The sequence below is a fragment of the Streptomyces sp. BYX5S genome (genome assembly GCF_054724165.1).
In genome coordinates this window covers 1,195,685-1,253,355 of record NZ_CM138829.1, presented here as the reverse complement: position 1 = coordinate 1,253,355, position 57,671 = coordinate 1,195,685, and the positions used below count along the sequence as shown (strand labels likewise).

Below are 57,671 nucleotides of genomic sequence, written 5' to 3'. Positions count from 1 at the left end.
CGCTGACAGCGGTCAAATGAAGCAGGTCGGTCTCTTCGAAGGCCCTGTGCAGCTCCGGTGTCACGCGCGCCGTGTCCCCCACGACGAGCCCCGGCAGCAGGGCCCGCGCGTCCCCGTCCAGCCCGGCCGTGGCCTCCCGCAGCCCTTCCCGCAGCGCCCCGGCCACCCGCTGCGACCGGCTCGGCTGCCCCACGACCGACGCCCGCGCCCCGCTCCCGACACGCAGCACCGCCGCGACCCGGTCCCCGCCCAGCATCGGCGGCGCGAGACTCCCCCGCACCCGCACCCGTGTGCTCGGCAACACCGAAAGCCACGCACTGCCGTACACGTCGGCCGACTCACGCCCGGCCCGCCCGGCCCCGCCGTCCCCCGCGCCCGCTCCACCGGTGTCCCGCCCCATGCTCACCACGACCAGCACCGGCGTCCGCGTCCGCGCCGCACTCCCGTCCGATGCGGTCACCCGCACCACGTCCGCCTCCACCAGCACCGACGTCGGCGCCGCATGGTCCCCGCGGACCCGCGGCCGGGTGAGCCGGGGATCGGACGTCACCTCCACCTCGGCCTCCACGTGCGCGAACCGGCTCGCGAGCCCCGGCACGGGCCCCCGCCGCAGATCCGCCCCGTGCAGCCCGGCGGAGGCCGCGGCCGCGGCAACGCACAACAACAACACCGCCGCCGAGGGCCCCCGCCAGGACCGCGCCACTGCCGAAGGCCGCCGACCCCCACCCCTCCCCGCCACCAGCAGCCCCGCCCCACCGAGCGCGCACACCACCGCCAGGAGCCCCGCCCACCACGGCGAACCGGTCACCGTCACCGCGGCCGTGCCCCACGCCGCGAGCGCGGGTGGCACCAACCTCAGGTCCACCGGCCCCTCTTGCCGTGGATGCGCGTCCCCGAGCCGCCCCACCGGAGCCGTCGCGCCCTCCTCACCATCGACGGCCTCACTTACCCCGGCCGACGACTCGTCCCGCCCGCGCCTCATGGCCGCACGAGATTCTGCAGATCCTCGAAGCGGCGGTCGCCGATGCCATTGACCTCGCGCAACTCGTCCACGGAGCGGAAACCACCGTGCTCCGTGCGGTAGTCGATGATGTGCTGCGCGAGTACGGGGCCGACGCCGGGCAGGGTGTCGAGCTGTTCCGCAGTGGCCGTGTTGAGGCCGACCGGGCCCGCGGGCGCCGCCCCGGCCACCCCGCGCGCGGGACCGCCCGCCGGTCCGCCCGCCGCAGCCCCCGCCGAACCGCCCGAGACCGCGGCAGCGCCCACCGCGGGCGCGCCCACCAGGACCTGCTCGCCGTCGACGAGGAACCGCGCCCGGTTGAGCCCTTCGGTGTCCGTGCCGGGCCGTACGCCACCGGCCGCCCGCAACGCGTCGGCGACCCGGGCCCCGGCCGGCAACCGGCGCACTCCCGGCCGGCGCACCTTGCCACTGACGTCCACGACGATCGGGGCGCCACCGTTCGCCGTAGCACCCGCCGCCCCGCTCTGCGCCCCGCCCGCCCCGGGAGCCGACGCCGCGCGAGAGGCACCCGCGACCGGAGATCCCACCGCCCGCGGCGCCGCCCGCACCGTCTCCGGCGCCCGCACCGGCTGCGTACGCCCGGACCAGAAGTGCTGCACGGCGAAGAGCGCCACCACGGCGACGAGCACGGCCAGCGCCACGGCGCCGCGCCGCTCGACCCCGCACCGCGTCCGCACCCACACCGGCACCCGGTCCCGCACCCCGAACGCGACCCGCTCCCGCCACGCCGGGGCGGCCGCGTCCACCCGGGGCCCCACCGGCGGCGCGGGCTCCGGCGACGCCCCGCCCTCCCGCGAGGGCTCGCGCGCCCACGACGGCCCCGAAGACACACCCCCCGGTACCGCACTCCCCTCGGGCGGCGCGAACAACGCCTCCGCCCGTACCCGCGTCCGCTCCGCCTCCACCCGCCTGCGCCGCGCCCGCCGCCGCACCAGGTGCCGCTGCCTTGCCCGGCCGTCGGAGGCGGGGCCACGCCCCGGCCCGCTGGATCCGTGCGCTGTCCGTGTCAGTGATCGAAGTGCCATGCCACGAGACGGTAGGCACCGCGCCGCCGCTCAGTGGATCTTGCCCAATTCCCGGGGACAACCCGGCAGTTGTGGAAAACTCCCTCACCCGCACGGAGGGGACAGCCCAACCAAGCCCGCCCGCTCGGAGCGGCCAGCCCAGCCAAACCCGTCCCCACACAGCCGCCGCGACGCACGGCGGCCCGCCCCGCCCGCGCTACACCCGAGGCGAGACCACGGCCCCCAACAACCCCGGCCCGGTGTGCGCCCCGATCACCGCGCCCACCTCACTGACGTGCAGCTCCGCCAGGCCCGGCACCCGCTCGCGCACCCATTCCGCGATCGCGTCCGCCCGCTCAGGGGCGGCCAGATGGTGCACGGCGATGTCGACCTGCCCGCTGCCCGCCCGCTCCGCGACGATCTCCTGGAGGCGCGCGATCGCCTTCGACGCCGTGCGGACCTTCTCCAGGGGTTCGATGCGGCCGCCGTCGAGCTGGAGCAGCGGCTTGACCGCGAGCGCGGAGCCGAACAGCGCCTGCGCGGCTCCGATCCGGCCGCCCCGGCGCAGATAGTCCAGGGTGTCGACGTAGAAGTACGCGGAGGTGCCCGAGGCCCGCTTCTCGGCCGCGTTCACCGCCTCGTCGACCGTGCCACCCGCGTCGGCCGTCTCCGCCGCCGCGAGCGCGCAGAAGCCGAGGGCCATGGCCACCATCCCGGTGTCCACGACGCGCACCGGCACCGGGGCCTCGCGCGCGGCCATGACCGCGGCGTCGTACGTCCCGGAGATCTCGGCGGACAGGTGCAGCGAGACGATGGCGGTGGCGCCGGACTCGGCGACCCTGCGGTAGGTCTCGGCGAACTGCTCGGGGGCGGGTCTCGACGTCGTCACCGACCGGCGCTTGCGCAGCGCCTCCGCGACCGAGCGGGCGGAGATCTCCGTGCCCTCCTCGAGCGCCCGGTCACCCAGGACCACGGTCAACGGCACCGCCGTGATGCCGTGGCGCTCCATCGTCCGCTGCGGCAGGTAGGCCGTTGAATCGGTGACGATCGCGACATGGCGGGACATGCACCGGAGGTTACCTGTCGTGGTCCCCCGACGGCAGCCCGGCCCCTGAGTCCCGGCCACCGGAAGAGGTGCCGTGCCCGCCGCCCGGCGTCATCACCGACGCTCCGACCGGCGCGGGGCGGCAGTCGATCAAGTCGTGCTCTCCGGACGGGTTTTCTTCTCCCACGGATACACCGGTCGTACACCTGGCGGAGTGATCGCGGGCCGCTCCTGCGCCGGCGCCTCACCGGCCCACGGCGCCTCCCCCGGCACCCCGGCCCCGGCCGGGGCACCCGCACCCGCACCGGGTTCGGCCGTCGTCCAGTGCCGCAGCGCCCCCGCCTCCAGGTCGATCTGCGAACTCAACGCGTCCAGGTCGTCGCTCGCGAACCGGTCCGCCCGGTCGCGGGCCGCGTGCCGCAGCGCGTCGGCGGACTGGACGATCCGCTCGGTGCGCGTCCGCAGCTCCGGCAGCACCTGCGCCACGTGCGCCTTGTCGGGCTCGCTCTCCAGGCGCTTGAGGTCGGCGTCCAGCTCGTGCCCGTGCGCGCTGAGGCGTTCGAAGAGGCCGAGGGACTCCTTGAGCGAGGAATCCTCCGCCACGCGCGCGTGCAGCGCGTCCTGCGTGGCCCGCATGGAGCCGCGCAGCCTCAGCCGCAGCTGCGCCAACTCCGCTGCCGCGCCGGGCTGCGCGAAGCTCTTGGCGCGCAGCGTGGTGTCCTCCACCGCCCGCCGCGCCTGCTCGACCTTGCGGTCCACCCCGCGCTTGGCGGCGCCGACCGCCTTCACGGTCACGTACCCGCCGAAGGCCAGGAAGGCGACGAAAATGAGCGCCATGATCACTAGCACGGTTTCCATCGCGCGCACTCCTTCAGGTCGCCCCGCTCAACCGGTCTCTCCACGGTAAACGGAACGGGCAGGCCGAGGGTTCCAGCGGAACCCCCAACCTGCCCGTAGGGAACAACCCCGAGCGTCTTACGCGGGCACGATGTTCACCAGCTTCGGCGCCCGCACGATGACCTTGCGGATGCCGGCACCGTCCAGCGCGGCGACGACCTTCTCATCGGCCAGGGCGATCTTCTCCAGCTCCTCGTCGGAGATCGACGGGGCGACCTCCAGGCGGGCCTTGACCTTGCCCTTGATCTGCACGACGCAGGTCACGGCCTCGTCGACCACGTACTCGGGGTCGGCGACCGGGAAGTCCTCGTGGACGACCGACGCGGTGTGGCCCAGCCTGCGCCACAGCTCCTCGGCGACGTGCGGAGCCAGCGGCGCGACCAGCAGCACCAGGCGCTCGGCCACGGAGCGCGGCAGGGCTCCGCCCGCGTACGACTTCACCAGGTGGTTGTTCAGCTCGGTGACCTTGGCGATGGCGGTGTTGAACCGCATGCCCTCCAGGTCGCCGCGCACCCCGTCGATGGCCTTGTGCAGCGCGCGCAGCGTCGCCACGTCGATGTCGGCCTCGGGCACGTCCGCGACGGTGACCTCGCCGGTCGCCTCGTCGACGATGTTGCGCCACAGGCGCTGGAGCAGCCGGAACTGGCCGACCACCGCGCGCGTGTCCCACGGCCGGGAGACGTCCAGCGGGCCCATCGCCATCTCGTACAGGCGCAGGGTGTCCGCGCCGTACTCGGCGCAGATCTCGTCCGGCGTGACGGCGTTCTTCAGGGACTTGCCCATCTTGCCCAGCAGACGGGAGACCTTCTCGCCCTGGTAGTAGTACGCGCCGTCGCGCTCCTCCACCTCGGCGGCCGGTACGGCGATCCCGCGCGCGTCCCGGTAGACGTACGCCTGGATCATGCCCTGGTTGTACAGCTTGTGGAACGGCTCGGCCGACGAGATGTGGCCCAGGTCGAACAGCACCTTCGACCAGAAGCGCGCGTACAGCAGGTGCAGCACGGCGTGCTCGGCGCCGCCGACGTACAGGTCGACGCCGCCGGTGGGCATGCCCTCGCGGGGGCCCATCCAGTACTGCTCGACCTCCGGGTCGACCAGCTTCTCGCTGTTGTGCGGGTCCAGGTAGCGCAGCTCGTACCAGCACGAACCCGCCCAGTTGGGCATGGTGTTGGTCTCGCGCCGGTACTTCTTCGGGCCGTCGCCCAGGTCCAGGGTGACGTTGACCCAGTCCTCGTTGCGCGACAGCGGCGTCTCGGGCTCGGTGTCGGCGTCGTCCGGGTCGAAGGTGCGCGGAGTGTAGTCGTCGACCTCCGGCAGCTCCAGCGGCAGCATCGACTCGGGCAGCGAGTGGGCGATGCCGTCCTCGTCGTAGACGATCGGGAAGGGCTCGCCCCAGTAGCGCTGGCGGCTGAACAGCCAGTCGCGCAGCCGGAAGTTGACGGTGCCCGCGCCGATGCCCTCGCGCTCCAGCCACTCGGTCATCCGCGCCTTGGCGTCGGCGACGCCCAGGCCGTCCAGCGAGATGTTCTCGCCCGTCGAGTTGACCAGCTTCGCCTCGTACGCGACGAACGCGTCGTCCCACGTCGAGGGGTCGGTGCCGCGGTCGTCCGACGGCTCGACGACGCAGCGCATGGGCAGCTCGAAGGCGCGCGCGAAGGCGAAGTCGCGGGCGTCGTGCGCCGGGACGGCCATGATCGCGCCGGTGCCGTAGCCCATCAGCACGTAGTCGGCGATGAAGACGGGGACCTGCTCGCCGCTGACGGGGTTCAGGGCGAACGCGCCCGTGAAGACGCCCGTCTTGTCCTTGGCCTCGGCCTGGCGCTCGACGTCGGACTTCGAGGCGGCCTGCTTGCGGTAGGCGGCGACGGCCTCGGCGGGGGTCGCGTGACCGCCCGTCCACGCGTCGTGGGTGCCCTCGGGCCAGGAGGCCGGGGTGATCTTCTCGACCAGGTCGTGCTCGGGGGCCAGCACCATGTAGGTGGCGCCGAACAGGGTGTCCTGGCGGGTCGAGAAGACGGTGATCCGCTCCTCGCCGGAGCCGTCGGCGTCCGGAACGGCGAAGTCGATGCGCGCGCCCTCGGAGCGGCCGATCCAGTTGCGCTGCTGCAGCTTGATCGCCTCGGGCCAGTCCAGGCCGTCCAGGTCCTCGATCAGGCGGTCCGCGTACGCGGTGATGCGCATGTTCCACTGGCGCAGCTTCGCCTTGAAGACGGGGAAGTTGCCGCGCTCGGAGCGGCCGTCGGCGGTGACCTCCTCGTTGGCCAGGACGGTGCCCAGGCCGGGCGCCCAGTTCACGGGCGCGTCGGAGGCGTACGCCAGTCGGAACTCGCCCAGGATCTCGGCGCGCTCGAAGGCGCCCAGCGAGGACCAGTCGCCGCCGCCGGGGACGGCGCGCTCACCGGTCTCGAACTGCTTCACCAGCTCGGCGATCGGCCGGGCCTTCTTCGCCTCGTCGTCGTACCAGGAGTTGAAGATCTGCAGGAAGATCCACTGCGTCCACTTGTAGTACTCCGGGTCGATCGTGGCGAACGACCGGCGCTTGTCGTGGCCCAGGCCCAGGCGGCGCAGCTGCGCCTTCATGTTGACCATGTTGGCCTCGGTCGACGTGCGCGGGTGCGTGCCCGTCTGCACGGCGTACTGCTCGGCGGGCAGGCCGAACGCGTCGAAGCCCAGGGTGTGCAGCACGTTGTGACCGGTCATGCGCTGGAAGCGCGCGTAGACGTCCGTGGCGATGTAGCCCAGCGGGTGGCCGACGTGCAGGCCCGCACCGGAGGGGTACGGGAACATGTCCATGATGAACTTCTTGGGCCGGGACGCGACCTGCGGGTCGCCCGCCAGGTCACCACTCGGGTTGGGGGCCTCGTAAGTGCCGTCGGCGTCCCAGAAGTCCTGCCAGCGTGCCTCGATGTCGGCGGCCATGGCCGCCGTGTAGCGGTGCGGCGCGACCGCCGCCTCGGAAGCGGCGGCGGTGTTCGTCTCGCTCATGATCCTCAAAGCTCCATCGATCGTCTCTGCCGGCGGCCAGTGCTCGGAAATGAAAAAGCCCCTCGCACAGGAGGGGACGCCGCGCCGATGCCGACCACTCACCCAGGGGGCGGGTCGGGACTGATCAGCGCGGCTCACTAAGCAGAAGGCGTACGGCACGCATGGCGTCAGGGTACCGCAGGGCTCGCTCGGCCCGCGACGGGCTTCCTCGCGCCCCGCTCACCCCAAGGGTTACTCGGCGTACCGACCGCTATCGGGACAACGCAAAGAGCAAACATCGAATAGATAACAGCGAGATAACTCAAACCTCGTACTGCCCGGTATACCTCGATCTAGAGTGCGGGGCTGTGGGTCCACTGTGCCGAACCTTTCGGAGTCACCCCCATGAACCCTCGCACCCCTCACGCTCTGAACTCACTTCGTACACAAATGAGTTCACGTTCCAGCGGCGCCGGCCGCCGCATGAGAACCGGGCTGCTCATCACGGGAGCCGTCCTCCTGTTACCCGTGCTCGTGGCCGCCGGGAGCGACGCTGTACGGGCGACTCTCGACTTCGGCGCGGGCGTACTCTCCCTGGTCTCCCTGTCCGCCTCCGTCGTCTGGGGCCTGGTCGCCTCGGACCGGGTCTTCCTCACCTCGCGCCAGCGGCTGCTCTCCCAGGCCGTGCACCGGATCACGGCGGTCGCCTCGCTGGTCTTCCTGCTGCTGCACATCAGCGTGAAGCTGGCGCTCTCGCACGTGACGCTGCTCGGCGCGCTGATTCCGTTCTCCCTGGGCTTCAGCGGCGGCGGGGCCCTGATCGGTCTGGGCGTGACCGCCGGGCTCCTCATGATCACGACGGGTGTCACGGGCGCGCTGCGCAGCTCCATGGCCTCCCCCGCCCGGCTCGCCGCCCGCTGGCGCGCGACCCACATGCTCGCCTACCCGGCCTGGTGCTTCGCCCTCATGCACGGCCTCTACGCGGGTCGTCCCGCGAAGGCGTACGTGACCGTCCTGTACTGCCTGGCCCTCGCGGCGGTCGCCGGCGCGGTGGCCCTGCGCGCGGCGCCGCAGGCCGTGCGCCGCCGGGTCGCGATCCGCATCCTCGAATTCCTCGACGCCGGCCCGCGCGCCACCGGCACCCGGCGGGCCGGCTCCCCGCCCCCGCGGCCCCGCGCCGAGCAGCCCGCACCGGCCGCCCCGCTCCTCACCACCGAACCCCCGGCCCCCACCGACATCGGCTTCGCGGCCGCCTACCGGGCCGTGTCCTCGCTCCCCCGCTCCGAACTGCCCACCCAGTCGGTGCCGTACGTGGAGCAGTACGCCGAACCGGCGCCGCCCGCACCCACCGAGCGCTGGCCCACCCCGTCCCCGCCGCCACCGGCCCAGGCCCCGCCCTCCCTGTACGACCCGACGTACGACACGCCCTACGGAGGCGTGCCCACCTATCCCCCTTCTTATGAGGACACCTCCTACGCCACCGCCGACGGCCACTACGCCGAGCACGGCGGCCACGCGGAGGCGCCCGATCCCACCGAACCGCTCCCCGGCCCCTACCAAGCACCCGCTTCCGGCGAGCCCTGGACCACGCCCTACGGAGGCACGCAGTGAACACGGCACTGCCCGACGTCCCGGAAGTCCGGGTCGTCGGTCTTCCCCAGCTCACCTCGGGGTTCGACCTCGTGGAGCGGCTCGACCTCGACATGCACCTGAAGGTGCACGGCCCACTGGAAGCGATGGCGGGCGAACAGCTCGCGCAGCTGGCCCAGGCGATATCCCTGCGCGGCCGCGGCGGCGCGGGCTTCCCCTTCGCCAAGAAGCTCCGCGCGGTCGCGGAGTCGGCGATCCGGCGCGGCGTGCGCCCGGTCGTCGTCGTCAACGGCAGCGAGGACGAGCCCGCCTGCCGCAAGGACACGGTCCTGATCAACCGGGCCCCGCACCTGATCCTGGACGGCGCCCTGCTCGTCGCGGAGGCCATCGGCGCCCGCACCCTGATCATCGGCGTCACCCGCGACAGCACCGAGGCGTCGATGCAGGCGGCGCTCGCCGAGCGGGGCCTGACGAACCGCCGCAACTCTCCCCTGCGCGCGCGGGTTCAGCGCAATCCGGTGCGCATGGTCACCGGCGAGTCCTCGGCCCTGATCCGCTCGGCGGACGGCGGCCCGCCGATGCCGCCGGGGCGCAAGGTCCGCGCCTCCGACTCCGGGGTGGGCGGCGCGCCCACGCTCCTGTCGAACGCGGAGACCTTCGCCCAGCTCGCCGTCGCCGCCCGCACGGGAGCCGAGCGCTACTGCCGCACGGGCCTGCACGACGAGCCCGGCACGGTGCTGCTCACGCTCTCCGGGGCGGTCGCCCGCCCGATGGTCCTCGAAGTCCCCTCCGGCGTCCCGCTGCGCTACGTACTCCAGCTCGCGGGCGCCCCCGCGCTGCCGCAGGGCGTCCTCACGGGCGGCTATCACGGCAAGTGGCTGGACGGGATGGGAGCACAGGACGCCATCGTCTCCCGCGCCTCCCTGGAGGCCTCGGGCGGAGCGCTCGGCGCCGGGGCGATCCTGCCGATCGGCCCGGAGACCTGCCCCCTGGGCGAGGCCCTGAAGGTGGCGCAGTGGCTGGCCTCGGAGAGCGCGGGCCAGTGCGGGCCCTGCTACCTGGGTCTGCCCGCGGCGGCGCGCGGCCTGGAGGACGTGCTGAACGGGGGCGGCCCGACCGCTCTGGAGGCGCTGCGCGAGGTCACGCGCGCGGTGAAGCGGCGCGGGGCGTGCAAGCACCCGGACGGTTCGGCGGCGTTCATCGAGTCGACGATCTCGGCGTTCACCGACGACCTGGCGGCGCACGTGCTGGGCACCGGCTGCGGCCGCCCGGTGCTCGGGGTGCTGCCGCTGCACGCGGAGGCCCCGGCGAGCGCGGCCCCGACCCGTCAGCGGCTCGTCGTCGACTGGACGCTGTGCCGGGCCCACGGCCTGTGCGCGGACATCGTGCCGGACCTGCTCCAGCTGGGCCCCGACGGCTTCCCGACGGTCGCGGAGGCGGCGGTGCCGAGCTACTCGGAGGCGAACGCGGTACGGGCCGTGCGGCGCTGTCCCGCTTTGGCGCTGCGCATCGAGGAGGACGCCCCGGGCCCGCAGGACCGCGGTCCGCTGCGCCCCGCCCTGCCGCCCGGCCGCAGCCGCGCCCGACGGTAGCGGGCACGGGAGGGAGCACGCACGAAGGCGGGCCATCCGAATCGGATGGCCCGCCTTCACGTTCCTGTGGAGCTAAGGAGAATCGAACTCCTGACCTCCTGCATGCCATGCAGGCGCTCTACCAACTGAGCTATAGCCCCGTGCTGTGGTCCTCCGGGGCTTCCTTGTCGGTCTCCCCGGCGGCGACGCCAACATTACACGGTCACCAGGGTGCATCACCAAATCGTTTCCCTTCCGCCCCTTTCTGTAGGGAAAAGTCGCCGTTGACGGCTACTAGTGTTGCCTCGCGTGACTGTGCTCGCGCTGCCTCGCACCCGCCGCGCCCCCGTCGCCCTCGGCGCCTGTCTGCTCTCGTTCGCGGCCTTCGTGATCGCCCAGCGCGCGGCCCAGGTCTCGATGATCGACCTGATGGTCTACCGGGCGGAGGGCTGGACGGTCCGCACCGGTGGCGACCTGTACGCGCTGCGCGCGACCTACGCCGGCCTGCCGACCACCTACCCGCCGTTCGCGGCGCTGCTGTTCCTGCCGCTGACCTTCGTCGACGTGGTGACCATGAAGGTCGCCGCGACCGCCGCGAACCTCGCCCTTCTCGTCGCGCTCGTCCACCTCTCCCTGCGCCTGGTGCGGCGCCGCGCGCGCGTGGAGCACGCCCTGTGGGTGGCGGCCGTCGCCGTGTGGTGCGAGCCGGTGTGGACGACGCTGCGCTTCGGGCAGGTCAATCTGCTGCTGGCCGTGCTCGTCCTGTGGGACCTGACACGGCGGCCGGGCCATCGCTGGGCGGGCGTGGGCATCGGCGTCGCGGCGGCGATCAAACTGACCCCCGCGCTGTTCGCCGTCTTCCTGCTGTGCACGGGGCTCGTGCTGCTGGCGCGCGGCCGGGCCTGGCGGCCATGGGTGCGCGGGGCGTGCGTGGCGGCCGGCTCGTTCGTCTGCGTGACCGCGCTGACGGCCGTCGTCCTGCCGCGCGACTCCCGGCACTTCTGGACGCAGACCGTCTTCGAGTCGGACCGCCCCGGCCACGCCGAGGAGACCGGCAACCAGTCGCTGCGCGGTGTCCTGGCGAGGCTGCTGCACACCGGGGACCCGGGCCTGTGGTGGGCGGCGGCCGCCGCCGTGACGGTCCTCGCCGGGCTCACGGTCGCGGTCGCCGCGGCGCTGCGCGGGCGGCCCGCCCAGGCGTCGGTGGCGTGCGCGACGACGGCGCTGCTCGTCAGCCCGGTCTCGTGGTCGCACCACTGGGTCTGGTGCGTGCCGCTGGTGCTGCTGGTGTGGGAGTCGAACCGCCAGAGGGCCGCGACCGCCGTCGCCCTCGTGTTCTGCGCGTACGCGCTGTGGTGGGTTCCGCACGCCCACGGCCGCCCCGAACTCCACCAGAACATCGGGGAGTCGGCGCTCTCGGCGCTCTACGCAGGAGTGGCCTGCGCCTTCCTGACGTACTCCGCGTTCAGGCTGTGGCGAACGAGTAGAACCGCTTGAGCGTGCAGTGCTCGTCCAGGAGGCGGCCGTAGATCGGCTCCCCCTCCAACTCCCGATACGTCTCGATCGGGTCGCCTTTTATGATCAGCGCCCGCGCGCATTCCTCGCACCAGTACTGGTAGTCGGGATTCAGCGGTTCCATGTCGCGCACAATGGGCGTACCGCTGCCGCACCAGTCGCACTTCCTCCTGTGTGACCCCATGTCGTTCCGCTCAGCTCCAGCTGTGGCCGCAGGCCGTGCACACGTACGAGATCCCGCCGTTGTCGCCCAGCATCTGGGCGACGTGCAAGGAGCCGCAGGACGGACAGTCGAGGGTCGGGGGCGTTGCGGAACCGGCTGAGGGCTCGGCGGATATCTCTGCCACGCCGAGGAAGCGGTCGGCTTCCTCGTTGATGCTCAAGGGCATCGCGCACTCCCTCCCCAGCGGGCCGCCTTCGTCGGTCGGACTCAGCCCCGTTCCGGCCGTCCGATTCTGCCACGGCGGAAGCGACCCGGTCAGCGACGCCCACGTTCCAGTCCGGACACGACGTCCGGGGAGGTATACGCCCCGACCGGCCCCGACGCCTCAACCCGGCCGCGAAGAAGGCGCGGAGGACAACGAAAAATCCCGCCCCTTACGGGACGGGATCTTCGATTCGTGTGGAGCTAAGGAGAATTGAACTCCTGACCTCCTGCATGCCATGCAGGCGCTCTACCAACTGAGCTATAGCCCCTTGCGTTCTTCTCCCTCCGGGCTTTCCCCCGGCGGGCCGAACAAGAAGAACTTTAGCCTGCGACCTGCCGGAAAGTGAAATCCGGTCCCCACGGCCCCCAGGGACCGGGTCGGCACCCGTCCTAGTCGTCGTCGCCGAGGACCGGTTCGGGCAGCGTGCCCGCGTTGTGCTCGAGCAGCCGCCAGCCGCGGGCGCCCTCACCGAGGACGGACCAGCAGCAGTTCGACAGGCCGCCGAGACCCTCCCAGTGGTGGGACTCCAGACCGAGCAGCCGGCCGATGGTGGTGCGGATCGTGCCGCCGTGGCTGACCACGACGAGCAGTCCGCCGTCGGGCAGCTTGTCCGCGTGCCGCAGCACGACGGGCGCGGCCCGGTCGGCGACCTCGGTCTCCAGCTCGCCGCCGCCGCGCCGCACGGGCTCGCCGCGCTTCCACGCCGCGTACTGCTCGCCGTACCGGGCGATGATCTCCTCGTGCGTGAGGCCCTGCCACTCACCGGCGTACGTCTCGCGCAGGTTCTCGTCGTACGTGGCGTCGAGACCGGTGAGCGCCGTCAGCTCGGCGGCCGTCGCCGCGGCGCGCTTGAGGTCGGAGGCGACGATCGCGTCCGGCTTCAGGGAGGCGAGCAGCCGGGCGGCGCGCTTGGCCTGCGCGACGCCGGTCTCCGTCAGCTCGATGTCCGTGGTGCCCTGGAAGCGGCGCTCCAGGTTCCACGCCGTCTGGCCGTGCCGCCACAGGATGACGCGGCGCCCCCGTGAGGTGCTGGTCACAGCACCTCACCACCGAGGTCCCTGATCTCCTCCGCGGCGGCCTGCTGCGCGTGCTCCTCGCCCTTGCCGCGGGTGGCCTTGGCGTCCTCGGGCAGGTCGAGCTCGGGGCAGTCCTTCCACAGCCGCTCCAGGGCGTAGAAGACGCGCTCCTCGCTGTGCTGGACGTGGACGACGATGTCGACGTAGTCGAGCAGGATCCAGCGGGCGTCACGGTCGCCCTCGCGGCGCACCGGCTTGGCGCCGAGCTCCTTGTTCAGCTTCTCCTCGATCTCGTCGACGATCGACTTGACCTGGCGGTCGTTGGGCGCCGACGCGAGCAGGAAGGCATCCGTGATGGACAGCACGTCGCTGACGTCGTAGGCGATGATGTCGTGCGCGAGCTTGTCGGCGGCCGCCTGCGCGGCGGCGTTGATGAGCTCGATGGAACGGTCAGTGGCGGTCACTACAAGGCTTTCCGTCGGCGGTCACAGTCCCCCGGGCCATCCCCGAGGGGGTACCCCAAGGGTCTCACGGCCCGCCGACACCCCTCACGGTGTCACCGGTGGCCCCACGCGCGCGGGCGCCGGGCCACCGGTGCGGGGGCTCACTTGCCGGTGTAGTCCCGACCGAGGACCACGGAGACGTCCGCGTTCCGTGCGACCTTGCCCTTGGCCACGGCCGAGCCCGGCAGGCCGAGGGTCTTGGCGACCTCGACGGCGTCCTTCTTGTGCTCGGTTTCCGCGTAGGTGACCTTGGAGGCCGCGATCGCCGTCCCGGTTCCGCCCGACACGTAGGTGTAGCCGCCATTGACGAGGGCGACGCGGGCCTTCTCGTTGAGCGTCTTGCTGCCCGTGGCGTTCTCGATGCCGACGCGCGGCGAGGCGCCCTCGGCCGGGGACTTCACGGTGCCGCCGAGCACGTCCTCGACCACGGAGTCCGCGGTGGCGTCGGAGATGGCACCGCCCCGCTGCACCGGCAGCACGGCGGACTTGTAGTCGCCCTCCTTGGCCCGGTCGGCGAGCTTGGCGAGGAAGGCACCGAGGTCCTTCTCGGTGAGCGGCGGCTCGATGATCTGGGCGAGCGTCTGCACCGTGGTCGTCGCGGCCTGCGGGTCGGACGACAGCTTGCGCAGCACGCCCTGCATGACCTTCCCGAACCGCTCCAGCTGCGCCGTCTGCGTCTCGCCCTTGGCCTGGTACGTCGCGTACGCCACGGCCGCCGGGCCGCTGAGGGTCTGGTCCGCGCCCTTGTGGACGAGCACCGTGCCCTTCTTGTCGGGGTCGGGCACGCTCGTGTCCGTGGTGACCTCGATGTTGCCGACGAGCTCGACGAGGTTGTTGAGGTACGGGGTGTCGAGCCGCCAGGTGCCCTGGATGTCGGTGCCGAGCAGGGTGTCGAGGGCGTCGCTCGTGCCGGAGGAGCCGTCCTCGTCGACGGACTTGGCGAGGGTGGTGCTGCTGCCGTCCTCGCCCGCCAGGGCAAGGGAGTTGGGCAGCAGGACGGTGGTGGCCCGCTTCGTGGTGGTGTTGTTCACCAGCAGCGCCGTGGACGTGGCGCCGCCCTTGGTGTTGTGCAGGTGGACGACGATGACGTCACGGTTCTGCGGACCGGTCGCGGCGGCGGCGTTCGAGGCCGCGGAGTCCTTCGACAGGAACGGCAGCTTGTCCTGCGACCACAGGTAGCCGGCGCCGCCGACCAGGCACAGGGCGAGGACGACGACGAGGGCGACGCCCCGGTTGCGGCTGCGCCGCCGCGCCTCCTCGCGCCGTTCGGTGCGCGACTCGGTGAACTTCAGCCAGTCGATGACGTCTTCGGAGTCCTCGTCGGGCTCCTCGACGAACTCGAACTGCTCGGTGCGGTAGTCCCGGTCGCCCTGCGGCCGCCCCTGCTCGGCCTGCTGCTGCGGCGGCGGGGCCTGCTGCGGGATGTACGCGGTGGCCTGCTCGGTGCGCTGCGCCGCGCGCGGCTGCTCGCCGCTCTGGGCGGCCGCGCCGTACGGGTCGTAGCCGCCACCGTGCTGCGGCGCCCCGCCGTAGGGGTCGTACGACGGGGGCTGCGGAGGCTGCTGGGGCTGCTGACCGGTCGGCTGCTGCTGGCCGGTCGCGTACGGGTCGTAGCCGTATCCGTACGGGGAGTTCTGCTCGTACGACGGCGCCTGCTGGACCGGCCGGTAGACCGGCCGGCCGAACTCGTCATAACCGACCAGTTCGTAATTCTGCTGGTCGTAACCGTCGTATCGGTCGTTCACCGATGCCCCTCTCGGCGGTGCAGGGTTCAGTCGCCTCGGTACAGCTGGCGCTTGTCGATATAGCGCACCACACCGTCCGGCACCATGTACCAGATGGGGTCACCCTTGGCGACCCGGTCCCGGCAGTCCGTGGACGAGATGGCGAGGGCGGGAACCTCGACGAACGAGACGCCGCCCTCCGGCAGGCCCGGGTCGGCGAGCGTGTGGCCCGGCCGCGTGACCCCGATGAAGTGTGCCAGGGAGAACAGCTCGTCGGTGTAACGCCAGGTGAGGATCTGGCCCAGGGCGTCGGCACCCGTGATGAAGAACAGGTCCGTGTCCGGGTTCAGCTCGGCCAGATCGCGCAGCGTGTCCGTGGTGTACGTCGGACCGCCGCGGTCGATGTCGATGCGGCTCACCGAGAACTGCGGGTTCTCCGCGGTCGCGATGACCGTCATCAGATAACGGTCCTCGGCCGGGGAGACCTTCTTGTCGCTCTTCTGCCAGGGCTGCCCGGTGGGCACGAACACCACCTCGTCGAGGTGGAACTGGGCGGCGACCTCACTGGCCGCCACCAGGTGTCCGTGGTGGATCGGGTCGAACGTCCCGCCCATGACGCCGAGGCGTCGCTTGGCCGGTGAGGCCCACTCGTGATCCGGGCCGCCGGCCGGGTTGTTGACCGGGCCGGTAGGCATGTCCTGCGCTCCCATGCGCCCAGAGCCTACTGGCCCGCTCCCCGTGGTCTCGTCCGGGCTCAGCGGTCGCGGTTGAACCGGGTGGTGATCCACAGCAGCAGCATCAGGATGATGAAGGCCGCCCCACCGACGACGAGGGGGTTGAGGCTTTCGTGGTTGCCGCCGTGCTCGCCCTCGGCGGCGAGGGTGGCGAGCTGGGCGGCGGTGCTGTGGAGGCTCATCGTCAGCAGGACCTATCCGGTGTGGGATCGGGGTAAGGACTTCTGACCCATCGTAAGCGGTGGGGTCAGTCGTCGCTCTTGTAGCCCCGCAACAGGAACCAGGCGAGGAAGATCGCGCCCAGTACGCCCACGATCAGCACGCCGCGCAGCAGATTGCCCGGACCCTGGTCCGCGGCCGCGCTGATGACGTGATCGATGTGCTCCATGACGGTTCGCTCCTTCGGTGTGCTGCCCCGTCACGGTATATCCGCCTAGTGTGGACTCCACCTTGGGGGCACGCCCGGAAACACGGCGACACGTCGAACACACGGACATGGGGGAAGTCGGATGCCCGACGAACCGAACGAGCAGCACGAGAACGTACCCAGCAGGCAGCGCCGGCGCTTCCCGGGGATCTCCTCGCGGGCGTACGAGCACCCCGCGGACCGCTCGGCGCTCGTCGCGCTGCGCAAGCTCAGCGGGTTCGACACGGTGTTCAAGGCGCTGAGCGGTCTGCTGCCGGAGCGCAGCCTGCGCCTGCTGTTCCTGTCGGACTCGGTGCGCGTCTCCGACGAGCAGTTCGCGCACCTCAACACGATGCTGCGGGACGCCTGTTACATCCTGGACCTGGAGAAGGTCCCCCCGATGTACGTCAATCAGGACCCGCAGCCGAACGCGATGTGCATCGGCCTCGACGAGCCGATCATCGTCGTCACGACGGGGCTCGTGGAGCTCCTCGACGAGGAGGAGATGCGGGCCGTCGTCGGCCACGAGGTGGGCCACGCGCTGTCCGGCCACTCGGTGTACCGCACGATCCTGCTGTTCCTGACCAGCCTCGCGCTGCGCGTGGCGTGGATCCCGCTCGGCAACCTCGCGATCATGGCGATCGTGACGGCGCTGCGCGAGTGGTTCCGCAAGTCCGAACTCTCCGCGGACCGGGCCGGGTTGCTGGTCGGCCAGGACCTCCAGGCGTCGATGCGCGGCCTGATGAAGATCGCGGGCGGCAACCACCTGCACGAGATGAACGTGGACGCGTTCCTCAAGCAGGCCGAGGAGTACGAGGCCGGGGGCGATCTGCGCGACTCCGTGCTGAAGATCCTCAACGTGATGCCGCGCTCGCACCCGTTCACGACGGTGCGCGCCGCCGAGCTGAAGAAGTGGGCGGCGAGCCGCGACTACCAGCGCCTGATGGACGGTCACTACCCGCGGCGCAGCGAGGACAAGGACACCTCGGTGACGGACTCGTGGCGCGAGTCGGCCTCGCACTACACGGAGTCCGTGAAGACGTCGAAGGACCCGCTGATGAAGCTGGTCAGCGACATCGCGGGCGGCGCGGGCGACCTCGGCGGCCGGGTGCGCCGCGGCTTCGGCAACTTCGGGGGCAGCGGCGGCGGGAACAACGGCAACCACGGCACCGGCGAGGACGACACCGAGCGCTGAACTCCCGGCGCTACACGTCCGGTTGGGCACTCGGTGCGAGCGCGCCGCACAGCGCGGTCGCACTGTCCGTCGCGTACGGGTCGGTGCCCGCCGGGCCGCCCCGCTTGGCGCTCTGGCCCGCGAGCAGCGGATGCAGATAGCCGGCCGCGTCGGAGGAGCAGGCGAGCGGTCCGGCCTGGACGTAGCTGACCAGCAGCTCCGTCTGGTGGTTGCGCAGGTCCTGGCGGTCGAAGCGGAAGTGCATGACGCGGCGGACGGTGAACAGGGAGGCCTTCGTCTCCTTGCCGCCGTCCGCCTTCTCGTCGACGGGCCGCAGCGCGTAGACGAACGTGTGGTCCGAGGTCACTTCGAGGGTGCTCGCGTCGGTCTCGGCCACGCGCAGGTCGCCGCGGACCCGGATGTGCGGGTCGGCGAGGGCGGCCCGCGCCGGGTCGAAGCGGACGAGCCAGCCGGTGGCGGCGTGCCGCCCGTCGGTCACCGGCCGGTTGACGCTCTGGTCGAACTGCGGGAGCTGCTGCGGGTCGATCAGCATGCGCACCGGGCGCACGGCCCCGTGCGTGAGCACGTCGGGGTCGAGCGAGGAGTCGACGAGGTAGTCCTTGGCCGTGGTCAGCGCGGTGACGACCTGGCTGTCGGAGAAGTGCGCGGTGCCCTGCGGGTCGGCCGGCAGGTCGATGGCGCGGGCGGCGCTCTTGAAGTCGGCGGCGGGGCTGCGCTCGTACAGCTCGCGCACGGACGTGGAGCCGGGCACGCGGCCCGTCGGGGCGAGCGGGATGACGGTCATGCGCAGCGGCTCGGTGTTCCGGGCGGCCGGTGTCGTCCGGTAGGGGTTGCGTACGCCCATGTAGACCGCGGTGCCGAAGGCGACCACGATCAGGACGACGAGGATGACGGCCTGCCGGGTGAGACCGCGGCGCAGCACGGGCAGCCGCCGCACGGCGGGCGTGTGGTCGGTGATGCGCTCCTGGGCGGAGAACTCCTGGAGGCGGGCAGCCCTGACGAACGATTCGTCGAAGACGACGGATCGGTACTCTTCCTCGCTGCCGCCCCCGCCGGGGCCGCTGTCCGGTGTCCCCTCCGGTGGGTCGCCTGGCCCGCTCATACTTTCAGGGTAGGTCTCCGCGACGCCAGGTAAACGCCCTGGTGCGCGTCAACTTCCCGGAGCGCCGCCGCGGCGCCCCGAGCGCCCCCTCAGGGGGCCTTCGGGACCGCCGAAACCGCTGGCTGGGAGTAGTCCGCCGACGCGGAGGGCGAACCCGGGGCGCTCTTCTCCAGTTCCGTCGTCGCGGGCGGCGGCACCTCGTCCTGGCTGCCGGCCGACGCGCCCCGGTAGACGGCCGTGAAGGCGAGGGCGACCATGCCGATGCCCATCAGCAGGGCGAGTGCCCAGGCGACGGGCCTGCGCCAGCGGATGCCGCCCGCGAATCCGGCCGAGCGGTGCTCGCGGTCGAGCTCCTCCTCGTACAGCTCGTCGGACTCGTCGGTGTAGCAGCCGAATTCGCTGTCGTCGCCGCGGCCGAATCCGTCCGGGTCCTCGTAGAAGTCCTCGTCGGGGCCCGGCCGTATGCGCGTCCTGCGGGCCTCGGCCTCCTGGGCCTCGGCGCGGGCCTGCGCCGCGGCGAGCAGTCGCTCGACCGCGGTGGGCTCATGGACTTCGGCAGCCTTGATGAAGTCCTCGTCGAAGACCACGGAGGCGAACTCTTCGTCCCAGCCCCCGCGGTCGTGGTCGTCGTCGGGCTCCCAGCCGTCCGGGAACGGCGAGCCCCCCACGTCCTCCGGCACCCGTCCAGCGTAGACCGAAGGGGTCAATTTGGGCAGACGGTAAGGGAATTCACCCGGCGGTACCCGCTTACCGGGTGTGGCCGTCGCCCGTGACGATGTACTTGGTGCTCGTCAGCTCCGGCAGGCCCATGGGGCCGCGCGCGTGCAGCTTCTGCGTGGAGATGCCGATCTCCGCGCCGAAGCCGAACTGGCCGCCGTCGGTGAACCGCGTCGAGGCGTTGACGGCGACGGTCGTGGAGTCGACCAGCTGGGTGAAGCGGCGGGCCGCCTGCTGCGAGGTCGTCACGATGGCCTCGGTGTGGCCGGAGGACCAGGTGCGGATGTGCTCGACGGCCCGGTCCATGTCGTCGACGACCGCGGCCGCGATGTCGTACGACAGGTACTCGGTCTCCCAGTCGTCCGGCGTCGCCTCGACGACGGTGGCCTTCGACCCGTCGGCGTACTCGGCGATCCGGGGATCCGCGTGCACGGTGACGCCCGCCTCGGCGAGCGCGTCGAGGGCGCGCGGCACGAAGGCGTCGGCGATGTCCTGGTGGACGAGGAGGGTCTCGGCCGCGTTGCACACGGAGACGCGGTGCGCCTTGGAGTTGACGAGGATGTCGACGGCCATGTCGAGGTCGGCGTCGGCGTCCACGTAGACGTGGCAGTTGCCGGTGCCGGTCTCGATGACGGGGACGGTGGAGTTCTCCACGACGTTCCTGATGAGCGAGGCGCCGCCGCGCGGGATCAGTACGTCGACGAGGCCGCGGGCGCGCATCAGCTCGGTCACCGAGTCGCGGGACTCGCCGGGCACGAGCTGGATCGCGTCGGCGGGCAGGCCCGCGCCGCCGACGGCGTCGCGCAGCACGCGCACCAGCGCGGTGTTCGACTCGTACGCCGAGGAGCTGCCGCGCAGCAGGACCGCGTTGCCCGACTTGAGGCAGAGGGCGGCGGCGTCGACCGTGACGTTCGGCCGGGCCTCGTAGATGATGCCGACGACGCCGAGCGGGACGCGGACCTGGCGCAGGTCGATGCCGTTCGGGAGGGTGTTGCCGCGCACGACCGTGCCGACCGGGTCCGGCAGCGAGATGACGTCGCGCACGTCGGAGGCGATGGCGCGGACGCGCTCCGGGGTGAGCGTGAGGCGGTCGATGATCGCCTCGGGGGTGCCGGCCTCCCGGGCCTTCGCGATGTCCTTGGCGTTGGCCTCGACGATCTCCGCCGTACGGACCTCCAGGGCGTCGGCGATGGCGCCGAGGGCGTCGTCCTTCTCGGCGCGCGGGAGGGCGGCGAGGTCGTTGGCGGCGGACCTCGCGCGGTACGCGGTCTGGGTGACCGGGGTCATCGAGTCGTAGGGGTTCAGCGGCAGCGACGTCATGCTCCGCAGGGTATCGGGGGTGCGGGGGCGGTCCACCCTCTGTTCCGGGAGGTGAGACATGGCTCAAAACGCCCTGGGCCACAGAGGTGAAGGTTTTCGCCTCGTGGCGGTGGAGCGTGGCTGGGGTGTGCAGTTCCCCGCGCCCCTTCTTTTGCCTAGAAGGGGTGGACGCCCACCGGAGTCGCCGGGAGGGGGCCGTAGCCCTCGGCGATGCGGTGGTGGTAGGTCTGGCGGTCGATGACCTCCAGGCCGACGATCTCCCAGGGCGGGAGCTGGGAGGTGCGGCGGTGTTCGCCCCAGAGGCGCAGGGCCACCGCTGCCGCGTCGTGCAGGTCGCGGGCCTCTTCCCAGTAGCGGATCTCGGCGTGGTCACCCGCGTAGCGGCTGGTCAGCAGGAAGGGGTGGTCGTGCGCCAGCTGTTCGAGGCCGCGGCGGACCTCCGCGATGGGCGCCTCGGCACCGGAGACGCTGAGGGTGACGTGCCACAGGCGGGGGCCCTCCTCGGTGGTCCCCTCCGGGGCCTCCGACGCGGTCTCCTCCTCGTAGGCCTCCCCCGCGGCCACACTCGTCAGCGCCCGCTCCGCCGACCCTCGGGGCCCCTTGGACGCGGCCCCTGGGCGCGCTCGTCTCACGACGGCCTCCTTTGCGCAACGGTCGTGCGGACCTTCCCTAAGAGTTGAGCAGGACACGGAGCTTCGTGGGGCGGTTTTGGGGAAGGTCCCCCTCGGGTGGCAGGCTTTCGGCCTTTCGCACAGGCGGTTTCGAAGGCGCGGAGCCCCGTTCAAGCCTTGAGGACGACGAGGTCGTCCCTGTGTACGACCTCCCGCTCGTAGGCGGGGCCGAGGTCGCGGGCGAGCTCCCGGGTGGAGCGGCCGATCAGCTGCGGGATCTCCTTGGCGTCGAAGTTGACCAGGCCGCGCGCCACGGCCGTACCGCTCTCGTCGCGCAGCTCGACGGGGTCACCGGCGGCGAACTCGCCCTCCACGGCCGCGATCCCGGCGGGCAGCAGCGACTTGCGCCGCTCGACCACGGCCCGTACGGCGCCGTCGTCGAGGGTGATCGCGCCCTGCGGCGTCGAGGCGTGCTGGAGCCACAGCAGGCGGTCGGCGCTGCGGCGGCCGGTGCGGTGGAAGTACGTGCCGGTGTCGCGGGCGGCGAGGGCGTCGGCGGCGTGCGTGGCGGAGGTGAGGACGACCGGGATGCCGGCGGCCGCCGCGATCGAGGCGGCCTCGACCTTGGTGACCATGCCGCCGGTGCCGACGCCCGCCTTCCCGGCGGAGCCGATCTTGACGTGGGCGATGTCGGCGGGGCCGCGCACGTCGGCGATGCGGGAGCTGCCGGGCTTGCTGGGGTCGCCGTCGTAGAGGCCGTCGACGTCCGAGAGGAGGACGAGGAGGTCGGCGTGGACGAGGTGGGCGACGAGGGCGGCGAGCCGGTCGTTGTCGCCGAAGCGGATCTCGTCCGTGGCGACGGTGTCGTTCTCGTTGACGACCGGGAAGGCGCCCATGGCCAGGAGCTGGTCGAGGGTCCGCGAGGCGTTGCGGTGGTGGGCGCGGCGGGCCATGTCGTCGCTGGTGAGCAGGACCTGGCCGACGCGGACGCCGTAGCGCGCGAAGGAGGCGGTGTAGCGGGCGACGAGGAGGCCCTGGCCGACACTGGCCGCGGCCTGCTGGCGGGCGAGGTCCTTGGGGCGGCGGGTCAGGCCCAGCGGGGCGAGTCCGGCGGCGATGGCGCCGGAGGAGACGAGGACGATCTCCTTGTCCCCGTCGCCGCGGTGCTTCGCGAGGACGTCGACGAGGGCGTCAACCCGGTCGGCGTCCAGTCCCCCCGCCGCTGTGGTGAGTGACGACGATCCGACCTTGACGACGATCCGGCGGGCTTCCGCGACCCCCTGCCGCGCCGCCTTCGCCGCCCGTCGCTCCGCTTCCGCTGCCCCAGCCGTTGCCCCTGACATGCCTGGCAATCTACGTGACCTGCCGCTTCGGCCGCTCTTGGGTTTCGAGGTACGGACAGGAGCGTGGACGCCGGGTAACGATGCGGGGAAGCAGGTCCCTGCTCTTTCACGCCATTTGACCTTATTTCCGCTGCTAACGGCCCCGGAGGATTGCTAGGGGGCCACAGAAAGTCATACGGTCAGTGGTCAGCATTCCGCGAGGTGGACCTCCCCCACGGTCCCCCCACCCTCCGAGACCCCCTGCCAGGAGCCCAGCCCGTGCCCTCCGCCGGACGTGCCTCGCGCCGCCTCGTGCAGCTTTCCGCGCTGTTCACGATGTTCGCGCTCTATGTGGCCCAGCTCGTCAGCGCGCTCGTTCCGTATGTGCCCGTCTTCGTCGCCGCGAGCGCGGCCGGACTCGCCCTCGACACCTACCTGCAGTACAAGCAGCCGGGGCTGCTCTCGCTGCTCGGCAAGATCCGCTTCGACGTGACGGTGCGGCAGTTGCTGCGCGACATGCTGATCTTCGTCGGCCTGCTGCGCATCAGCGGCATCAACCCGCTCGACGAGCAGGCGCCGCTGCTGGTGATGGTGCTCGGGATGTACCTGCTGCACTTCGCCTGCCAGGCGGCCGCGGTGCTCGTGCGCCGCACCCGAACGCTGCCGATCGTCACGCGCAACATCGACGCGTCGGCGCTGAACCTGTGCGCCGCCCCGCCGCGCCTGCTGGCCCGGCGCGCCGCCCACCGCCTGCTGACCTTCGCGATCCCCTCCACCCTCGGCCTGGTGGTGACGGCGGCGACGACCAACGCCGTGTGGGGCGTCGTCGGCATCGGCGTCTCCATCGCCCTGTTCCTCTTCGGCACGGTGTACCTCGGTACGTGGCTGCTGCCGAAGAAGCGTCCGCTGAACGACGAGAAGGTCATCGCGTGGCTCGACGCGTGGCTGGCCGACTACCGGCCCACCGTCGGCATGTACTTCTCCGGCGGCACCACGTCGGCGTACCAGGCGAACATGTGGCTCTCCACGCTCGCCGACGTCGACGGCAAGCCGCTGCTCGTGCTGCGTGAGCGCTTCATGGTGAACAAGATCGACGCCACGGACGTGCCGATCATCTGCTTCCCGAAGGTCGCCACGATGTTCTCCCTGGAGAACTCGACGCTGAAGATGCTGCTGCACCCGGCGAACGCCGCGAAGACCTCGCAGGTCCTGCGCATCCCCACCATCAAGCACGCCTTCATCAACCACGGCGAGTCCGACAAGCTGTCGTCCTGCAACCCGTACGCGAAGGCGTACGACGAGGTGTGGGTGGCCGGTCCCGCGGCGCGCGACCGGTACCAGCTCGCCGACGTCGGCGTCGACGACAAGGACGTCGTGGAGGTGGGCCGCCCGCAGCTGGCCCCCATCCAGCTCGCGGACGGCCCGGCCACGGGCCAGTACACGACCGTGCTGTACGCCCCCACCTGGGAGGGCTGGGACGGCAACCCGGGCAACACCTCGGTGATCCTGGCCGGCGAGAACATCGTGCGGAACCTGCTCGCCGACGACCGGGTCCGCCTGATCTACAAGCCGCACCCGATGACGGGCTCGCAGGTTCCCGCCGCGGGCGAGGCCAACCAGCGCATCATGGCGATGATCGAGGAGGCCAACACGCGCCGCTCCGGCGCGCGTCCGGGCCCCGAGGCCGCCGCCGAGCTGGAGCGGCGTGCCGAGGCGCTGAACGAGCTGACGTCCACCAAGTTCCGCAAGGGCGCGGACGAGCAGGAGCGGATGCTGCTGCAGAGCACGCCCGACGGTGGGCGGGCGACCGCGGTGGCCGAGGCGACGGCGGCGTGGGAGGAGGCGTACTGGGCCTCGTTCCCCGAGTGGGAGCACCTGATCATCACGCAGGCCCGGCCCGCGATCTTCACCTGCTTCAACGCGGCGGACGTGCTCATCTCCGACGTCTCCTCGGTCGTGTCCGACTGGCTGAGCAGCGAGAAGCCGTACGCCGTCGCCAACACGTCGGGGCTGTCGGAGGCGGACTTCCGCACCGGGTTCCCGACGGTGCGCGCGGCGACGATCCTGTCGCCCGGGGCCACGGAGGTCGGCGAGCTGCTGGCGGCCGTGCGGGGCGAGACCGAGGACGTGCACGCCGAGGCCCGTGCGGCCCTCAAGGAGCACCTCCTCGGCCCGTCGGACCCGCCGTCCATCGACCGCTTCAACGGCGCCGTGCGCGCCCTGTGCGCCAAGGCCGACGAGCGGCGTGCGCGGATGGCGGCGCGTGGCGAGGACGAGATCCCGCCGACCCGTGAGGACTCCGTCGAGGAGGCGGTGGCCGAGGCGGTCCAGGCGGAGGCGGCGCCGGAGTCGGAGGACACGGTCACGGCGTAACGCCTTCGCGGCACACGCGACGAGGGGCCCGGGAACACTCTTCCCGGGCCCTTCCCCATACCCACACCCCGACGGGGTTACGGCCTCGGGGCTCCGCCCCGAACCCCGCGCCTCAATCGCCGGCGAGGCTCAAAAGATCGATCCCTCGGGGCTCGATCCCATCAAGCCCCTGCGGCGATTGAGCAGCGGGGTCCGGGGCGGAGCCCCGGGGCCGTAACCCTGCCGGGGGGCAGGACGTGCGAAGCGGGCCGCACCCTTTGGTGCGGCCCGCTTCGGAGGCCCGGTCGCCGGAGGCTAGAAGGGTTCGAAGTCGTCGAACTGCTGCTGCGACTCGTCCCGCTCCGCCTGCCGCTCCCGCCGCCGCGTCACCGCCGGCCTCGGCGCCTCGAAGCGGTGGTCCTCGCCACGGCGGCCGAGCATCTCGGCCCCGGCCATCACCGTCGGCTCCCAGTCGAAGACGACCGCGTTCTCCTCGGGGCCGATCGCGACGCCGTCACCGTGCCGCGCGCCCGCCTTCATCAGCTCGTCCTCGACACCGAGACGGTTGAGCCGGTCGGCGAGGTAGCCGACGGCCTCGTCGTTGTTGAAGTCGGTCTGGCGCACCCACCGCTCGGGCTTCTCGCCGCGCACGCGGAACAGCGGCTCGCCGTCGGCGTCCTCGCGCTTGACGGTGAAGCCCGCGTCGTCCACGGCCTTGGGCCGGATGACGATACGGGTCGCCTCCTCCTTCGGCTTCGCGGCCCGCGCCTCGCCCACCAGCTCGGCGAGCGCGAACGACAGCTCCTTGAGCCCCTTGTGGGCGACGGCCGACACCTCGAAGACGCGGTAGCCGCGCTCCTCCAGGTCGGGCCGGACCATCTCGGCGAGGTCCTGGCCGTCGGGCACGTCGATCTTGTTGAGGACGACGAGCCGCGGCCGGTTCTCCAGGCCCGCGCCGTACTCCTTCAGCTCCTCCTCGATGACGTCGAGGTCGGAGACGGGGTCACGGTCGGACTCCAGCGTCGCCGTGTCCAGGACGTGCACGAGCACGCTGCACCGCTCCACGTGCCGCAGGAACTCCAGGCCGAGGCCCTTGCCCTGGCTGGCGCCGGGGATGAGGCCCGGCACGTCGGCGATCGTGTAGACGGTCGATCCGGCCGTCACCACGCCCAGGTTCGGGACCAGCGTCGTGAACGGGTAGTCCGCGATCTTCGGCTTGGCCGCCGACAGGACGGAGATCAGCGAGGACTTGCCGGCGCTCGGGTAGCCGACGAGCGCGACGTCCGCGACGGTCTTGAGTTCGAGCACGACGTCGCGCTCGTCACCGGGCACGCCGAGCAGCGCGAAGCCGGGCGCCTTGCGGCGGGCCGAGGCGAGGGCCGCGTTGCCGAGGCCACCGCGGCCGCCCTGCGCGGCGATGAAGGTGGTGCCCTGGCCGACGAGGTCCGCCAGCACGTTGCCCTGCTTGTCGAGGACGACCGTGCCGTCGGGCACCGGCAGGACCAGGTCCTGGCCGTCCTTGCCGGAGCGGTGGTCACCCGCGCCGGGCGCGCCGTTCGTCGCCTTGCGGTGCGGCGAGTGGTGGTAGTCGAGGAGCGTCGTGACGTCCTGCTCGACGACCAGGATCACGTCACCGCCACGGCCGCCGTTGCCGCCGTCCGGGCCGCCGAGCGGCTTGAACTTCTCACGGTGGACGGAGGCACAGCCGTGGCCCCCGCTACCCGCGGCGACATGAAGTTCGACGCGGTCCACGAAGGTGGTCATGGTTCAGTGCCTCCAGATAGCTGTACGTCATCCACGTACGGAAATGTCTCTACTGCAACACGCGAAAGGCGGACCCGCTTCCCGGAAGGGAAGTGAGGTCCGCCTCGCGAAAAACCGAAGTACGCGAACGTACCGGTCAGAAACCCGTCAGGAGTCTCAGACGACCGGGACGATGTTCACGACCTTGCGGCCACGGTGGGTACCGAACTCCACCGCACCGGCGTCAAGGGCGAACAGCGTGTCGTCCTTGCCGCGGCCCACGCCGTTGCCGGGGTGGAAGTGGGTGCCGCGCTGGCGGACCAGGATCTCACCGGCGTTGACGGCCTGACCGCCGAAGCGCTTCACGCCGAGCCGCTGAGCATTGGAATCGCGCCCGTTCCGAGTGGACGATGCGCCCTTCTTGTGTGCCATCTTGTCTCAGTCCCTTACTTCGCAGCCGTGGGGATACCGGTGACCTTGATCGCCGTGTACTGCTGACGGTGACCCTGGCGACGGCGGTAGCCGGTCTTGTTCTTGTAGCGAAGGATGTCGATCTTCGCGCCCTTGTGGTGGTCCACGACCTCGGCCTGGACCTTGATGCCGGCCAGCACCCACGGGTCGCTGGTCACGGCGTCGCCGTCGACAACGAGCAGCGTAGAGAGCTCTACGGCGTCGCCAACCTTGGCGGTGGAAATCTTGTCAACCTCAACGATGTCGCCGACAGCAACCTTGTGCTGGCGACCACCGCTGCGCACGATGGCGTACACGCGGATCTCTCTCTCGCTCGGAACGGAACCCCCGCAGTCCAGCCGCGCGAGGCGGCCTCTCCGAACGGACCCGTTCGGAGGAAAAAGGTTTACGGGAGTGAGGCGCGTCGATGGACACGCCGACGGTCAAGGTTACGGGTCGCCCCTCAGAAGGGTCAAACCGGCCCCTGACCGCGGCCTGCGCCGCGGGCCTCAGGTGGTCTTGGTCTCACCGTCCTGCGGCAGCGTCTTGACACCCTTGCACAGGTTCGTATTGTCCGACGCCCCGGGGTACGCGACACCCCACACCTTGTTGAAGTGCTGCACGTAGGTGTTGTGCACGGAGTCGTCGTCGATCTTGACGTAGGCCTCGTCGTTCTCGCGCAGCGCCGGGTTCGAGGCGTTCTGCGAGCCGGTGAACGTGATCTTGTTGCGGGCGCCGTCGTACATGCCGTCGATCGCCACGTACTTGGTGTGGATGATGAACGGCGTGCCGAGCTTGGCACCGGGGTTCAGCGGGTCGCGGTCGTCGTTGTAGCAGCGCACCGGCGGGGCGCCGGAGGAGTGCATCGACGCCCAGGTGCCGCTGTCGGCCGTCGCGTACTCGATCTGGACCGTGCAGCCCGCCTTCTTCAGCGAGACCAGCTTGTCGGCGATGGCCTGCCGGGTGATCTGGAAGATCGCGGCCCGCACGACCGTCTTCTTCGTGAGACCGGTCGCCGGGTCCTTGTACGAGCACGAGACGTTGTTCAGCACCGAGTGCAGCGTGTCCGTGGAGTTCGTGGTGCCGGCCCGAGGGAAGAAGTACGCCTTGTACCGGCCGTTGCTGACCGTGCGGTAGTCCCAGTTCGCCCAGTCCTTGGCGACCATGTCGTCGAAGTAGTCCGCGTACGCCCCGTAGAGCACCGGGTTGTTGGGCAGCTGGAGCGCGTCGTTGAAGAACTTCGTGCTCGCGGACGGCGTCGAGTTCGACGTGGTCTGCACGACGACGTTGGTGGCGCCCTCGACCGCGGAGAACAGCCAGAACTTGTTGTGCATAATCGACTTCCCGAACTTCGGGTCGCCGAGGCAGGACTTGTTCGTCGGGCACAGCTGCACGAAGGACGGGTTGGCGCGGCTGGTGCCGAGCAGCGTGACCAGCTGCGAGTAGACCGTGTTGTCCGGCCGGTCGGTCTTGCTGGTGGAGTCGAGCACGACCTGGATGTTGACGCCGCGCGCCTTGGCCCGCTTCAGCGCGTCGACGATCGTCTGCTCCCACACGTGGAAGACGGCGACCTTGATGGTCGAGCCGGGCAGCGCCGCGTCGGTCAGCTCGACGAGCCGGGTGCGGATGGCGTACTGCTCCTGGGGGGTGCCCAGCGGGTCGTTGAAGATCGGGCCCTCGGTCCAGGTGCGGGCCCCGTCCGCCTGCGCGGTTCCCGTGGAGACCCCCGCCTGCACCCCGGCCGCCGAGAGCACGGTGGCCAGAGCCACCAGCTGCCGACCGCCCTTGGCCGGCTTCTCGGCACGGTGCCGGCCCGTGCCTCTGAGACGCACGTGCGCCATCGCATTCCCTCCCCTGACACGAGTACACGTCTCCCCAACGTCCACCCATGTCCTTCACTTGTATGACTGCATGATTTTTACAGGCAGTCGCCCGCGCTCCAAGAGGCAGGGGGCGATTCGCGTGCTCTTCGTGACCTCCCGAACACGCCGACGCCCCGCACAGCGGCGCTGTGCGGGGCGTCGGTGCCCTGACCGGGCGGGTGCCTGCGGCCTTACTCGGCCGCGGCCGAGACGGACGGCTGCGACTGCTGCTCGGCCGCCGCGGTCTTCTTCGCGGTGGTCTTCTTCGCAGCGGTCTTCTTGGCGGTGGTGGTCTTCTTCGCCGCCGCCTTCTTGGCCGTCGTCTTCTTCGCGGCCGTCTTCTTGGCAGCCGTCTTGGTCGCCGCCGTCTTGGCCGCGGCCGTCTTCTTGGTGGCGGCCTTCTTCGCCGTCGCCTTCTTCGCCGTCTTGCGGGCGGCCTTCTTGGCGGCGGGCGCCTCCTCGGCCTCCTCCTGCGCGGGCGCCTCCTCGGCGGCCTCCTCCGTGGCCGAGGGGACGACCACGACGGCGGCCTCCTCGGTGGCGGTGGGGGCGGTCGCCTTGCGGACGGCGCGGCGGCGCGGACGGGCCGGTGCCGCGGCCTCGGCCGTCTCCGCCTTCGGCTCCTCGGGCTCCTCGGCCTTCGGCTCCTGCGCGGGCTCGGCCTTGACCGGCTCCGTGACAGTCACCACCGCGGCGGCCTCCTCCGAGGACGCCTTCGGGGAACCGGCGGGAGCGGACGCCTTGCGCGTGGCACGGCGGCGCGGACGGGGCGCGGGGGCCTCGTCGCGGACCGGCTCGGGGGCGACGGCCTCGGCGGCCTTCGGCTCCTCGACGGCCTCGACGACCGGCTCGGGCGCCGGCGCCTCGACCTCGGTCTCGACGGCCTGCTCGGCCTGCTCCGCCTTGGCCTTGCGGCCGGAGCGCGCCGGCTTCTCGGCCTCCGCCTTCGGAGCTCCGGCCGGAGCCGACGCACGGCGCGTGGCGCGGCGCCGCGAACGGCCGCCACGGTGCGCCGCGGCCTCCGCCTCAGCGGCGCTCGAGTACAGCTCCTCGTCCGGTACGAACTCGGGCTCGGGCAGCGCCACGGGAGCGGCCGCCTCCGCGGCGACCTCCGCCTCGGTCTCGGTCGCGGTCTCGGTCTGCTCCGCGGCCGGCGCCGCCTCGTGCGTCTCGTGCTGGTGGTCCGCTCCGTTGCCGCCGCGGCCGCGCTTCTTGCGCTTTCCGCCGCCACCGCCGCCGGAAGCCGGCTGCTCCATGTGCACGATGACGCCGCGGCCGTTGCAGTGCACGCAGGTCTCCGAGAAGGACTCCAGGAGGCCCTGGCCGACGCGCTTGCGGGTCATCTGGACCAGGCCCAGCGAGGTGACCTCGGCGACCTGGTGCTTCGTACGGTCCCTGCCCAGGCATTCGAGCAGGCGCCGCAGGACCAGGTCCCGGTTGGACTCCAGGACCATGTCGATGAAGTCGATGACGACGATGCCGCCCAGGTCGCGCAGCCGCAGCTGGCGCACGATCTCCTCGGCCGCCTCCAGGTTGTTCCTGGTCACGGTCTCTTCGAGGTTGCCGCCCTGGCCGGTGAACTTCCCGGTGTTGACGTCGACCACGATCATGGCCTCGGTCTTGTCGATCACCAGGGAGCCGCCGGACGGCAGCCACACCTTGCGGTCGAGCGCCTTGGCGAGCTGCTCGTCGATCCGGTACGTCGCGAAGACGTCGACCTCGGACGTCCACTTGGACAGCCGGTCGGAGAGGTCGGGCGCCACGTGGTTGACGTAGCCGTGGATGGTGTCCCACGCCTCGTCACCGCTGACGATGACCTTGGAGAAGTCCTCGTTGAAGATGTCGCGCACGACGCGGACGGTCATGTCCGGCTCGCCGTACAGCAGGCTCGGCGACGACGTCGAGATCTGCTTGGACTTCTTCTGGATGTCCTCCCACTGGGCGTGCAGACGCTCGACGTCGCGGCGCAGCTCGTCCTCGCTCGCGCCCTCGGCGGCGGTGCGCACGATGACGCCCGCGTCCTCGGGGACGACCTTCTTGAGGATGGTCTTCAGGCGCGCGCGCTCGGTGTCGGGCAGCTTGCGGCTGATGCCGGTCATCGAGCCCTCGGGCACGTAGACCAGGTAGCGGCCGGGCAGCGAGACCTGGCTGGTCAGGCGGGCGCCCTTGTGGCCGATCGGGTCCTTGGTGACCTGGACGAGCACGGACTGGCCGGACTTGAGGGCGGTCTCGATGCGGCGCGGCCCGTTGGCCATGCCGAGCGCCTCGAAGTTGACCTCACCGGCGTACAGCACCGCGTTGCGGCCCTTGCCGATGTCGATGAAGGCGGCCTCCATCGACGGCAGCACGTTCTGGACCTTGCCCAGGTACACGTTGCCGACGTACGAGGTCGACTGCTCCTTGTTGACGTAGTGCTCGACGAGGATGTCGTCCTCGAGCACGCCGATCTGGGTGCGCTCGCCGTGCTGGCGGACCACCATGACGCGCTCGACGGCCTCGCGGCGCGCCAGGAACTCGGCCTCGGTGATGATCGGGACGCGGCGGCGGCCCTGCTCGCGGCCCTCGCGGCGGCGCTGCTTCTTGGCCTCCAGACGCGTGGAGCCCTTGATGGACTGCACCTCGTCCGACGAGGTGGGCCGGTCGTGGTTCGCTTCCTTCTTGCGCGGCTCGCGGACCTTGACGACCGTGCGCTCCGGGTCGTCGGTCGACGCCTCGGCCTCGCCGGAGGCGTCACCGGCACGACGGCGGCGGCGACGGCGACGGCGGCTGCTGCTCGAACCGCCGGAACCGGCGGACTCGTCGCGCTGCTCGTCGCGGTCCTCGCCCTCGTCGCCCTCGTCGTCGGACTCGGCGGAGGCGTCGGTGTCCTCGTCGGAGGCGCCGGACTCGTTGTCGTTGTCGTGCTCCGCGTCGGCGGAGTCGCCGCGGCGACGGCGACGGCCGCCCCGGCGGCGGCGCCGGGCCGGGCGGTCCCCGTGCTCGTCCTGCTCGTCGTGGTCGGCGTTCTCGTGCTCGCCGTTCTCCTCGGCCTGCTCGTCCTGGACCTCGGCCTCGGGCTCCGGGGCGGTCTCGACGGCGGCGGGCTGCTCGTCGGAGGCGCGACGGCGACGGCGACGGCGCGGGCCCTGCTCCTCCTCGGCGGCGGGCGCGGGTGCGGGCGCGGCGGCGGGCTCGGGCTGCTTCTCCTCGGCGGCCTCGGCCGCGGCAGCGGCGGCGGCGCGCTCCGGGGTCTGGAACATCGGCTCGGTGAAGACCGGGGCCTGGAACGTGGCGACGGAGGGGCGCTTCGGGCGGGACTCGTCGTCCTGCTCGTCACGGCCCGCCTTCGCGGCGCGCGAGCCGCGGGCGGCCTTGGGCTCGGCGAAACCGCCGGCGGCCTTACGGGTGGCGCGGCGGCGACGGCGCGGCGACTCGTCCTCATTGGAGTCGGTGGACTCGGCGGCCGCGGCGGCCTCCGCGGGCTCGGCCTTCGTGCCCTGCGCCTCGGCGGCGATGGCGTCGGAGACCTCGGGCGGCGCGGCGGGCGTGCTGGGCGCGGAGGCGCCACGGGTGGCGCGACGGCGGTTGCGACGCGGCGCGGCGGAGTCCTCGGCCACCGGCTCGGCGGCCTCCTCGGCCGACTCGACCTCGGCAGCGGGCTCGACGGCAGCCTCGGCGGCGGGCGCGGAAGCGGTCCGCGTGGCACGACGCCGACGACGCGGCGCGGCGGGCTCCTCAGCGGCGACCGGCTCGGCCTCCGGCTCGGCGACGGCCTCGGCGGCCGGCTCCTCGGCCGGGGCGGTGGGCGCGGAGGCGCCACGGGTGGCGCGGCGGCGGTTGCGACGCGGCGCGGCGGAGTCCTCGGCCACCGGCTCGGCGGCCTCCTCGGCCGACTCGACCTCGGCAGCGGGCTCGACAGCAGCCTCGGCGGCAGGCGCGGAAGCGGTCCGCGTGGCACGACGCCGACGACGCGGCGCGGCGGGCTCCTCAGCGGCGACCGGCTCGGCCTCCGGCTCGGTGACGGCCTCGGCGGGCTCCGCCACCACGGTCGTCGTCTCGGCCTGCGCGGGCGCCCCGGCGGGCGCGGAGGCGCAGCGGGTCGCCCGGCGGCGCGGCGGCGCGGCGGGCGCCGGGGAAGTCTCGGGGGTCTCGACGTCCGCCTCGGTGTCGGCGGCCGGAGTCTGGGCGGCAGTGGCCGGTATGGCGACTGCGGCGTCCTCGGTGGCGGCGTTCGCCGCGACCGGCGGGCCAGCGGGGCGCGACGCGGCCCGGCGCCGACGGCGCGGGGGCAGGGTGTCGCTGGGGCTGTCCAGTTCAGAAGTGGTGGGTTCGGTCTCGGGCATGCGGGTGGATCTCCCGTCGGCCTCCGGGCGCCGCGCCTGATCCGTGACCGGTGACGTCTGCGGCTCACGCGCTGCGTGTTCGAGCGCGGTGCCGCCGGTCCGGGGCGCGGGCGCCGCACGGAGGCTCTCTGTCTGTTCTCGCCGGTTCCGGTACGCGATGTACGTACGGCCTGGCGAAAGTCCTTGGGTGGGTGCGCTGCCCGACCCAGATGGCTCCCGAGTACGAGGGCGGCGCTACGACGACCGCCTTACGCGGGACCTTCCACGGCGGGCGCCGTCGCGGTGGCAGTTCCTGCGGTCGCCTTTTGTGGGGCGGCCCCGGCTGCCTCGCGGTCGAGCGCGAGCGGGTCGGTCACCGTGCCTGTCTCTGCGTCGAAGAGCCCCTGCGCCAGCCTGGTCACCGCTGCGGGGACCGGCGGCGCCAGGTCGGCCACGGCGCGAAGACCGGACAGGACGTCGTCGGGTCGAACGGCAGGCGTCACGTGCCGAACAACCAGGCGCAGTATCGCACAGGCCGCCACGCTGGGCCTATCAGCCGGACCAGCCGAAACGCCGGAGCCTTCGACCGCCTCCAGGCTGACGACGGCCTCGCGGGCGTCGAACGTGCGGATACCGCTCTTCGTCTTGCGCTGGACCTCGACCGTTTCGGCGGCCCGGAATGCCTCCGCGGCCCGCGTGGCCTCCTCGACGCTCACGCCGTCGAGCCGCAGCTCCCAGACGGAGGCGGTGAGCCGGTCGGCGAGGCCCGAGGTGCGGGCCTCGACGGCGTCCACGATGTCGAGGCCGGTGGGCATCGACTCGTCGAGCAGCGCCCTCAGCTTCTCGGGGTCGCGCGGCGCGGTGAGCGCGATCTCCAGGTACTCGGCCTCACTGCCCGTGCCGGTGGGTGCGGCATTGGCGTAACTCACCTTCGGGTGCGGCGTGAACCCCGCCGAGTACGCCATGGGCACCTCGGCGCGGCGCAGCGCGCGCTCGAAAGCGCGCTGGAAGTCACGGTGGCTGGTGAACCGGAGGCGGCCGCGCTTGGTGTAGCGCAGTCGGATGCGCTGCACCGCGGGTGCGGGCGGCGGGCCTACGGGCTGTCGCTTGCCCAGTGTCCTAGTCCTTAATGAATGCGTTCTTCGTGAGAGCGGTCGTACTGGTATCAAGACTACGTCCCTGCGGGACGCCCTGTGCCCGCTGGTCCCTGACCTGCGGTTCAGGCGCCGGCGGCGGGCCGAACAGGAGCCGCCGGACATCGGCCCGCGCCTGCCGGGCCGCGGCGCGGACGCTCGCGGCGGCACGGCCGACCGGCCGCAGGACGCAGTCGCGCACCACGTGCCCCACCGGGGTGAGCACCGTGCGGTACACCCAGCGCAGCGGATCCACGATCAGCCACCGCAGCGCCCGCCCGACGGCACGGGACACATACCCGGCCACCCGCCAGGCAACCAGCAGCGCGTCCCAGACCTCCCGCCCGACGACGGCGAGCACGTGCCCCACCGGCACGAGCACCCACCGCCACACCGCGAGCAGCGGGACGACCACCAACACCCGCCCCAGCCAGGCGAGTCCGCGCCCGAGCGGCGCCAACACGTAGGCCCACAAAGCCCGTCCGACGGGCGCGAGGACGTGGGAGTACAGCCACACCAGGGGGACGACGACCAACACCCGTCCCAGCCACAGGAGTCCACGGCCGACGGGCGCGAGGACGTAGCGCCACAGCATCAGGCAGGGCCACACCAGCAGCCCGTACAGCACCCAGCCGACGGCTCGCGCGAGCGGCATCAGCAGCCATGTGCCCAGGAACCCGCCGATCGCCACGAGCGCGTCCCACAGGAGCCGCAGGGGCAGCACGACGACGAACATGACGATGCGCACCGGCAGCCTGACCGCGGCCACGAGGCAGCCCTCGTCGGCCTGTCGGGGCCGTGGCCCGTGCTCCATCCGCTGGTCCTCCACGTTTTCCATGACTCTCCAGACGCAGCACGCGCCCGCCCGGATGCAGTTGATCCTCGACGACATGTGTGTGGGGCGGCCGGTTGGTCAACCGGCCGCCCCACAGGGGTACGTGCGGATCGTGCTACTTCACGACGGTGAGCGGCAGCAGCTTCTTGCCCGTCGGGCCGATCTGGATCTCCGTGTCCATCGCCGGGCAGACGCCGCAGTCGAAGCACGGGGTCCAGCGGCAGTCGTCGACCTCGGTCTCGTCGAGCGCGTCCTGCCAGTCCTCCCAGAGCCAGTCCTTGTCGAGACCGGAGTCCAGGTGGTCCCAGGGCAGGACCTCCTCGTAGGTGCGCTCGCGCGTCGTGTACCAGTCGACGTCGACGCCGTGCTCGGGCAGCGTCTTCGCGGCGCACTCCATCCAGCGGTCGTAGCTGAAGTACTCGCGCCAGCCGTCGAAGCGGCCGCCGTCCTCGTAGACGGCGCGGATGACGTGGCCGATGCGGCGGTCGCCGCGGGAGAGCAGGCCCTCGACGATGCCGGGCTTGCCGTCGTGGTACCGGAAGCCGATGGAGCGGCCGTACTTCTTGTCGCCGCGGATCTTGTCGCGGAGCTTGGCCAGGCGCTCGTCCGTCTCGTCGGAGCTGAGCTGCGGCGCCCACTGGAACGGGGTGTGCGGCTTGGGCACGAACCCGCCGATCGACACCGTGCAGCGGATGTCGTTGCCCGCGACCTCGCGGCCCTTGGCGATGACGTTGGCCGCCATGTCGGCGATCTGGAGGACGTCCTCGTCGGTCTCGGTGGGCAGGCCGAGCATGAAGTACAGCTTCACCTGGCGCCAGCCGTTGCCGTACGCGGTCGCGACGGTACGGATCAGGTCCTCTTCGGAGACCATCTTGTTGATGACCTTGCGCATGCGCTCACTGCCGCCCTCGGGGGCGAAGGTGAGGCCGGAGCGGCGGCCGTTGCGCGTCAGCTCGTTGGCGAGGTCGATGTTGAAGGCGTCCACGCGGGTCGAGGGCAGCGAGAGGCCGATCTTGTCTTCCTCGTACCGGTCCGCGAGGCCCTTGGCGACCTCGCCGATCTCGGTGTGGTCGGCGCTCGACAGGGAGAGCAGGCCGACCTCCTCGAAGCCGGTCGCCTTGAGGCCCTTCTCGACCATCTCGCCGATGCCGGTGATGCTTCGCTCCCGCACGGGGCGCGTGATCATGCCGGCCTGGCAGAAACGGCAGCCGCGGGTGCAGCCGCGGAAGATCTCCACGGACATCCGCTCGTGCACCGTCTCCGCGAGCGGCACCAGCGGCTGCTTCGGGTACGGCCACTCGTCGAGGTCCATGACGGTGTGCTTGCTGACCCGCCACGGGACGCCCGAGCGGTTGGGCACGACGCGGCCGATGCGGCCGTCGGGCAGGTACTCGACGTCGTAGAAGCCCGGGATGTAGACGCTGCCGGTCTTCGCGAGGCGGAGCAGGACCTCCTCGCGCCCGCCGGGACGGCCCTCGGCCTTCCACTGGCGGATGATCTCCGTCATGTCGAGCACGGCCTGCTCGCCGTCGCCGATGACGGCGGCGTCGATGAAGTCGGCGATCGGCTCGGGGTTGAACGCCGCGTGGCCGCCGGCGAGGACGATCGGGTCGTCGACGGTGCGGTCCTTCGACTCCAGCGGGATGCCCGCCAGGTCGAGCGCGGTCAGCATGTTCGTGTAGCCGAGCTCGGTGGAGAAGCTGAGCCCGAACACGTCGAAGGCCTTCACCGGGCGGTGGCTGTCGACCGTGAACTGCGGGACCTCGTGCTTGCGCATGAGTTCCTCGAGGTCCGGCCACACGCTGTAGGTGCGCTCCGCGAGCACGCCCTGGCGCTCGTTGAGGACCTCGTAAAGGATCATGACGCCCTGGTTGGGCAGACCGACCTCGTACGCGTCCGGGTACATGAGCGCCCAGCGGACGTCGCACTCCTCCCACGACTTGACCGTGGAGTTCAGCTCACCGCCGACGTACTGGATCGGCTTCTGCACGTGCGGCAGCAGGGCTTCGAGCTGCGGAAAGACGGACTCCACCGGCGAGGCGGCGGCTTCGGCAGGCATAACCGTGGACCTTCGTGAGCTGACAGGGGTGACCATCTAGCCTAACCCGCCGAAAGGCCGGGCTCCGCCGCCCGCTCCCATCGCGCGGGCAGCCTCCGTTCCCCGTCGGCGGCGGCCGCCTGTTCCTGCCCGTACAGCAGGCCCCAGGTGAAGGCCGTCTCGCCCGCGGCGTGCGCCTGGATCGCGATCTGGCGCAGGGTCTCGCGGGCGACGACCGAGTCCTGGTGCTCACCGAGCAGGGACTGCACCTTCTTCATCCGCTTGGCGAACTTCTTGGCCTGCTTGCCGAGCGCGGGCACCGCCGTCTCCCCCGCGTACCGGGCGCGCTTGGCCGCCTTGCGGGCCTCGTGCAGCGCGAGGTCGCGGTCCGTGCCGGGCGGCAGCGACAGGGCGTGCTCGACACGGGTGGCGAGCCGGGCGTGGTCCTTGAGGGCGGCCTTGGCGAGGACCTGCGCGGCGGGCTTCGCGGCCCCGGGCAGCAGCGGCGGCTGCGCGAGCAGCGCGTCCAGGGCGTCGAGCAGGGCCAGGTACCGCCTGCCGTCGAGCACGGAGATCGTGCGGCGGCGCGAGCCGTGCCGCTGGGCCACCGCCCAGATCCGCAGCCGGCCGCGGACGGGCCCGAGCAGCAGGGTGCGCGGCACGGCGTCGATCCGCGCGGTGAGCCGCTCGGTGAGCACCTCGCTGTCCCGGTCGATGCCCAGTTCCCCGGCGAGCCACTTCAGCTCCTCGCCGACGGGCTCGGTGACGGCCGGGTCGAGCACCTTCTTGTACGACTTGAAGGCGCTGCGCATCCGGCGGGTGGCCACGCGCATCTGGTGCACCGAGTCCGGCAGGTCGCGGCGGACGGCGGGGTCCAGTTCGACGAGGGCGTCGCGCTGGGCGCGCAGCCGCGTGAGGACGTGCTCGCCCGCGGAGCCCGGCTCCCCGTCGGCCCGCTCGGGCGTACGGGGGCGGGTTCCGGTCTCCGCCAGGGCGCGGGCCAGCTTCGACGCGGAGGCCGAGCGCTCGACACCGGCCTTGCGCAGCCGCTTCTCGACCTTGCCGAGGAACGCCGGGTCGGCGCCGTCCGCGAGTTCGACCTCGATCTCGGTCCAGGCGGTGGAGCGCTCGCCGCCGGGCCGCTCGGCGTGCACGGCGTCCACGCACACCTCGGCGAGCAGCGTGCCGTCGGCGCCGGTCAGATGGGACACGTCGCGCGAGGAGCGGAGCCGGACGACCGGGATCAGCTCGTCGCCGCGGACCCGGGAGCGGACGAGGCCGGCGAGGGCGCGGGGCAGGGTGTCGGAGGGCGGGGCCTGCACCTCGTCGCGGACGCCCTCGCTCAGGGCCACCGGGAGCTTCAGGTGCCAGCCGGCGTCGTCGCCGCCGCGGCGGTGGCGGAGGGTGATGCTGTCGGTGGCGAGGCGCTGGTCCTCGGTGTCGTAGTAGACGGCGTCGAGTTCGACGACGCCTTTGTCGACGACGGTCGATACGCCGGGGACCTTGTGCAGGTCGGGCAGCCGGAAGTCGTCGGTCGGGGCGTCGTACTTTCGCTCGATCTCACGCTTTGTCTCCGCCATAACCCGAATTTAGGCGTCCGCGGCGACGGGGCCAAGGTCTCGGGGCTCCGCCCCGGACCCCGCTGCTCAATCGCCGCAGGGGCCAAAAATGCAGACTCAGGCCGACATCGGCCTCTGCACCTTGATCGATTGCAGTAGACCCACCGCCACCCACACCGCGAACATCGACGAACCGCCGTACGACACGAACGGGAGCGGGAGGCCCGCCACCGGCATGATGCCGAGGGTCATGCCGACGTTCTCGAAGGACTGGAAGGCGAACCAGGCGATGATGCCCGCCGCGACGATCGTGCCGTACAGCTCGGTCGTGCCGCGCGCGATCCGGCACGCCCGCCACAGCACCACGCCGAGCAGCAGCAGGATCAGGCCCGCGCCCACGAAGCCGAGTTCCTCGCCGGCCACGGTGAAGACGAAGTCCGTCTGCTGCTCCGGCACGAACTGGCCGGTGGTCTGCGAGCCCTGGAAGAGGCCCGAGCCGGTGAGGCCGCCGGAACCGATCGCGATGCGCGCCTGGTTGGTGTTGTAGCCGACGCCCGCCGGGTCGAGCGCCGGGTTGGCGAAGGCCGCGAACCGGGCGATCTGGTAGTCGTCCAGGACGCCCAGCTGCCACACCGCCACCGCGCCCGCCGCGCCGACGCCGATGAGGCCGAGCACCCAGCGGTTGGAGGCGCCCGAGGCGAGCAGCACGCCGAGCACGATCATCACCATCACCATGACGGAGCCGAGGTCCGGCATCAGCATGACGATCAGCATCGGGACCGCGGCGAGGCCGAGGGCCTGGAGCACCGTGCGGTGGTCGGGGTGTTCGCGGTCGCCCGCGTCGACGCGGGTCGCGAGCAGCATCGCCATGCCCAGGATGATCGTGATCTTCACGAACTCGGAGGGCTGGAGGGAGAATCCGCCGCCGATGACGATCCAGGCGTGCGCCCCGTTCACGGTCGCGCCGAGCGGGGTGAGCACGAGCAGGACGAGGAAGACGGAGATGCCGTACAGGATCGGCACCGCGGTGCGCAGCGTGCGGTGGCCGAGCCAGATCGTGCCGGCCATCAGCGCGATGCCGATGCCGGTGTTCAGCAGGTGCCGGAACAGGAAGTAGTACGGGTCGCCGTGGTTGAGCTCGGTCCTGTTGCGGGTCGCCGAGAAGACGAGCGCGGCGCCGATGAAGGACAGCGCGACCGCCGACAGCAGCATCGGCCAGTCGAGCCTGCGCGTCACCGAGTCGCGGGCCATGAGCCGGGACATGGCGGAACGCTGCTGGGGTCCGTACCCGGAGACGGAGAAGCTGTTGGTGCCGGCCATGTCCGGTCAGTCCCTCCTGGTGGCGCCGGAGGAGGCGGGCAGCGTCGCCGCCAGCTCCTGCTGGTCGGGCGTGGTGTCCTTGCCCGGTGCGAACGGCTTGATCTCCGGGGCGTCGATCGAACCGTCCTTCTGGATCTTCGGCAGGCTCTTCTGCGGCTCGGGCAGCAGGGCCTTCTTCTTGTTGATCCCGCCCTTGGCGTCGACGCCGTAGAGGGCGTCGTAGATCTTGCGGACGGCGGGGCCGGAGGCGCCGGAACCCGTACCACCCTGGGAGATCGTCATGACGACCGAGTAGTCCTTCGTGTACGTCGCGAACCAGGACGTCGTCTGCTTGCCGTAGACCTCTGCGGTACCGGTCTTGGCGTGCATCGGGATCTTGTCCTGCGGCCAGCCGCCGAAGCGCCAGGCGGCGGTGCCGCGGGTGGCGACGCCGGCGAGGGCGTCGTTGATCTGGCGCTGCGTCTGCTTGGTCATGGGCAGCTTGCCCTGGGACTTCGGGGCGATCTCGTTGACCTGCTTGCCGTCGGGGCTGATCACGGCCTTGCCGACGGAGGGCTGGTAGAGCGTGCCGCCGTTGGAGATGGCGCCGTAGATCCGGGCCATCTGGATCGGCGTGACGAGTGTGTCGCCCTGGCCGATGGAGTAGTTGACCTCGTCACCGGCGCGCATCAGGTTGCCCTGGCGGCAGTTCTCCCAGTTGAGGCGCTCGACGTAGGAGCCGTCCTTCTTGCCGCCCTTGCACCAGGCGTCCTTGTTGGCCTTCCAGTAGTCCTGCTTCCACTTGCGGTCGGGGACCCGGCCGGACACCTCGTTGGGGAGGTCGATGCCGGTCTCCTTGCCGAGACCGAACTGGTGGGCCGTCGTGTAGAACGCGTCGTCGGTGTTGACGCCGCCCTTGGGGTTGATGCCGCCGAGCTTCTTCCACTCCTGGTGGGCGAGGCGGTAGAAGACGGTGTCGCAGGAGACCTCGAGCGCCTGGCCGAGGTCGATCGCGCCGTACCCCTTGGACTCGAAGTTCTTGAAGACCTGGCTGCCGATGGAGTACGAGCTGGAGCACTCGTACCGGTTGCTGAAGTCGTAGCCGGCGTTGACCGCGGCGGTGGTCGGGATGACCTTGAAGATCGAGCCGGGGGCCGACTGGCCCTGGATCGCCCGGTTCAGCAGCGGGTAGTTGGAGCTCTTGCCGGTGAGGTTCGTGTAGTCCTTGCCGGAGATCCCGCCGACCCAGGCGTTCGGGTCGTACGTCGGGTTGGAGGCCATGGCGACGACGCGGCCGGTCTTGGCCTCCATCACGACGACGGAGCCGGAGTCGGCCTTGTAGTTCTGGTTGGTGTTCTTGTCGAACTCGTGGCGGGCGGCCTTCATCGCCGCGTCGAGCTCCTTCTCGGCGACGGCCTGCACGCGGGCGTCTATCGACGTGACGACGTTGGCGCCGGGCTCGGCCTTGTCGCTCTCGGCGCGGCCGATGACACGGCCGAGGTTGTCGACCTCGTAGCGGGTGACGCCGGCCTTGCCGCGCAGCTCCTTGTCGTACGTGCGCTCCAGGCCGGAGCGGCCGACCTGGTCGGAGCGGAGGTAGGGCGAGTCGGTGTCCTTGGCCTTCTCGATCTCCGCGTCGGTGACCGGGGAGAGGTAGCCGAGGACCTGCGCGGTGTTGGAGCCGCCGGGGCCCGCGTAGCGGCGGACGGCGGTGGGTTCGGCGGTGATGCCGGGGAAGTCCTCGCTGCGCTCGCGGATCTGGAGCGCCTGCTTGGGCGTCGCCTCGTCGGTGATCGGGATGGGCTGGTACGGCGAGCCGTTCCAGCAGGGCTGCGGGGTCTCGGCGTCGCAGAGCCGGACCTTCTCGCGGACGTCCTTGGCCTTCATCCCGAGGACCTCGGCGAGCTTGGTGAGGACGGCCTTGCCGTCGTCGTCCATCTTCATCAGGTCGGTGCGGGAGGCGGAGACGACGAGGCGGGTCTCGTTGTCGGCGAGCGGCACGCCGCGTGCGTCGAGCAGCGAGCCGCGGGTGGCGGGGGTGACGACCTGCTGCACGTGGTTCCCGGAGGCCTCCTTGGCGTACTCGTCGCCGTTGCGGATCTGGAGGTACCAGAGGCGGCCGCCGAGGGTCAGCAGCAGGGAGAGGACGAGGATCTGGAGGATGATGAGCCGGATCTGGACACGTGGCGTCCGGCCCGTCTCGGGAATGTTGGTCACGGTGGCGTGCTCCCCCTCTCAGTACGAGGACGTGTACGAGTACGAGTAGGTGTACACGCCGAAGCTGTGCGCGCCTGCGCGGTCGTCGGTCAACTGCCGTGCGCTCACAGGCGCTTGACCCCCTTGATGCGGCCCGCGCGGGAGGCGCGCGCCTTGACCGACTTCATGCGCAGACCGCCGCGCTGGCCGCCGCCGATGCTCAGGCCCGTGCCCCCGCCGGAGAGCCAGCCGGAGGAGACGTCGGCGGCCTTGGCTGAGCCGCCGGAGGAGTCGCCCAGCGGATCGTTCTCGGCCCGTCTGGCGAGCGCCATCACGCCGGGGACGACGAACGGGGCGAGCAGCAGGTCGTAGAGCGCCGCGGTGAAGACGAGGCTGCCGAGGCCGACGTCGCGGGCGGCGGTGTCACCGACGAGCGCGCCCACACCGGCATACAGCAGGGTCGTGCCGATGGCGGCGCCGACGACCACGAGCATGGGTCCCGCCGCCGAACGCAGCTGGCCGGTCTCCGGCTTGGCGAGGCCCGCGAGGTAGCCGATGACGCACAGCACGAGGGCGTAGCGGCCCGCGGCGTGGTCGGCGGGCGGGGCGAGGTCGGCGAGCAGTCCGGCGCCGAAGCCGACGAAGGCGCCGCCCACGTGGCCGTAGACCAGGGCGAGGCCGAGGACGGTCAGGAGCAGCAGGTCGGGGACGGCGCCGGGGAGCTGGAGCCGGGCCAGGACACAGACCTGGACGACGAGGGCCACGACGACAAGGACCGTGGAGAGCAGCATTCGGTTGAAGCGCATGATTCCTTGCTCCTCCTGCTACTGCTGCTGGTCTGCGGTGTTGCCGGCGGCGCCGTCGGCGTCGTCCGCGCCCGGGGTGGCCGTCACGGTGACGGTGGGCGTCGGCTTGGGCTTGGCGGGTTTCTTCGGCAGCACCGTGTCCCGCGGGTCCTGGCGGGGGGCCTGGACGACGACGCCGACGACGTCGAGCTTGGTGAATCCGACGTACGGCTTCACGTAGACGGTGCGGGTCAGGTCGCCGCCGGAGGGGTCGACGCGGACGACGCGGCCGACCGGGACGCCGGGCACGAACGGCTTGTCGGCCTGCGAGCCGAAGGTGACGAGCCGGTCGCCCTGCTTGACCTTGGCCTTGCCGTTGAGCAGCTGCACGCGCAGCGGGCGGTCGCCCTGCCCGGAGGCGAAGCCGAGTTCGTCGGTCTTCTCCATGCGGGTGCCGACGGTGAAGTCCGGGTCGTTGGCGAGCAGCACGGTGGAGGTGGCCGGTCCGACGGTGGTGACGCGGCCGACGAGACCGTCGCCGTTGAGCACCGTCATGTCGCGCTTGATGCCGTCGTTGGCACCGGAGTCGATGGTGACGGTCCAGGAGAAGCCCTGCGCCGCACCGATGGCGACGACCTGGGCGCCCTTGATGCCGTACTGGCCGGCGCCCGCGGTCTTGAGCATGGAGTCGAGCTGGCGGACCTTGCTGCGGTTGCGGTCGTCGCTGCCGAGCTTGGCCTTCAACGCGGCGTTCTCCCGCTCCAGTTCACCGATGCGGCCGTGCCGCTCGTCGGAGTCGCGGACCGCGCTTATGGCGTTGCCGATCGGGTCGACCGCACCGGACACCCCGTTCTCCACCGGGCCGAAGACCGTGGCGGCGGCGTGGCGGGCACCGTCGACCGGCGAGTCCTCACCGCCGCGGATGTCCACCGTGATCAGTGCGAACGCGATGGCGATCAGCAGCACCAGGAGCAGCCGGCTCTCTCGTGTGTCCCTCACGTGCGGCGGCCGTGCCTTCCTCTATCGGTTGCGTCGAGCGGTACTCGGTTGTGTCGAGCGGTACTTCGGAGGATTTCTTGTGCCTTGCCTCTATATCAACGATCCGCCGCACGAGGTGGCAGGCACTCGTACGGCGGACGTCATCGCTTCACATCATCTGCGCGGCGAGGCGTCCAGCACCTGCTGGAGCGCCTCGAACTCCTCGACGCACTTGCCGGAGCCGAGCGCCACGCTGTCCAGCGGGTCCTCGGCGATGTGGATCGGCATGCCCGTCTCGCGGCGGAGCCGCTCGTCGAGGCCGCGCAGCAGGGCGCCGCCACCGGTGAGAACGATGCCGCGGTCCATTACGTCACCCGACAGCTCGGGCGGGCACTTGTCGAGGGTGGTCTTCACGGCGTCGACGATCGCGTTGACCGGTTCCTCGATCGCCTTGCGGACTTCCGCCGCCGAGATGACGACGGTCTTCGGCAGGCCGGACACGAGGTCGCGGCCGCGGATCTCGGTGTGTTCGTCGGAGTCGAGGTCGTACGCGGAGCCGATCGTGATCTTGATCTGTTCGGCGGTGCGCTCACCGAGGAGGAGCGAGTACTCCTTCTTGATGTGCTGGATGATCGCGTTGTCCAGCTCGTCGCCCGCGACGCGGATGGACTGCGCCGTGACGATTCCGCCGAGCGAGATCACCGCGACCTCGGTGGTGCCGCCACCGATGTCGACCACCATGTTGCCCGTGGCCTCGTGGACCGGGAGCCCGGAGCCGATGGCCGCGGCCATGGGCTCCTCGATGATGTGCACCTGGCGGGCACCGGCCTGCGAGGAGGCCTCGATGACCGCGCGGCGCTCGACGCCGGTGATGCCGGACGGCACGCAGACGACGACGCGGGGCCGGGCGAGGTAGCGCCGCTTGTGCACCTTCAGGATGAAGTAGCGGAGCATGCGCTCGGTGATCTCGAAGTCGGCGATCACGCCGTCCTTCAGCGGGCGGACCGCCACGATGTTGCCCGGCGTGCGCCCGATCATCTTCTTGGCTTCGGCGCCGACCGCGAGGATGCCGCCGGTGTTGGTGTTGATCGCGACCACGGACGGCTCATTGAGCACGATCCCTCGACCCCTGACGTACACCAGCGTGTTGGCGGTCCCGAGGTCGACAGCCATGTCACGGCCGATGAACGACATTGAGTTCCCCATCAGGATTCGTCTGGCCTTCCCAAGTGGAGCGTTTGATGGCTTGTCAGGTAGGCGAGAGGGTGGACGCTGTGTGGCGTGGAGGCTCCATCGTAGTCTCGCCTGCACGATCACGGCGCGAGGGTCTTCGCCATTGTCAGCATGGGAGCCCCCGCCCCGCTATTGCAGACGTCCCGACGGAGGATTGCGTTCCCCCAATCGGGCCGCATATGCGAAAGAGCGGCCCGAATTCTCGGGCCGCCCCTGGTCAGTGGCGCTCCGTGTCTGACGCGACATCAGAAAACGAACTCCGTCGGTCTCATGGAGCGGACACCGGGCGTCTCACCCGTTCGACGCGAAGTCCGGAATGCGAGAAGTCCGGATTCGCGCCGACTTACGCGGCGCGGTGACTTACGCGAAATCCGGGAAGAAAATCTTCAGCTCGCGCTCGGCCGAGTCCTCGGAGTCGGAGGCGTGGATCAGGTTCTCGCGCACAATGCTGCCGAAGTCGCCGCGGACGGAGCCGGGGGCGGCGGCGATCGGGTCGGTGGGGCCGGCCAGCTGGCGGACACCCTCGATGACGCGCTCGCCCTCGACGACCAGGGCGACGACCGGACCCGAGGACATGAACTCGACCAGCGGCTCGTAGAACGGCTTGCCCTTGTGCTCGCCGTAGTGCGCCTCCAGCGTCTCCTGGCTCAGGCTGCGCAGTTCGAGCGCGCTGATCGTCCAGCCGGCCTTGCGCTCGATGCGGCCGATGATCTCGCCGATCAGGCCGCGGCGTACGGCGTCGGGCTTGAGCAGGACGAGCGTGCGCTGGGACATGGTGCGGGACTCCTCGTGGGGTCTGGCGGGTGCGGGTCCGCCAGAGGTTACAGGGCGTCACCACCGCGGGAACAGGCGGGCGGCGACCAGGCCGACGTCCCGGGGCTCAGGCCTGCGCCGCCCAGCGGGCCTTCGCCTCGTCGACCTTGCGGCCGAAGTGGACCGAGGCCCACCACAGGCCGGCGAAGCAGACGCCGAGGAGGAACATGATCGGGACGTAGAAGCCGCTGAGGATCAGGGCGATCTGAAGCGCCCAGCCGAGCTGCACTCCCCCCGGCCGCGTCACCATCCCGCACAGCAGCACGCTCAGCAGCATCGCGACACCGCACACGGTCCACACCACACCGGCCGACAGGCTGTCGTCCTTCATGGCGACGAGCCCGGCGAAGCCGATGATGAAGAACTCACCGATCAGGGTCGAGGAACACAACGTACGCACGGCTGATCAGCCCTTCCCCAGAAGCAGCCGGGCTTCGCCGACCGTGATCACGGAACCGGTCACGAGCACTCCCCCGCCCGCGTACTCGCCCTCTTCCTCGGCGAGCGTGATCGCGGCCTCCAGCGCGTCGTCGAGCCGCGGCTCGACCTGCACCCGGTCGTCGCCGAAGACCTCCACCGCGATGCCCGCCAGTTCGTCGGCGTCCATGGCCCGGTGGCTGGAGTTCTGCGTGACGACGACCTCCGCGAAGATCGGCTCGAAGGCCTCCAGGACGCCTCGTACGTTCTTGTCGCCGCTCGCCCCGACGACCCCGATGAGGCGGCTGAAGTCGAAGACCTCGCTGATCGCCTCCGCGGTGACCCGCGCGCCCGCCGGGTTGTGCGCGGCGTCGAGCACGACGGTCGGCGAGCGCCGCACCACTTCGAGACGGCCCGGCGACGTCGCCGAGGCGAACGCCGTCCGGATCGTGTCGATGTCGAGCAGGCGCTGGTGCTGCGAACCGATGCCGAAGAACGCCTCGACGGCGCAGAGCGCCACCGCCGCGTTGTGCGCCTGGTGCGCGCCGTGCAGCGGGAGGAAGACGTCCTCGTACTCGCCGCCGAGCCCGCGCAGCGTCACCAGCTGGCCGCCAACGGCGACCTCGCGGCGGACGACGCCGAACTCCAGGCCCTCGCGGGCCACCGTCGCGTCCCGCTCCACGGCCTTCTTGAGGATCACCTGCGCCGCGTCCACGGGCTGCTGCGCCATGATCACGGTGGCGTCCTGCTTGATGATCCCGGACTTCTCGCCGGCGATCTCGCCGGGCGTCTCCCCGAGCCGGTCGGTGTGGTCCAGGTCGATCGGGGTGATGACGGCGACCGAGCCGTCGATCACGTTCGTCGCGTCCCAGCTGCCGCCCATGCCGACCTCGACGACCGCCACGTCGACGGGGGCGTCGGCGAAGGCCGCGTAGGCCATGCCGGTCAGCACCTCGAAGAAGGACAGGCGGTACTCCTGCTGCGCGTCGACCATCTCCACGTACGGCTTGATGTCGTCGTACGTCTCGATGAAGCGCTCGTAATCGATCGGGGCGCCGTCCAGGCTGATGCGCTCGGTGATCGACTGCACGTGCGGCGACGTGTACCGGCCGGTGCGCAGGTCGAAGGCCGTGAGCAGGGCCTCGATCATGCGGGCCGTGGACGTCTTGCCGTTCGTGCCCGTGATGTGGATCGAGGGGTACGCCTTCTGCGGCTCGCCCAGCACGTCCATCAGCGCCGCGATGCGCGACACGGACGGCTCCAGCTTCGTCTCGCCCCAGCGCGTGGCCAGCTCGGCCTCCACGACCCGCAGCGCCTTCTCGACCTCGGGGTCCTGCGGCCGGGCCGGGATGCCGTCGCCCTGCGGCGGGCCGCCCTGCGCGCGCAGGGTGCGGCTGCCCGCCTCGATCACCGCGAGATCGGGGTCACGGGTGGTCTCTTCGCCGACGATCTCGTCGAACGGATCGGCGGCTTCTGCGGGGTCGTGGTCGCTGCTGTCGCGCGGGGGGAGGTCACTCACACCCGCCAGTCTACGGAGGTGCGCCGACAGTCCGCCCGACACCACCCCACGCCCGGTTTCGGGACTTTGGTCCTGTCCGTTTCGGGACCTTGGTCCCTCCGGAAGGCCGCGCGGCCCGGCAAACTTGCTGATCATGGACATAGGCATCGATCTCGGCACCGCCAACACCCTTCTCTACGTGCGCGGTCAGGGCATCGTGCTGAACGAACCGTCGGTCGTCGCCGTGAAGGCGGGCGGCACGTCGGGCGGGCGCGGGGACGTGCTCGCGGTGGGCAGCGAGGCGAAGGAGACCATCGGCCGCACCCCCGGCTCCATCACGGCGATCCGGCCGCTGCGGGGCGGCGTGATCAGCGACTACGAGGCGGCCGAGGCGATGATCCGGCACTTCGTACGGAAGGTGGTGCCGGGCCGGCGGCCCCGTACGCGCATGGTGGTGTGCGTGCCGAGCGGCGTCACGCCCGTGGAGCGGCGGGCCATCGTGCACGCGGCGCAGCGGGCCGGCGGGAAGGCCGTGCACCTGATCGAGGAGCCGATGGCGGCGGCGATCGGGGCGGGGCTGCCGGTGGCGGATCCGCGCGGGTCGATGGTCGTGGACATCGGCGGCGGCACCAGTGAGGTCGCCGTCATCTCCCTCGGCGGCGTGGTCGTCTCGCAGTCGCTGCGGGTGGGCGGCGACCGCTTCGACGAGGCGATCACGGAGTTCGTGCGCAAGGAGCACGGGCTGCTGATCGGTGAGCGGACCGCCGAGGACATCAAGGTCGCGATCGGCTCGGCGTGGCCGGTGCCGGGAGAGGACGCGTTCGAGATGCGGGCGTTCACCGTGCGGGGGCGCGAGAAGGTGGCGGGCCTGCCGAAGACGGTCGAGCTGACCGTGCGGGAGGTGCGGGCCGCGCTGGACGAGCCGGTGGAGTCGATCATCTCGGCGGTCAAGGCGACGCTGGAGGAGTGCCCTCCGGAGCTGTCGGGCGACGTGATGGAGCACGGGATCGTGCTGACCGGTGGGGGCGCGATGCTGCCGGGGCTCGATCTGCGGATCGCCTCCGGCACGGGGATTCCGGTGTTCGTGGCCGACGAGCCGTTGGACTCCGTGGCGTTGGGGTGCGGGAAGTGCGTGGAGGACTTCGACGGGTTGCAGCGCATGATGGCGGCGTAACCGGGTTCGTCCGACAGGTTCCGTGTCGCTGTGGTTGCGTTCGCGCAGTTCCCCGCGCCCCTGAAGAGGGCCCCTACGTCCGGGCCGGGAAAGTCGCCTCCACCTCGTACGTGGACCGCTCCGTCCTGCCCGCGCTGAAGGTGCCGCCCAGGGACAGGACGCGTTCCGCCATGCCTGCCGTGCCCCTGCCCGTGGAGACCGGGGGCTGCGTGGGTGCGGTCGTCGGCAGCGGGTTGGTGATCGTGGCGCGCAGGCGGTTGGCCACGACCGTCACCGTGACGGTCACCGGTTGGCCCGGGGCGTGTTTCGCGGCGTTCGTGAGGCACTCCTGGACCACGCGGTAGACCGCCGCCTGGCGCAGGGGGGACTGGGCGCGGGCCGCGTCGTCCACGTCGACCGTGGTGGCGTTGCCGGCCGCCGCGCTCTCCTCGGCGAGCCGGGGCAGGGCGTCGAGGCCGGGCGTGGGGGCGCCGCCGCCGGTGCCGCGGCGCACCACGATCTCGTTGAGCAGCAGGTGGGCCCTGCGCGCCGTCTCGGCCAGCTCGTCGAAGCCCTGCTCCCAGCGCTCGCCGCGGGCCCGCCGCGACAGCACCTCGGCCCGTACCGACAGCATCGTCAGCTCGCGGCCCACGAAGTCGTGCACGTCGCCCGCGACGTCCGAGCGCTCCTGCTGCACCGCTTCGAGCAGCGCGGTCTCGGCGCCCTTGGCCTCCAGGGCGCGTACGAGGTCGATGCGGCGCGCGGCGACACCGACACCGGTGGCGAGCACGCCCGTGGGGACGGCGAGGGCGAGGAACTGGCTCAGGCTCTGGCCGCCGCGGTGCACCGGCCAGTCGAGGAGGGCGAACGCGGCGCAGGCCCAGACGAGGTAGCCGCAGCAGGCGAGGATGCCGGAGGCCCGGCCCCGGTAGCGGGCCACGGAGTACAGGGCGAACTGGGCGAGCGTCACGTCGTGCAGCCAGCCGAGGAAGACGAGCCCGACGACGAACGGGAGCCAGGGCCCCCACGGTGCGCGGCGCCGCAGCAGCAGGGTCGCGGCGCCGAGGACGAGGACGACGGTGGCGGTCGTCCCGTTGAGCGCGTTGTCCGCCTTGGCGAGGCCGGGGATGTCGAGGCTCATCAGGACGAAACAGCCGCCGGCCGTGACGACGTCGACGGCGAACGGGGTGCCGCGCCAGCGCTCCAGCCGCGCCCAGACCCGACGCCCCGGAACGTCCGGAACCGCCGCGTCGGCCTCGTCGTGCATGGAGCCCCTTCTCCGCTGGGTGCGCCCGGTACGTTCCCTTTCTTACCTCGATCCGGCGCGCCGGGCAGCGCGAAGGCCCCGGACCCGCGCTCGGGTCCGGGGCCTTCGGCCGGGCTCTGGTCAGGCCTGCGGCAGCCGCTCCAACTGCGCCTGGATGCGGGCGATGTCCTCGTCCGCCTTCGCCAGGCGGGCGCGGATGCCCTCGACGACCTTCTCGGGGGCCTTGCCGAGGAACTTCTCGTTGCCGAGCTTGCCCTCGGCCTGCGCCTTGTCCTTCTCGGCGGCGGCGAGGTCCTTGGCGAGGCGCTTGCGCTCCGCGGCGACGTCGATCGCGCCGGAGAGGTCGAGCGCCACCTCGGCGCCCGCGACCGGCAGCGTGGCGGTGGCGGTGAAGCCCTCGCCCTCCGGCTGGAGCTTGAGCAGCTGCCGGATCGCCGGTTCGTGGGCGGCGAGCGCCGTGCCGTCCAGGGTCAGACGGGCCGGGACGCGCTGGCCCGCCTTGAGGCCCTGGTCGCCCTTGAAGCGGCGGACCTCGGTGACGACCTGCTGGAGCGTCGCGATCTCCTGCTCGGCGGCCTCGTCGCGGAAGCCGCCGGCCTTGGGCCAGTCGGCGATGACGATGGACTCGCCGCCCGTGAGCGTGGTCCAGAGCGTCTCCGTGACGAACGGGACGATCGGGTGCAGCAGCCGCAGCATGACGTCCAGGACCTCACCGAGGACCCGGCCGGACACCTTCGCCGGCTCGCCGCCGCCCATGAACGTCGTCTTCGACAGCTCGACGTACCAGTCGAAGACCTCGTCCCACGCGTAGTGGAAGAGCGAGTCGGAGAGCTTGGCGAACTGGTAGTCGTCGTAGAACGCGTCGACCTCGGCGACCGTCTTGTTGAGGCGCGAGAGGATCCAGCGGTCCGTCGCCGTCATCTGCGACGGGTCCGGCAGCGGGCCCTCGACCGTCGCGCCGTTCATCAGCGCGAAGCGGGTCGCGTTCCAGATCTTGTTGGCGAAGTTCCGGGACGCCTGGACCCAGTCCTCGCCGATCGGGACGTCGGTGCCGGGGTTGGCACCGCGCGCCAGCGTGAAGCGCAGCGCGTCCGAGCCGTACTTGTCCATCCAGTCCAGCGGGTCCACGACGTTGCCGAACGACTTCGACATCTTCTTGCCGTTCTCGTCGCGGACGAGACCGGTCAGCGCGACCGTCTTGAACGGGACCTCGCCGTCCATCGCGTAGAGGCCGAACATCATCATCCGGACGACCCAGAAGAAGATGATGTCGTGGCCGGTGAGCAGGACGTCGGTCGAGTAGAACTTCTCCAGGTCCGGCGTCTGCTCGGGCCAGCCGAGCGTGGAGAACGGCCACAGGCCGGAGGAGAACCAGGTGTCGAGGACGTCCTCGTCCTGCTTCCAGCCCTCGGCCTCGGTGCCCGGCGGCTGCTCGTCGGGGCCGACGCAGACGACCTCGCCGTTCGGCCCGTACCAGACCGGGATGCGGTGGCCCCACCACAGCTGGCGCGAGATGCACCAGTCGTTGAGGTTGTCGACCCAGTCGAAGTACCGCTTCTCCATCTCCTTGGGGTGGAGCGTGACGCGGCCGTCGCGGACCGCGTCACCGGCGGCCTTGGCCAGCGTCTCGACCTTGACCCACCACTGGAGCGACAGGCGCGGCTCGATCGTCGTCCTGCAACGCGAGCAGTGCCCGACGGAGTGGACGTACGGGCGCTTCTCGGCGACGACACGGCCCTGCTGGCGCATGGCGTCGACGATGGCGGAGCGCGCCTCGAAGCGGTCGAGACCCTCGAAGGGGCCGGGCGCGGTGATGATCCCGCGCTCGTCCATGATCGTCATGGTCTCGAGGCCGTGCCGCTGCCCGATCGCGAAGTCGTTCGGGTCGTGGGCGGGCGTGACCTTCACGGCGCCGGTCCCGAACTCGGGGTCGACGTGCGTGTCCGCGACGACCGGGATCGTGCGGTTGGTCAGCGGCAGCTTGATGCGCTTGCCGATGAGGTGCGCGTACCGCTCGTCGTCCGGGTGGACGGCGACCGCGGTGTCGCCGAGCATCGTCTCGACACGGGTGGTCGCGACGACGACCGTCTCGTCGCCCTCGCCGTACTTCAGCGAGACCAGCTCGCCGTCGTCGTCCTGGTAGTCCACCTCGATGTCCGAGATGGCGGTCAGGCAGCGCGGGCACCAGTTGATGATCCGCTCGGCGCGGTAGATCAGCTCGTCGTCGAACATCTTCTTGAAGATGGTCTGGACGGCCTGCGACAGACCCTCGTCCATCGTGAACCGCTCGCGCGACCAGTCGACGCCGTCGCCGAGGCGGCGCATCTGGCCGAGGATCTTGCCGCCGTACTCGTTCTTCCACTGCCAGACGCGGTCGACGAACTCCTCGCGGCCCAGGTCGTGCCGCGACTTGCCCTCCTCGGCGAGCTGCTGCTCCACCTTGTTCTGCGTCGCGATGCCCGCGTGGTCCATGCCGGGCAGCCACAGGGCCTCGAAGCCCTGCATGCGCTTGCGGCGGGTGAGGGCGTCCATGAGCGTGTGCTGGAACGCGTGCCCCAGGTGCAGGGAGCCCGTGACGTTCGGCGGCGGGATGACGATCGTGTACGGCGGCTTCTCGCTCTTCGCGTCGGCCGCGAAATAGCCCCGGTCCACCCAGCGCTCGTACAGCGCCCCCTCTACCTCGGCCGGCGCGTACTGGGTCGGCAGTTCGGAGGTGGGCACTGGGTTCTGCTGCTGAGAGTTCTCGGTCACGCCGCCAGTTTAGAGGGGTCACAAGCTCGTACTGAAACCGAATACCGGTGGACCGGATCGCACTGCCGTGCGCCAGGATGTCAGCAGCACATAAGCAACGGGAGGGACCACCAGCAATGAGCCACAACCAGCCGGGCCCGTACGGTAACCAGCCGCCCCAGCAGCCGGGTCCGTACGGTCAGCAGCCCCAGCAGCCGGGCCCCTACGGTCAGCCGCAGCAGCCCGGCCCGTACGGGCAGCCGCCGCAGGCTCCGCAGCCCGGCTACGGTTACCCGCAGCAGCCGCCCCAGCAGGCCCCCCAGGGCGTGCCCCCTCAGCAGCCGAACCCCTACGGCCAGCCGCCGCAGCAGCCGCCCGGCGGCTACGGGCAGCCCCAGCAGCCGGGCCCGTACGGGCAGCCGCAGCAGGCTCCTTACGGCCAGTACCCGCCGGCGCCGCCCACGGGCGGGGGCGGTGGCAAGAAGACGCTCGGCATCGTGATCGGCGCGGTCGTCGTCGTGGCGGCGCTCGGTGTCGGCGGCTACTTCGTCCTGGGCGGCGACGGCGGCGGCAGCGGCTCGTCCGTGGAGGACGACGGCGCGCACAAGCTGACGACGCCGGCCACCGTCCTCGGCGAGTACAAGAAGAGCAGCGCGAACGCCTCCAGCAGCGGCACCTTCAGCGAGAGCGACCTCGCGGAGGCCAAGAAGTGGGGCGTGACCGACCCCAAGAGCGTGAACGCCAGCTACGAGGCCGGCACCGGCACCACGGCCAAGGCGATCAACTTCGGTGGCGTGTACGGCGAGATCGAGGACCCGGAGAAGGTCGTCGACTCGATGTTCAGCGAGATGAAGAAGAAGTCCGAGGAGAACGGCGGCACCTCCGCCGGCGCCAAGGTCTCCTTCGAGGGCTCCCCCGAGAAGTTCGAGCCGGCCGGCTTCAAGAACGGCGTCATGAAGTGCCAGAACGCCAAGTACGAGATGCCGGGCGGCAGTTCGTCCACCTCGGGCGTGCCGTCCAGCTTCACGATGCCGATGTGCATCTGGGGCGACCACAGCACGGTGACGTACATCGTGTACTCGGACGCCGGCGCCATCGTCGCCAAGGAGGAGCAGCCGCTGAGCGAGGCGGCCGACACGACGGCGAAGCTGCGCGAAGAGGTCCGCGTCCCCGAGTAGGACCCGGGCACGGGCGTACGCGGAAGGGCCCCGGTCGGATCTCCGACCGGGGCCCTTCTCGTGCCAACCGCTGTGCCGCTAGGCCGACTTCTGCTCGCCGCTGCCGCCGCCTCGGGCGTCGCGCGGGATGAGCGTCGGGTTCACGTTCGACAGGACGACCTCCGCCGTGATGACGACACGCGCCACGTCCTTGCGGGACGGGACCTCGTACATCACCGACTGGAGGACCTCCTCCATGATGGCGCGCAGGCCGCGGGCGCCGGTGCGGCGCAGGATGGCCTGGTCGGCGATGGCCTCCAGCGCCTCGCGCTCGAAGTCCAGCTCCACTCCATCGAGTTCGAAGAGGCGCTGGTACTGCTTGACGAGTGCGTTCTTCGGCTCGACGAGGATCTGGAGCAGCGCCTCGCGGTCGAGGTTGTGCACGGAGGTGATGACCGGGAGGCGGCCGATGAACTCGGGGATCATCCCGAACTTCACCAGGTCCTCCGGCATGACCTCCTGGAACTGGTCCTTCTCCTCCAGCTCGCGCTTGGAGTGGAGGGTCGCGCCGAAGCCGATGCCCTTGGCGCCCGCCCGCGACTCGATGATCTTCTCCAGTCCGGCGAAGGCGCCGCCCACGATGAACAGCACGTTCGTCGTGTCGATCTGGATGAATTCCTGGTGCGGGTGCTTGCGGCCGCCCTGCGGCGGGACCGAGGCGGTGGTGCCCTCAAGGATCTTGAGGAGCGCCTGCTGGACGCCCTCGCCGCTCACGTCGCGCGTGATCGACGGGTTCTCCGACTTGCGGGCCACCTTGTCGATCTCGTCGATGTAGATGATCCCGGTCTCGGCCTTCTTGACGTCGTAGTCGGCCGCCTGGATCAGCTTCAGCAGGATGTTCTCGACGTCCTCGCCGACGTATCCCGCCTCCGTCAGCGCCGTCGCGTCGGCGATGGCGAACGGGACGTTGAGCATCCGCGCCAGCGTCTGCGCGAGGAGCGTCTTTCCCGAGCCGGTGGGACCGAGAAGAAGGATGTTGGACTTCGCGAGTTCGATCGCGTCGTCCCGCCCGTTCGCCCCGCCGTTCTCGCCGGCCTGGACGCGCTTGTAGTGGTTGTACACCGCGACGGACAGGGCCTTCTTGGCGGCTTCCTGTCCTACGACGTAGCTCTCGAGGAACTCGTAGATCTCGCGCGGCTTGGGAAGTTCTTCCCAGCGCACTTCGCTCGTCTCGGCGAGCTCTTCCTCGATGATCTCGTTGCAGAGGTCGATGCACTCGTCGCAGATGTACACACCGGGGCCTGCGATGAGCTTCTTGACCTGCTTCTGGCTCTTTCCGCAGAACGAGCACTTGAGCAGATCGCCGCCGTCACCGATGCGTGCCACGAGGTGCTTCCCCTTCGCCTGGGAGACGCCACGTTCAGCGGCTCCTGGTGCCTGTATCCGACGGTACCTTGCCGGGCCCCCCGTTCGGGCCCCCCTTGGCAGGGTTCACTTTGACGTGGACCGTGCCAAGGGGACGGCAGACGATACAGCGCCTACTACGCGATCGCCTCGTTGTTCATCTTGCGCGTCGAGATGATCTGGTCGACCAGGCCGTACTCGAGCGCGCCCTCGGCCGTGAGGATCTTGTCGCGCTCGATGTCGTCGCGGATCTTCTCGATCGGCGTCGTCGAGTGCTTGGCCAGCATCTCTTCCAGCTGCGTACGCATCCGGAGGATCTCGTTGGCCGCGATCTCCAGGTCGGAGAGCTGCTCACGGCCGGTGCCGCCGGAGGGCTGGTGGATCAGCACGCGCGCGTTCGGCAGGGCCATGCGCTTGCCCGGCGTACCGGCGGCGAGGAGCACGGCGGCCGCGGAGGACGCCTGCCCCATGCAGACCGTCTGGATGTCCGGCTTCACGAACTGCATCGTGTCGTAGATGGCCGTGAGGGCCGTGAACGAGCCACCGGGGCTGTTGATGTAGATGGAGATGTCGCGGTCCGGGTCCATCGACTCCAGGCACAGCAGCTGCGCCATGACGTCGTTGGCCGACGCGTCGTCGATCTGCACGCCGAGGAAGATCACGCGCTCCTCGAAGAGCTTCGCGTACGGGTCGTACTCGCGCACGCCCTGCGAGGTGCGCTCGACGAAGCGCGGGACCACATAGCGGTTGTCGACCTGGGGGCCCTGGTACAGGCCGCTGCCGGGGAAGTTGTTCATGGTCGGTGTTCCGTCCTGGTGAGGGTGGGCTGGGGTGGCTGTGCCGGCGTGATCGCGAGGATCAGGCGCCGGTGCCGCCGCCGCCCGGAACGCCCGTAGCGGCAGTGATGATCTCGTCGATGAGGCCGTACTCCTTGGCCTCCTCGGTGGTGAACCAGCGGTCGCGGTCACCGTCACGGATGATCGTCTCGACGCTCTGGCCCGAGTGCCGCGCGGTGATCTCGGCCATGCGCTTCTTCGTGCGCAGCAGGTACTCGGCCTGGATCTTCACGTCGGACGCGGTACCGCCGATGCCCGCGGAGCCCTGGTGCATCAGGATGTCGGTGTGCGGCAGCGCGAAGCGCTTGCCCGGCGTGCCGCCCGTCAGCAGGAACTGGCCCATGGAGGCGGCCATGCCCATGCCGATGGTGATGACGTCGTTCGGGATGTACTGCATGGTGTCGTAGATGGCCATGCCGGCCGTCACCGAGCCACCGGGGCTGTTGATGTAGAGGTAGATGTCCTTGTCCGGGTCGGCGGCAAGGAGCAGCATCTGCGCGGTGATCTTGTTCGCGATGTCGTCGTCGACCTGCTGGCCGAGGAAGACGATGCGCTCGCCGAGCAGCCGGTTGTAGACATGGTCGCCGAGGCCACCACCGATGGACGGCTCGCCTGCGGCGGAAGGCATCAGATTCGTCACGTATCCACCTGCTCGTCTCTGACGGCTACGCGCCGTCTCGCGTCTCTAGCTGGGGCCGGGGGCCGTGCGTCGACTCCCCTGCCCTCCTCTTCATGGACCCTAACGCGCGGGTCCCTCCGGGGAATCCCGCGATTGCAACTGTTCGCTGTGAGCGCAGGTTCGCTCCGCTCCTGCACGGCGCCCGGCCGCGGCTCCCCAGGGGCGCGGGGAACTGCGCAATCCACGCGCACGACCGCAGGCGGCCACAGGAACTCGGGGACAGCGCGTCTTGCGCCCTGCCGGGGTTGCGCGCGCAGTTCCCCGCGCC

General features: G+C 71.1%; 47 protein-coding genes and 2 tRNA genes (1 of these 49 cut by a window edge). 7 read left to right on the top strand and 42 right to left on the bottom strand.

The window, feature by feature from the left end; all coding sequences use genetic code 11:
- The 5 genes from ACYBSK_RS05620 to leuS form a co-directional block, all read right to left on the bottom strand.
- A protein-coding gene (locus ACYBSK_RS05620) for a ComEC/Rec2 family competence protein (protein WP_460245361.1) crosses the window boundary here: on the bottom strand, window positions 1-982 show its 5' portion. 1,619 nt of this gene lie to the left of the window's left edge; only the first 982 of its 2,601 coding nucleotides appear in the window; it begins with the start codon at window positions 980-982; the stop codon falls past the left edge of the window.
- Window positions 979-2,046 (bottom strand): helix-hairpin-helix domain-containing protein, encoded by a 1,068-nt coding sequence (locus ACYBSK_RS05615; RefSeq protein ID WP_457475723.1) that lies wholly within the window; start codon window positions 2,044-2,046, stop codon window positions 979-981. Before ACYBSK_RS05615 ends, ACYBSK_RS05620 begins: the two co-directional genes overlap by 4 nt.
- Window positions 2,047-2,242: 196 nt before the next feature.
- Window positions 2,243-3,091, bottom strand: coding sequence for a DegV family protein (locus ACYBSK_RS05610; protein ID WP_457475722.1), 849 nt, complete (start codon window positions 3,089-3,091; stop codon window positions 2,243-2,245).
- A 129-nt stretch (window positions 3,092-3,220) separates the two neighbouring features.
- Window positions 3,221-3,928: a hypothetical protein gene (locus ACYBSK_RS05605; RefSeq protein WP_460245360.1), complete on the bottom strand. Its 708-nt coding sequence runs from the start codon at window positions 3,926-3,928 to the stop codon at window positions 3,221-3,223.
- Window positions 3,929-4,045: 117 nt separating this feature from the next.
- Window positions 4,046-6,952, bottom strand: a complete 2,907-nt coding sequence (leuS, locus tag ACYBSK_RS05600; protein ID WP_460245359.1) for a leucine--tRNA ligase — start codon at window positions 6,950-6,952, stop codon at window positions 4,046-4,048.
- 429 nt (window positions 6,953-7,381) lie between these two features.
- Here leuS and ACYBSK_RS05595 point away from each other — a divergent pair, with 429 nt between their 5' ends.
- Together ACYBSK_RS05595 and ACYBSK_RS05590 are read left to right on the top strand one after the other, a co-directional pair.
- Window positions 7,382-8,542: a cytochrome b/b6 domain-containing protein gene (locus ACYBSK_RS05595; protein WP_460245358.1), complete on the top strand. Its 1,161-nt coding sequence runs from the start codon at window positions 7,382-7,384 to the stop codon at window positions 8,540-8,542.
- Window positions 8,539-10,113, top strand: coding sequence for an NADH-ubiquinone oxidoreductase-F iron-sulfur binding region domain-containing protein (locus ACYBSK_RS05590; protein ID WP_460245357.1), 1,575 nt, complete (start codon window positions 8,539-8,541; stop codon window positions 10,111-10,113). Before ACYBSK_RS05595 ends, ACYBSK_RS05590 begins: the two co-directional genes overlap by 4 nt.
- Before the next feature lie 67 nt (window positions 10,114-10,180).
- Here the strand turns inward: ACYBSK_RS05590 and ACYBSK_RS05585 are convergent.
- Window positions 10,181-10,253 (bottom strand) — tRNA-Ala (locus ACYBSK_RS05585).
- A 148-nt stretch (window positions 10,254-10,401) separates the two neighbouring features.
- On the opposite strand from ACYBSK_RS05585, the gene ACYBSK_RS05580 reads away from it, so the two are divergent.
- Window positions 10,402-11,589 (top strand): glycosyltransferase 87 family protein, encoded by a 1,188-nt coding sequence (locus tag ACYBSK_RS05580; protein ID WP_460245356.1) that lies wholly within the window; start codon window positions 10,402-10,404, stop codon window positions 11,587-11,589.
- Here the strand turns inward: ACYBSK_RS05580 and ACYBSK_RS05575 are convergent.
- From ACYBSK_RS05575 to ACYBSK_RS05535, 9 genes are all read right to left on the bottom strand, one after another.
- Window positions 11,558-11,791, bottom strand: a complete 234-nt coding sequence (locus tag ACYBSK_RS05575) for a hypothetical protein (protein ID WP_457475716.1) — start codon at window positions 11,789-11,791, stop codon at window positions 11,558-11,560. The two genes, ACYBSK_RS05580 and ACYBSK_RS05575, sit on opposite strands and share 32 nt — an antisense overlap.
- 10 nt (window positions 11,792-11,801) lie before the next feature.
- Window positions 11,802-11,996, bottom strand: a complete 195-nt coding sequence (locus ACYBSK_RS05570) for a hypothetical protein (RefSeq protein WP_457475715.1) — start codon at window positions 11,994-11,996, stop codon at window positions 11,802-11,804.
- A 234-nt stretch (window positions 11,997-12,230) separates the two neighbouring features.
- Window positions 12,231-12,303 (bottom strand) — tRNA-Ala (locus ACYBSK_RS05565).
- 121 nt (window positions 12,304-12,424) lie between these two features.
- Window positions 12,425-13,072 (bottom strand): histidine phosphatase family protein, encoded by a 648-nt coding sequence (locus ACYBSK_RS05560; RefSeq protein WP_457475714.1) that lies wholly within the window; start codon window positions 13,070-13,072, stop codon window positions 12,425-12,427.
- Window positions 13,069-13,515: a ribosome silencing factor gene (rsfS, locus tag ACYBSK_RS05555; RefSeq protein ID WP_457475713.1), complete on the bottom strand. Its 447-nt coding sequence runs from the start codon at window positions 13,513-13,515 to the stop codon at window positions 13,069-13,071. Before rsfS ends, ACYBSK_RS05560 begins: the two co-directional genes overlap by 4 nt.
- Before the next feature lie 140 nt (window positions 13,516-13,655).
- The gene (locus ACYBSK_RS05550; RefSeq protein WP_460245355.1) at window positions 13,656-15,299 is read right to left on the bottom strand and encodes an LCP family protein; all 1,644 of its coding nucleotides are present in this window, start codon (window positions 15,297-15,299) and stop codon (window positions 13,656-13,658) included.
- Between the two features lie 26 nt (window positions 15,300-15,325).
- A complete protein-coding gene (gene nadD / locus ACYBSK_RS05545; RefSeq protein WP_457475711.1) occupies window positions 15,326-15,988 on the bottom strand; it encodes a nicotinate-nucleotide adenylyltransferase in 663 nt (220 codons plus the stop codon).
- Between the two features lie 44 nt (window positions 15,989-16,032).
- Window positions 16,033-16,194 carry a hypothetical protein gene (locus ACYBSK_RS05540; RefSeq protein WP_385770657.1) on the bottom strand — a complete coding sequence of 54 codons (162 nt, stop codon included), beginning with the start codon at window positions 16,192-16,194 and terminating at the stop codon, window positions 16,033-16,035.
- A gap of 65 nt (window positions 16,195-16,259) precedes the next feature.
- A complete protein-coding gene (locus tag ACYBSK_RS05535; RefSeq protein WP_457475710.1) occupies window positions 16,260-16,400 on the bottom strand; it encodes a hypothetical protein in 141 nt (46 codons plus the stop codon).
- Window positions 16,401-16,521: 121 nt separating this feature from the next.
- Between ACYBSK_RS05535 and ACYBSK_RS05530 the strand changes: the two genes are divergently transcribed.
- Entirely contained in the window at window positions 16,522-17,613 is a 1,092-nt protein-coding gene (locus tag ACYBSK_RS05530) for a M48 family metallopeptidase (RefSeq protein WP_460245354.1), read from the top strand.
- Window positions 17,614-17,623: 10 nt separating this feature from the next.
- On the opposite strand, the gene ACYBSK_RS05525 is transcribed toward ACYBSK_RS05530, so the two are convergent.
- From ACYBSK_RS05525 to proB, 5 genes are all read right to left on the bottom strand, one after another.
- A complete protein-coding gene (locus tag ACYBSK_RS05525; RefSeq protein ID WP_460245353.1) occupies window positions 17,624-18,715 on the bottom strand; it encodes an SCO2583 family membrane protein in 1,092 nt (363 codons plus the stop codon).
- An 89-nt stretch (window positions 18,716-18,804) separates the two neighbouring features.
- Entirely contained in the window at window positions 18,805-19,395 is a 591-nt protein-coding gene (locus ACYBSK_RS05520) for an SCO2584 family spore wall biosynthesis protein (RefSeq protein WP_460245352.1), read from the bottom strand.
- Window positions 19,396-19,462: 67 nt separating this feature from the next.
- A complete protein-coding gene (locus tag ACYBSK_RS05515) occupies window positions 19,463-20,752 on the bottom strand; it encodes a glutamate-5-semialdehyde dehydrogenase (RefSeq protein ID WP_460245351.1) in 1,290 nt (429 codons plus the stop codon).
- 155 nt (window positions 20,753-20,907) lie between these two features.
- Complete coding sequence (locus ACYBSK_RS05510) at window positions 20,908-21,384, bottom strand: hypothetical protein (protein WP_460245350.1); 477 nt, start codon at window positions 21,382-21,384, stop codon at window positions 20,908-20,910.
- A gap of 149 nt (window positions 21,385-21,533) precedes the next feature.
- On the bottom strand, window positions 21,534-22,706 hold the full coding sequence (proB, locus tag ACYBSK_RS05505; RefSeq protein ID WP_460245349.1) for a glutamate 5-kinase: 1,173 nt from the start codon (window positions 22,704-22,706) through the stop codon (window positions 21,534-21,536).
- A 258-nt stretch (window positions 22,707-22,964) separates the two neighbouring features.
- Between proB and ACYBSK_RS05500 the strand changes: the two genes are divergently transcribed.
- Window positions 22,965-25,058 carry a hypothetical protein gene (locus tag ACYBSK_RS05500; protein WP_460245348.1) on the top strand — a complete coding sequence of 698 codons (2,094 nt, stop codon included), beginning with the start codon at window positions 22,965-22,967 and terminating at the stop codon, window positions 25,056-25,058.
- Window positions 25,059-25,352: 294 nt separating this feature from the next.
- On the opposite strand, the gene obgE is transcribed toward ACYBSK_RS05500, so the two are convergent.
- From obgE to folC, 17 genes are all read right to left on the bottom strand, one after another.
- Window positions 25,353-26,801: a GTPase ObgE gene (gene obgE / locus ACYBSK_RS05495; protein ID WP_457475702.1), complete on the bottom strand. Its 1,449-nt coding sequence runs from the start codon at window positions 26,799-26,801 to the stop codon at window positions 25,353-25,355.
- 156 nt (window positions 26,802-26,957) lie between these two features.
- On the bottom strand, window positions 26,958-27,212 hold the full coding sequence (gene rpmA, locus ACYBSK_RS05490) for a 50S ribosomal protein L27 (RefSeq protein WP_266719696.1): 255 nt from the start codon (window positions 27,210-27,212) through the stop codon (window positions 26,958-26,960).
- Window positions 27,213-27,226: 14 nt separating this feature from the next.
- Window positions 27,227-27,547, bottom strand: a complete 321-nt coding sequence (rplU, locus tag ACYBSK_RS05485; RefSeq protein WP_306323874.1) for a 50S ribosomal protein L21 — start codon at window positions 27,545-27,547, stop codon at window positions 27,227-27,229.
- Between the two features lie 192 nt (window positions 27,548-27,739).
- Window positions 27,740-29,071, bottom strand: a complete 1,332-nt coding sequence (locus ACYBSK_RS05480) for a phospholipase D-like domain-containing protein (RefSeq protein WP_457475701.1) — start codon at window positions 29,069-29,071, stop codon at window positions 27,740-27,742.
- 212 nt (window positions 29,072-29,283) lie between these two features.
- The gene (locus ACYBSK_RS05475; RefSeq protein WP_460245347.1) at window positions 29,284-33,414 is read right to left on the bottom strand and encodes an Rne/Rng family ribonuclease; all 4,131 of its coding nucleotides are present in this window, start codon (window positions 33,412-33,414) and stop codon (window positions 29,284-29,286) included.
- Window positions 33,415-33,662: 248 nt separating this feature from the next.
- Window positions 33,663-34,466, bottom strand: a complete 804-nt coding sequence (locus ACYBSK_RS05470; protein ID WP_457475699.1) for a TIGR03936 family radical SAM-associated protein — start codon at window positions 34,464-34,466, stop codon at window positions 33,663-33,665.
- 46 nt (window positions 34,467-34,512) lie between these two features.
- Window positions 34,513-35,364, bottom strand: a complete 852-nt coding sequence (locus tag ACYBSK_RS05465; RefSeq protein WP_460245346.1) for a hypothetical protein — start codon at window positions 35,362-35,364, stop codon at window positions 34,513-34,515.
- 112 nt (window positions 35,365-35,476) lie between these two features.
- A complete protein-coding gene (locus tag ACYBSK_RS05460) occupies window positions 35,477-37,420 on the bottom strand; it encodes a TIGR03960 family B12-binding radical SAM protein (RefSeq protein ID WP_460245345.1) in 1,944 nt (647 codons plus the stop codon).
- Window positions 37,421-37,461: 41 nt separating this feature from the next.
- Window positions 37,462-38,979, bottom strand: a complete 1,518-nt coding sequence (locus ACYBSK_RS05455) for a CYTH and CHAD domain-containing protein (RefSeq protein WP_460245344.1) — start codon at window positions 38,977-38,979, stop codon at window positions 37,462-37,464.
- 96 nt (window positions 38,980-39,075) lie between these two features.
- On the bottom strand, window positions 39,076-40,278 hold the full coding sequence (gene rodA / locus ACYBSK_RS05450) for a rod shape-determining protein RodA (protein WP_457475695.1): 1,203 nt from the start codon (window positions 40,276-40,278) through the stop codon (window positions 39,076-39,078).
- Between the two features lie 6 nt (window positions 40,279-40,284).
- Window positions 40,285-42,474 (bottom strand): penicillin-binding protein 2, encoded by a 2,190-nt coding sequence (gene mrdA, locus ACYBSK_RS05445; protein ID WP_460245343.1) that lies wholly within the window; start codon window positions 42,472-42,474, stop codon window positions 40,285-40,287.
- 104 nt (window positions 42,475-42,578) lie between these two features.
- Window positions 42,579-43,259 (bottom strand): rod shape-determining protein MreD, encoded by a 681-nt coding sequence (mreD, locus tag ACYBSK_RS05440; protein WP_457475693.1) that lies wholly within the window; start codon window positions 43,257-43,259, stop codon window positions 42,579-42,581.
- An 18-nt stretch (window positions 43,260-43,277) separates the two neighbouring features.
- Window positions 43,278-44,237, bottom strand: coding sequence for a rod shape-determining protein MreC (mreC, locus tag ACYBSK_RS05435; protein ID WP_457475692.1), 960 nt, complete (start codon window positions 44,235-44,237; stop codon window positions 43,278-43,280).
- A gap of 153 nt (window positions 44,238-44,390) precedes the next feature.
- Window positions 44,391-45,410: a rod shape-determining protein gene (locus tag ACYBSK_RS05430; RefSeq protein ID WP_266719674.1), complete on the bottom strand. Its 1,020-nt coding sequence runs from the start codon at window positions 45,408-45,410 to the stop codon at window positions 44,391-44,393.
- 399 nt (window positions 45,411-45,809) lie between these two features.
- On the bottom strand, window positions 45,810-46,223 hold the full coding sequence (gene ndk / locus ACYBSK_RS05425) for a nucleoside-diphosphate kinase (RefSeq protein WP_457475691.1): 414 nt from the start codon (window positions 46,221-46,223) through the stop codon (window positions 45,810-45,812).
- A 106-nt stretch (window positions 46,224-46,329) separates the two neighbouring features.
- Window positions 46,330-46,662 (bottom strand): DUF4233 domain-containing protein, encoded by a 333-nt coding sequence (locus ACYBSK_RS05420; protein WP_457475690.1) that lies wholly within the window; start codon window positions 46,660-46,662, stop codon window positions 46,330-46,332.
- 6 nt (window positions 46,663-46,668) lie between these two features.
- Entirely contained in the window at window positions 46,669-48,198 is a 1,530-nt protein-coding gene (gene folC, locus ACYBSK_RS05415) for a bifunctional tetrahydrofolate synthase/dihydrofolate synthase (protein WP_460245342.1), read from the bottom strand.
- A gap of 133 nt (window positions 48,199-48,331) precedes the next feature.
- On the opposite strand from folC, the gene ACYBSK_RS05410 reads away from it, so the two are divergent.
- Window positions 48,332-49,351 (top strand): rod shape-determining protein, encoded by a 1,020-nt coding sequence (locus ACYBSK_RS05410; RefSeq protein WP_457475688.1) that lies wholly within the window; start codon window positions 48,332-48,334, stop codon window positions 49,349-49,351.
- Window positions 49,352-49,424: 73 nt separating this feature from the next.
- Here the strand turns inward: ACYBSK_RS05410 and ACYBSK_RS05405 are convergent, their stop codons facing one another.
- Both ACYBSK_RS05405 and ACYBSK_RS05400 read right to left on the bottom strand, forming a co-directional pair.
- Window positions 49,425-50,597: a sensor histidine kinase gene (locus tag ACYBSK_RS05405; RefSeq protein WP_460245341.1), complete on the bottom strand. Its 1,173-nt coding sequence runs from the start codon at window positions 50,595-50,597 to the stop codon at window positions 49,425-49,427.
- Window positions 50,598-50,717: 120 nt separating this feature from the next.
- Window positions 50,718-53,348 (bottom strand): valine--tRNA ligase, encoded by a 2,631-nt coding sequence (locus ACYBSK_RS05400; protein WP_460245340.1) that lies wholly within the window; start codon window positions 53,346-53,348, stop codon window positions 50,718-50,720.
- Between the two features lie 116 nt (window positions 53,349-53,464).
- On the opposite strand from ACYBSK_RS05400, the gene ACYBSK_RS05395 reads away from it, so the two are divergent.
- Window positions 53,465-54,505: a hypothetical protein gene (locus ACYBSK_RS05395; RefSeq protein ID WP_457475685.1), complete on the top strand. Its 1,041-nt coding sequence runs from the start codon at window positions 53,465-53,467 to the stop codon at window positions 54,503-54,505.
- Window positions 54,506-54,583: 78 nt separating this feature from the next.
- Here ACYBSK_RS05395 and clpX read toward each other — a convergent pair whose 3' ends face one another.
- The 3 genes from clpX to ACYBSK_RS05380 all read right to left on the bottom strand — a co-directional run bounded on the left by clpX (window position 54,584) and on the right by ACYBSK_RS05380 (window position 57,352).
- Window positions 54,584-55,870 carry an ATP-dependent Clp protease ATP-binding subunit ClpX gene (gene clpX, locus ACYBSK_RS05390; RefSeq protein ID WP_457475684.1) on the bottom strand — a complete coding sequence of 429 codons (1,287 nt, stop codon included), beginning with the start codon at window positions 55,868-55,870 and terminating at the stop codon, window positions 54,584-54,586.
- 155 nt (window positions 55,871-56,025) lie between these two features.
- Window positions 56,026-56,685: an ATP-dependent Clp protease proteolytic subunit gene (locus tag ACYBSK_RS05385; protein ID WP_457475683.1), complete on the bottom strand. Its 660-nt coding sequence runs from the start codon at window positions 56,683-56,685 to the stop codon at window positions 56,026-56,028.
- Window positions 56,686-56,746: 61 nt separating this feature from the next.
- Entirely contained in the window at window positions 56,747-57,352 is a 606-nt protein-coding gene (locus ACYBSK_RS05380; protein WP_457481663.1) for an ATP-dependent Clp protease proteolytic subunit, read from the bottom strand.
- Window positions 57,353-57,671: the final 319 nt, after the last annotated feature.

What these genes read in the sequence shown, in the direction of transcription:
- ACYBSK_RS05605 (WP_460245360.1), bottom strand. Translation starts at nt 3,928, where the DNA reads ATGGAAACCGTGCTAGTGATCATGGCGCTCATTTTCGTCGCCTTCCTG.
- ACYBSK_RS05530 (WP_460245354.1), top strand. Translation starts at nt 16,522, where the DNA reads ATGCCCGACGAACCGAACGAGCAGCACGAGAACGTACCCAGCAGGCAG.
- ACYBSK_RS05475 (WP_460245347.1), bottom strand. Translation starts at nt 33,414, where the DNA reads ATGCCCGAGACCGAACCCACCACTTCTGAACTGGACAGCCCCAGCGAC.
- ACYBSK_RS05610 (WP_457475722.1), bottom strand. Translation starts at nt 3,091, where the DNA reads ATGTCCCGCCATGTCGCGATCGTCACCGATTCAACGGCCTACCTGCCG.
- ACYBSK_RS05615 (WP_457475723.1), bottom strand. Translation starts at nt 2,046, where the DNA reads ATGGCACTTCGATCACTGACACGGACAGCGCACGGATCCAGCGGGCCG.
- ACYBSK_RS05455 (WP_460245344.1), bottom strand. Translation starts at nt 38,979, where the DNA reads ATGGCGGAGACAAAGCGTGAGATCGAGCGAAAGTACGACGCCCCGACC.
- ACYBSK_RS05410 (WP_457475688.1), top strand. Translation starts at nt 48,332, where the DNA reads ATGGACATAGGCATCGATCTCGGCACCGCCAACACCCTTCTCTACGTG.
- ndk (WP_457475691.1), bottom strand. Translation starts at nt 46,223, where the DNA reads ATGTCCCAGCGCACGCTCGTCCTGCTCAAGCCCGACGCCGTACGCCGC.
- obgE (WP_457475702.1), bottom strand. Translation starts at nt 26,801, where the DNA reads ATGACCACCTTCGTGGACCGCGTCGAACTTCATGTCGCCGCGGGTAGC.
- leuS (WP_460245359.1), bottom strand. Translation starts at nt 6,952, where the DNA reads ATGAGCGAGACGAACACCGCCGCCGCTTCCGAGGCGGCGGTCGCGCCG.
- ACYBSK_RS05395 (WP_457475685.1), top strand. Translation starts at nt 53,465, where the DNA reads ATGAGCCACAACCAGCCGGGCCCGTACGGTAACCAGCCGCCCCAGCAG.
- ACYBSK_RS05480 (WP_457475701.1), bottom strand. Translation starts at nt 29,071, where the DNA reads ATGGCGCACGTGCGTCTCAGAGGCACGGGCCGGCACCGTGCCGAGAAG.
- ACYBSK_RS05385 (WP_457475683.1), bottom strand. Translation starts at nt 56,685, where the DNA reads ATGAACAACTTCCCCGGCAGCGGCCTGTACCAGGGCCCCCAGGTCGAC.
- ACYBSK_RS05540 (WP_385770657.1), bottom strand. Translation starts at nt 16,194, where the DNA reads ATGAGCCTCCACAGCACCGCCGCCCAGCTCGCCACCCTCGCCGCCGAG.
- ACYBSK_RS05405 (WP_460245341.1), bottom strand. Translation starts at nt 50,597, where the DNA reads ATGCACGACGAGGCCGACGCGGCGGTTCCGGACGTTCCGGGGCGTCGG.
- mreD (WP_457475693.1), bottom strand. Translation starts at nt 43,259, where the DNA reads ATGCGCTTCAACCGAATGCTGCTCTCCACGGTCCTTGTCGTCGTGGCC.
- rpmA (WP_266719696.1), bottom strand. Translation starts at nt 27,212, where the DNA reads ATGGCACACAAGAAGGGCGCATCGTCCACTCGGAACGGGCGCGATTCC.
- ACYBSK_RS05460 (WP_460245345.1), bottom strand. Translation starts at nt 37,420, where the DNA reads ATGCCTGCCGAAGCCGCCGCCTCGCCGGTGGAGTCCGTCTTTCCGCAG.
- proB (WP_460245349.1), bottom strand. Translation starts at nt 22,706, where the DNA reads ATGTCAGGGGCAACGGCTGGGGCAGCGGAAGCGGAGCGACGGGCGGCG.
- ACYBSK_RS05535 (WP_457475710.1), bottom strand. Translation starts at nt 16,400, where the DNA reads ATGGAGCACATCGATCACGTCATCAGCGCGGCCGCGGACCAGGGTCCG.
- ACYBSK_RS05525 (WP_460245353.1), bottom strand. Translation starts at nt 18,715, where the DNA reads ATGAGCGGGCCAGGCGACCCACCGGAGGGGACACCGGACAGCGGCCCC.
- ACYBSK_RS05595 (WP_460245358.1), top strand. Translation starts at nt 7,382, where the DNA reads ATGAGTTCACGTTCCAGCGGCGCCGGCCGCCGCATGAGAACCGGGCTG.
- rodA (WP_457475695.1), bottom strand. Translation starts at nt 40,278, where the DNA reads ATGGCCGGCACCAACAGCTTCTCCGTCTCCGGGTACGGACCCCAGCAG.
- ACYBSK_RS05380 (WP_457481663.1), bottom strand. Translation starts at nt 57,352, where the DNA reads ATGCCTTCCGCCGCAGGCGAGCCGTCCATCGGTGGTGGCCTCGGCGAC.
- nadD (WP_457475711.1), bottom strand. Translation starts at nt 15,988, where the DNA reads ATGGGAGCGCAGGACATGCCTACCGGCCCGGTCAACAACCCGGCCGGC.
- ACYBSK_RS05515 (WP_460245351.1), bottom strand. Translation starts at nt 20,752, where the DNA reads ATGACGTCGCTGCCGCTGAACCCCTACGACTCGATGACCCCGGTCACC.
- ACYBSK_RS05575 (WP_457475716.1), bottom strand. Translation starts at nt 11,791, where the DNA reads ATGGGGTCACACAGGAGGAAGTGCGACTGGTGCGGCAGCGGTACGCCC.
- ACYBSK_RS05430 (WP_266719674.1), bottom strand. Translation starts at nt 45,410, where the DNA reads ATGTCGTTCATCGGCCGTGACATGGCTGTCGACCTCGGGACCGCCAAC.
- ACYBSK_RS05570 (WP_457475715.1), bottom strand. Translation starts at nt 11,996, where the DNA reads ATGCCCTTGAGCATCAACGAGGAAGCCGACCGCTTCCTCGGCGTGGCA.
- ACYBSK_RS05465 (WP_460245346.1), bottom strand. Translation starts at nt 35,364, where the DNA reads ATGGAAAACGTGGAGGACCAGCGGATGGAGCACGGGCCACGGCCCCGA.